The following is a 54,784-nucleotide window of genomic DNA, read 5'->3' as shown; positions in this document are numbered from 1 at the left end:
TCACCATGGCGATGGGCGTCGGACTCTTCGTCGCCAACCGGAGGTTCGGACTCGCCGGGATCGCGCTGGCGCTGCTCGAGGGGTTCTGCCGGGTCTTCATGGGCGTGCACTACCCGACGGACGTCATCGGCGGTTTCGCGCTCGGCACGGCCGTCGTCCTGCTGCTGTCGCCGCTCGCCATGGCCCTGCTGACCCCGGTCATGAAGGCCGTGGAGTCGGCGCCGCGCGTGGGCCGGCTGATCCGGGCGCGCGGCACCGCACCCGGCGGGCGGCAGAGCCTGATCCCGGGGGCGCGGGCCGAACACACGGAGGAACGGGACCTCGCGGCGTAGGCGCCGGGTCCGGCCGCACCGCCCGCGCGCGTGACCTCAAGTCGCCTTCACAGCGCCTGGGGGAACGAGAAGAAGCGGTTCGGGTCGTACTGGTGCTTCAGGGCCGCCAGCCGGGTGGCCGCGTCGCCGTAGTACGCCTTGCGCCAGTCGGTCAGCGTCGCGTCCGTGTAGTTCTGGTAGGCCGCGCCCGAGGCGTACCGGGTCATCGCGTTGTGGGCGCCCGTCAGCCAGGACTGGGCGGTGGTGCCGGAGGTGCCCGCCCGCCAGGAGACGATGTACTGGGCGAGCATCCGCGAGCGGCGGTGCACGAACGCCGTGGCCGTGGGCGAGACGCGGTTGACGGCGCCGCCGAGCGCGGTGAGCGCGATGCTGCCCGCGCCGCCGCGGACCGAAGAGATCTGGTTCAGGAGTGTCTGGACGCCGGCCGCCGAGATCGAGCGGTCGAAGAAGTCCGAGCGGGCCGCGTACGTCTCGCGGCCGAGGGCGCCCTGCGGGCTGCGGCCCGGCGTCGAGCCCGGCAGGTGGCACTGGGCGTCGGCGGAGAACGACGAGCAGCCCGCGTACACCTCCATCGACTCCTCGTACGAGCGCCGCTTGAGGGAGACGCTGCGCGCGGGGGAGCCGATCCGGTCCGCCAGCCGGTCCACCGCGTTCTGGAGCTCGCCGTAGGTGCCGAGGGAGAAGGCGGCTATGGAGACGGTGGGCGTGCCGCCGGCCGCGTTGGACAGGTGGCAGGACGACCAGATCTCGTCCGGCTGGCTCGGGCCCCACTCCTGCCACGCCTTAACCACGGCGGCGGCCTTGGCCCACGGCCAGGTCATGTACGCCGAGACACCCTGCGGTGCCGGGTGGGTCTTGAAGCGGAGCTCGGTGACGACGCCGAAGTTGCCGTTGCCGGCGCCCCGCAGGGCCCAGAACAGGTCCTTGTTCTCGGTCGCGTTCGCGGTGAGCTGCTTGCCGTCGGCGGTGATCAGTGTCGCCTGCGTGAGGCTGTCGCAGGTCAGTCCGTACGCTCGTGACACGACGCCGTGGCCGCCGCCCAGGGTGAGTCCGGAGACGCCCACGGTGGGGCAGGAGCCGGCGGGGATGGTGACGCCCTTCGCGGCGAGCGCGCGGTACACGTCGATCAGTTTGGAACCGGCGCCGACGACCGCCTCGTTCGCCGAGGCGCGGATCTTGTTCAGCTTGGAGACGTCGATGATCAGGCGGCCGTCGCCCGAGGACCAGCCGGCGTAGGAGTGGCCGCCGTTGCGGATCGACACCTTCACACCGTGGGCGCGGGCGTAGTCCATGGTCGTGCGGATGTCGTCGGCGTGGGCGACATAGGCGACGGCGGCGGGCTTCAGGTTGTCGAAGCGCGTGTTGTACAGCTGGTGGGCGGCGGGCCAGCTGTGGTCGCCGGGGCGGACCAGGGCGCCGTCCAGCTGGTGCGACAGCGCGATCCAGTTGGCGGCCGCGCTGTTGGCCGCGGTCGCCGTGCGTATGCCGGTGCTCTCGGCCGCGGTGCCCGTGGCGCTCGTGCTCGCGGCCTTGCCGTCGGCGTGGGTGCCGCCCTTGTCGCCGCTGTTGCAGGCGGACGTCGCCGCCGCCGCGATAACGGCGGTGGCTCCGCCGATGAACGAACGCCGTTGCATGTGCGCCTCCCGTGGGTTCCGTGGAACGAGACGTGTTCCCGGGTCCAGGGGTTCCGCGTACGTATGTCGCAGAACGGCTACAGCACTCTGGCCGTCGCGGCGCGGTGTCGGTCCGGTGTCGGTCCGGTGGGTGGGTCGGGGCCGCGCCGGTACATCCGCCCGCATCCGAACGGATCCCACCGGTGTTGCGAAGTGCGGGTGGGTGATGATCCGTCCGGCCTGCGGGCATTTGAAGTACCGGCCCGTCCCCTCCCGCCGGATCCCGGCTGCGGGTGGACCGTGGCTTGGGTGCGGCCCCTCGCGGGCGTGAATTTCAGCCCCTCCGGCGTTTGAGGAGCGGGCTGGGGCGGAGCCCCAGGGGTGGGGAGGGTAGGGGTGGAGGGGGCGAGAGACGGCTGAGCCCGTTGGCGCGGGGGCGGGCGCTCGGCCGGGTGGGACAGGCGGCTGGGCCGTCAGGCCGTCAGGCGGTCATGGCCAGGGCGTGGGTCGCTGCGTCCGTGCGGGCCTGGCTTCTGGCGCGGCGGGCCGGGCCCCGCCAGCCGCACGTGCAGCGGGCCAGGCAGAAGGGGCCTTGCTCCACCGTGGTCGTCCGGTGGCCGGGGAGAGGGTCCGTCTCGTCCAGGTGCTCCACACCCACAACGTTACCCAAGCCCGGTGAACGGACTCCTGCCGCGTGACGGGCGTCGCGACCTGTCGTTAAACGGAGCGACGAGAAGGCCCGGGACGGACCGGCTGGGGGTCGGTGGACGATGGTGGCGCAGCAGCAGGAACGGGCGGCGGTCCTGGTCGCGTTCGTCGCGGCGGGGCTCATGGTCTGTGGCACCGGGTGCTCGGGCGGCGGGGCGACCGTGAAGGACGTCCGCACCGGGCCCGGCACCGTCGAGACGCTGGGCCGGGCGGTGGCCGCGCTGGAGCGCGCCGGCAGCGCCAAGGCCAGTACGTCGATGGAGATGGCCACCGGCGGGACCCGGGTGACCATCCGCGGGCAGGGTGTGTACGACTTCAGGAAGCAGACTGGGCGCCTCAAGGTGCTGCTGCCCCAGGACCCCGCGGGGGCGGCCGAGCACCGTCCGATCACGGAACTCCTCGTCCCCGGGGCTCTGTTCATGAAGAACCGGGGAGCCGGAGTGCCCGCCGACAAGTGGGTGCGCGTGGCGACGGCCGGTCTCACGGACGGCAACCTGGTCACGGGCGGCGCGACCGATCCGTACGCCGCGGCCGAACTGCTGCGCGGCGCGCGGTCGGTGACCTATGTGGGGAGGACCGAGGTCGCCGGGATCCCCGTACGTCACTATCGCGGGGTTGCCGACCTCGGCGTCGCCGCGCGGGACGCCTCGACGGGGCAGCGGCCGGCGCTGAGGGCGGCGGCGAAGGGGTTCGCCACCAGCGAGGTGCCGTTCGACGCCTATCTCGACGACCAGGGGCGGCTGCGCAAGGTCCGGCATCGGTTCAGCTTCGTCAACGGACAGAGCAGGGGCACGGTCGCGGTCGCTTCGACGCTCCTGCTGTACGACTTCGGCAGCCCCGCCGTCGTACGGCTGCCGGACTCCTCGGACATCTACGCGGGGAAGATCGCGGAGTAGTGGGTTCCGTCGCGCCGGGCAAGAGCATCCGGAGCCGTAGCTTCAGTGGAGGGCTGGAAATGGCCCTTCCGTGCCATGCGCGGTGCGTAGGCCGCTCCCTACTCTAGGAAGTCGGTGACGGCAGGAAGAGGTGATGCGCGTGGCTCCGGTCGGCGGTACGGCAGTTCAGGACCACGTGGCCCTCGCCGAGATCGACCTGTGCGGCGAGCTGATCATCGCGGCCTCGGCGGCGCACGAGGACCGCCTCAGCCTGGAGAGCATCGACGCGGTGCTGAAAGTGGCCGAAGAGCGCGCTCCACGGCAGCGGCGCACGGAGGACTAGTCCTTTCCGGCCCTGTCCCGGTGTCCGAGGTGCGTGCGTCGCGGATGTCACATGCGTCGTATCTCTCACGTTTCGCGTACTTCCGGTGACGTCCGCGGCCGGCGGGCGGTTCGGGCGGCGGCTCAGGTGCGCAGCAGACGGCCGATCGCCTTCGTCGCCTCCTCGACCTTCGCGTCGATCTCGGCGCCGCCCTTGAGTGCGGCGTCCGCCACGCAGTGACGCAGATGCTCCTCCAGAAGCTGGAGGGCGAAGGACTGGAGTGCCTTGGTGGAGGCGGACACCTGGGTGAGTATGTCGATGCAGTAGACGTCCTCGTCCACCATCCGCTGGAGGCCACGGATCTGGCCCTCGATGCGGCGCAGCCGCTTCAGGTGCTCGTCCTTCTGCTGGTGGTAGCCGTGGATGCCGCGGTCGTGATCGGTCACGATCTCCTGCGGGTCGCCGGAGGACGCCGTCGCGCCGGCCTCGGTGGTCGTCATCGCGTCCTCCTGCTGGATCCGATCGGCGATCCTGTCTGAAACGCCACTTACATATACCCCTGGTGGGTATATCGTACCGAACTTTGCTGGGTATTGGAGTCCTTGCCCGGCGCCGGTGACGGACCCCGTGCCGATCACTGTGCCCGATGGGCGACACTGGGTGGCGGCCCATTAGCCGTGGCCGGATGATGCACCTAGCATCAGCCTGACCGAATCGAAGCACCCCGAGGACCCCAACGTGCGCTTTCGTCTGACCCCCAGGGAGACGAGCTTCTACGACATGTTCTCCGCGTCCGCGGACAACATCGTCACGGGCTCGAAGCTCCTGATGGAACTGCTCGGGGCGGACGCTTCCGCTCGGGCCGAGATCGCAGAGCGTATGAGGGCCGCCGAACACGCTGGTGACGACGCGACACACGCGATCTTCCACCAGCTGAACTCCTCCTTCATCACGCCCTTCGACCGCGAGGACATCTACAACCTCGCCTCCTCCCTCGACGACATCATGGACTTCATGGAGGAGGCCGTCGACCTGGTCGTTCTCTACAACGTCGAGGAACTCCCCAAGGGTGTCGAGCAGCAGATCGAGGTCCTGGCGCGGGCCGCCGAGCTGACCGCCGAGGCCATGCCCAACCTGCGGACCATGGACAACCTCACGGAGTACTGGATCGAGGTCAACCGTCTGGAGAACCAGGCCGACCAGATCCACCGCAAGCTGCTGGCACACCTCTTCAACGGCAAGTACGACGCCATCGAGGTGCTGAAGCTCAAGCAGATCGTGGATGCGCTGGAGGAAGCGGCCGACGCGTTCGAGCACGTGGCGAACACGGTGGAGACCATCGCCGTCAAGGAGTCCTGACCCGTTCATGGACACCTTTGCTTTGATCGTGACCATTGCGGTCGCGCTCGGTTTCACGTACACGAACGGCTTCCACGATTCGGCGAACGCCATCGCCACCTCCGTGTCCACGCGTGCCCTGACGCCGCGGGCCGCGCTCGCCATGGCCGCGGTGATGAACCTCGCCGGCGCGTTCCTCGGCAGCGGGGTCGCCAAGACCGTCAGTGAGGGACTGATCCAGACGCCGCAGGGCTCGAAGGGGATGGGCATCCTCTTCGCGGCACTCATCGGCGCGATCACCTGGAACCTGATCACCTGGTACTTCGGTCTGCCGTCCTCGTCCTCGCACGCCCTCTTCGGCGGCATGGTCGGCGCGGCGCTGGCCGGAGGCACGACGGTGTACTGGAGCGGCCTGCTCGACAAGGTCATCATCCCGATGTTCCTGTCGCCGGTCGTCGGTCTGCTCGTCGGCTATCTCGTGATGGCCACGATCATGTGGATGTTCCGGCGGTCCAACCCGCACAAGACCAAGCGCGGTTTCCGTATCGCGCAGACGGTGTCCGCGGCCGGCATGGCGCTCGGGCACGGTCTTCAGGACGCCCAGAAGACGATGGGCGTCGTGGTGATGGCCCTGGTCATCGCCGGCGAACAGGGCCCGAACGACCCGATCCCGGTGTGGGTGAAGATCGTCTGCGCGATGATGCTGTCGCTGGGCACGTACGCCGGTGGCTGGCGGATCATGCGGACGCTCGGGCGGAAGATCATCGAGCTCGATCCGCCGCAGGGGTTCGCCGCGGAGACGACCGGTGCGTCGATCATGTTCGCCACGGCTTACCTCTTCAAGGCGCCGATCTCCACGACCCATGTCATCACCTCGGCGATCATGGGTGTCGGGGCGACGAAGCGGGTGAACGCCGTGCGGTGGGGTGTCGCCAAGAACATCGTCCTCGGCTGGTTCATCACCATGCCGGCGGCCGCGATCGTCGCCGCGTGCAGCTTCTGGGTCGTGAACCTGGCGTTCCTGTAGGGCGTGATCGCTGCCGGGTGCCTGGCGGCGGCGCGCGGGCCGGTCCTTCGGGGCCGGCCTTTTGCGTTCCCGGGATCGGGGATCGAGGATCGGGGGCCGGGAGTCGGGGGTCGGGGATCGTGTGCGGTTGCCGGTGCCGGTGCCGGTGCCGGTGCTGGTGCTGGTGCGCTGTTGGCGGTGGCGGTGGCGGTGGCGGTGGCCAGGGGTGGGGGCCGGGGGTGGGGTTGGGGCCGGGCCCCTGGCCGCCTGGTCCTGGGATTTCGCCCCCTCCGCCCCTACCCTTCCCACCCCTGGGGCTCCGCCCCGGACCCCGCTCCTCGAACGCGGGAGAGGCTGGATCTTGCACCCGCCCCCGGCAGCCAGGGACGGAAGACGAACGGACCCGCCCCGGCAGCCAGCGGCGGAAACCGAACGGGCCCGCCCCCGGGAGCCAGGGGCGGGCCCTTTTCGTCCTCGCGGTGGCACCGCCATGCAGCACCGCGAGGGGTTTTGGGGAGGCGGTCCGGTCAGCCGAAGCGACCGGAGATGTAGTCCTCCGTGGCCTGGACGGACGGGTTGGAGAAGATGCGCTCCGTGTCGTCGATCTCGATGAGGCGGCCGGGCTGGCCGACCGCGGAGAGGTTGAAGAACGCGGTGCGGTCGGAGACGCGGGCGGCCTGCTGCATGTTGTGCGTCACGATGACGATCGTGAAGCGCTCCTTCAGCTCACCGATCAGGTCCTCGATGGCGAGGGTGGAGATCGGGTCCAGGGCCGAGCAGGGCTCGTCCATGAGGAGGACCTGCGGCTCGACCGCGATGGCCCGCGCGATGCACAGACGCTGCTGCTGACCGCCGGACAGTCCGGACCCGGGCTTGTTCAGCCGGTCCTTGACCTCGTTCCAGAGGTTCGCGCCCTTCAGGGACCGCTCGACGACGTCGCTGAGCTCGGACTTCTTGTAGGAGCCGTTCAGCTTCAGGCCCGCCGCCACGTTGTCGAAGATCGACATGGTGGGGAAGGGGTTGGGGCGCTGGAAGACCATGCCGATGGTGCGGCGCACGGCGACGGGGTCTATCCCGTTCCCGTACAGGTCCTCGTCGTCGAGGAGCACCTTGCCCTCCACGCGGCCACCGGGGGTGACCTCGTGCATGCGGTTCAGGGTGCGCAGGAAGGTCGACTTGCCGCAGCCGGAGGGGCCGATGAAGGCCGTCACGGAGCGGGGCTCGACCGTCATCGAGATGTCTTCGATCGCCTTGTGGGCGCTGTAGTAGGCGGTGAGACCGCTTACGTCGATTCGCTTGGCCATGTCAGTCACTGCTTCTTTCGGGAGGATCGGGTCGCTGATCGGCCGCGTCAGCGGCCCGTCTTGGGTGCCTTCCAGCGCGCGATGGCGCGGGCTCCCATGTTGAGGATCATGACGAACAGGATGAGGGCGAGTGCCGCTGCCCAGGCCCTGTCGGTGGACGCTTCGGTTCCCGCGGCGTACTGCCGGTAGATGTACAGCGGCAGCGAGGCCTGCGGGCCGTCGAACGGGTTGTTGTTGATGAAGTTCGTACCCCACACCAACAGCAGCACGGGAGCGGTCTCACCGGTGATGCGCGCGACCGCGAGCATCACACCCGTGGTGATACCGCCGATGGACGTCGGAAGGACCACCTTGAGGATGGTGCGCCACTTCGGGATGCCGAGCGCGAGGGACGCCTCGCGCAGCTCGTTCGGGACGAGCTTGAGCATCTCCTCGGTGGAGCGGACCACCACGGGCATCATCAGGATCGACAGGGCCATCGCGCCGGCGAAGCCGGAGTAGCCCATGTCCAGGATCAGGATCCAGAAGCTGAGGATGAACAGACCGGCGACGATCGACGGGACACCCGTCATGACGTCGACGAAGAAGGTGACCGCAGCGGCGAGCTTGCCGCGGCCGTACTCGACGAGGTAGATCGCGGTCAGCACGCCGATCGGCACGGCGATGAGCGAGGCGATGCCCACCTGCTCCAGGGTGCCGATGATCGCGTGGTAGATGCCTCCACCGGTCTCGGCGTCGGCGACCACACCCATGGAGTGGCTCAGGAAGAAGACGTCGAAGACCTTGATGCCGCGCTTGAGGGTCTCCCAGATCAGGGAGACCAGCGGCACCACGGCGACGATGAAGCAGACCCACACCAGGCTGGTGGCGATGCGGTCCTTGGCCTGGCGGCGGCCCTCGACGCGCGTCGCGAACACGTACGTACCGAGGAGGAAGACGATCGCGGCGATCAGGCCCCACTGGATCTTGCTGTCCAGGCCGGCGGCGAGGGAGACGACCGCCCCGACGGCGATGGATCCCGCCGCGATGGCCCAGGGGGCCCACTTGGGAAGGCTGCCGCCGCGCAGCGTGCTGGCGTGCTTTCGGGTGGCGGGTGCGTTGTTGCTCATGCGTTGGCCCCCGAGTACTCCTTGCGGCGGTTGATGATGTAGCGCGCCGCGCCGTTCACCAGCAGGGTGATCACGAAGAGGACGAGACCCGAGGCGATCAGGGCGTCCTGGCCGAACACGGTGGCCTCGTTGAACTTGGCCGCGATGTTCTGGGCGAAGGTGCCGCCGCCGGGATCCAGCAGGCTGGCCTGGATGTCGAAGGTCGGGGAGAGCACGGTGGCGACGGCCATCGTCTCCCCGAGCGCGCGGCCGAGGCCGAGCATCGAGGCGGAGATCACGCCGGAGCGGCCGAAGGGCAGCACCGACATGCGGATGACCTCCCAGCGCGTGGCGCCGAGGGCCAGTGCGGCTTCCTGGTGCATCTGCGGTGCCTGGCGGAAGACCTCACGGCTCACGTTCGTGATGATCGGAAGGATCATGATCGCGAGCAGGATGCCGACCGTGAGCATGGAGCGAGGCGCTCCGCCCTGCCAGGCGAAGATGCCGGTCCAGCCGAAGTAGGTGTCGAGCCAGCTGAACAGGCCGTTCATGTGGGGTACGAGGACGATGGCGCCCCAGAGGCCGTACACGATGGAGGGGACGGCGGCGAGCAGGTCGATCACGTACGCGATGGGTCCGCCGAGCTTGCGCGGCGCGTAGTGCGTGATGAACAGGGCGATGCCGACCGCGACCGGGACCGCGAGGGCCATGGCGATGATCGCGGAGACCACCGTGCCGAAGGCCAGCACCGCGATGCCGAAGACCGGTGGGGTGAGGCCGGTGTTCCACTCGAACGTGGTGAGGAAGTTGCCGTCGTTCTTGCTGAGCGCGAGCGTGGCGCGGTAGGTGAGGAAGACCGCGATGGCGGCCATGATCACCAGGAGGAGGATGCCTGAACCGCGGGAGAGCGCGAGGAAGACGCGGTCTCCGGGGCGGGTGGCACCGCGGGCGGCACGCTTGCGCGCGGCCGAGGGTCGTGGGGTGGGGGGAGGTGCTTCAGTTTGAGTCGATATGTCCATCGTGAGTCTCCGGTCTGCGGAGCCGGATCGAGTGGCGGCTCCAGGCGGCGGTGCACCGGACGGTGCGGCCCGCCTCGGCGAGGCGGGCCGCACACTCGGGTCAGCTCAGGTTCGAGATGGTGGAACGAACCTTGGTGATGATCTCGGCGGGGATCGGCGCGTACTGGGCGGCGGTCAGCTGCTTCTGGCCGTCCTCGCTCGCGGTGTAGGTGAGGAAGGCCTTCGCCGCGGCCAGGGTGTCGGCCTTGTTGCCCTTCTCGCAGAGGATCTCGTAGGTGACCAGCGTGAGCGGGTAGGCGCCCTCGGCGGTCGGCTTGTAGTTCAGCTGGAGCGCCAGGTCGTTGCCGGTGCCGACGACCTTGGCCGAGGAGATGGCCTTGGTGGCGTTCTCGACGGTGGCGGCGGCCGGGGCGCTGGCGTCCGTCTTGAGGGCGGCGGCCTTGATGCTGCCGGTGGCGTAGGAGAGCTCGAAGTACGAGATCGCGCCGGGGGTCTGGTTCACCTGCTGGGCGAGACCGGCGGAACCCTGCGCGGACTGGCCACCCTTCGCCTGCCAGGCCTTGCCGCCGGAGTAGTTCCAGTCGGACGGGGCGACGGCCTTCAGGTACTTGGTGAAGTTGTCCGTGGTGCCGGACTCGTCCGAGCGGTGGAACGCCTGGATCTTGGTGGAGGGCAGCTTCGCGGTGGGGTTCAGCTTCTTGATGGCCGCGTCGTCCCACTTCGTGATCTTGCCATCGAAGATCTTGGCGAGCGTGGAGGCGTCGAGGACGAGGTTGTCGACACCGTCGACGTTGTAGCCGATCGCGATGGGGCCGCCGACCATGGGCAGGTCGACCGCGGCGTTGCCGCCGCAGACCTTCTTCGCGGCCGTGGCCTCTTCGGGCTTGAGCGGCGAGTCAGAACCGGCGAACGCGGTCTGGCCCTGGGTGAACGCGGTGACGCCGGCGCCCGAACCGGTCGGGTTGTAGTTGATCTGGACGTCCTTGCAGGCGGCCGTGAAGGCCTTCGTCCAGGCGTCGATCGCGTTCTTCTGCGCGGAGGAGCCGGAGGCCTGCAGCTGACCCTTGGCGTTGTCGCACTTGATCGCGCTGTTGTTGCTGGCCGAGGCCGAGCTGCCGCTACCGGTGTTCTTGCCGGTGTCGTCAGAGCCGCACGCCGTGAGGGCCAGGGCGCCGGAGACGGCGAGAGCACCGAGGGTGAGGGCCCGCCGGTTCATGCGCTGAAGCTTCACTTCGGGAGTTCCTTCCAGGAGCCGCCGTCAGGTGGCGGCGTGCGATGTCTGTGTACTGCGGTCCGTAGCGATGTGAAGGGTTCGCCCTGAGGCGTCCTTCGCACCGCGTAAGGCCGAAATTAAGCAGATCAGGTGAAGGCACCGAAGGCCGAAGGTAAACGGAGGGTGAACCCCTGACGGCGGTGCGGTGAGGTCACGGAACGCTCACGTCGAGGACACGGGTATGTCCCGGCCGAGGGGTCCGGAAGGGAAACTCCAGGTAATCGAACGGGTGCGTATCCGATGGGCGGTGCCCACGTTCCCGTCATAGCTCATTCGCCCCGATTTCCTCATGAGCAACAGCGAAGGGTGCGCTCACTACGGTGAGTGTCCGTTCGCGGCCCCCCAGGGGTCCGTTTCCGCGCATGGCGAGGCGCCGCGCCGGATGCCGGGGGGCGGCGCCCTCCTATCCAGGGGAACACGTCAGGCCAGTCGCAGCGCGTCCAGCAGCGCGTCGACCAGATCGCGGTCGCGGGGCTGGGTGAGGCGGTGGCGCGCGGCGGTCGGGGAGAGCCAGAGCACGCGGTCGACCTCGTCGTTCGGGGCGAAGCGGCCGTCGGACGCCTGGGCGGCCCAGTAACGGACCTCCTTGGGGCGCCCGCCGACGGCGTAGTGGAGCGTGGGAAGGACGGCACCGGGGACGGCGTCGTAACCCGTCTCCTCCCCGACCTCGCGCAGCGCGCCGGACAGGAATCCCTCGCCGCGTTTCAGCTTGCCCTTGGGGTGCGACCAGTCGTCGTACTTGGGCCGGTGGACGAGGCAGATCTCCAGCGCGGAGTCGACCGGCGAGCGGCGCCACAGGACGCAGCCCGCCGCTTGGATGGTGTCGTCGGCCATGGGGCCTCCCTCAGAGGGTGCGTACGGCTTCCTTCTGCCAGGCCTGCTGGAAGGCGAACCTGGACGCCTCCACCTCGTGCCGCTGGTCGGCGTGCAGCACACCGAGCGCGTACGCCGTCGCCGGCGCGATGCGCGGGGTGCGTGCCGCCGACGCGGCGGCGGATGCGGCCTCCGCCGCGTCCCGGTGCCGGTTGAGCGCCTTGCCCGCGCCGAGCAGGCGTACGTCGACGGGGCACTCTCCCCGGTGCAGCACCTCATGGGCGTAGCGGTGCAGCCGCAGCAGCAGCCGGACCTGGTGCCAGGGCGCGTCCTGCGGCTGGGGAGCGGTGTCGGCGGACAGGCCGTGCACGAGGGCTTCCGCGTTGTAGGGGCGGCCCGCGATCACCAGCGGCAGGGCGGTGACGGCGTCGGCGAGCCGGTCCTGGGCCGCGGCGGCCAGTGGACGCAGATCGGTGGTGTCCGCGGCCGGGGCCAGCGGAACCTCGCTGGCGAGTACGGCGACGCTGTCGGCGACGGCGTGGAAACGGGAGGAGCCGAGCGCCTGGAGGGCCGCCGAGTGGGCGCGGGTGCGCGCGAGCGTCAGCTGGCGGTCGAGGAGCGCGCCCGCCTTCGCGGCGCCGACGGTCAGACCGCCCGCCTTGGGGGCGGTGGCCTGGGCCCGTCCGGCCTGGCTAGGCAGGGCGGCCGGGCCGGACAGCCGGTTCAGCGCGCCGATCAGCCGTTCCAGGCGCGCGGCGTAGGCGTGTTCGCGCGCCAGGGTGCCCGAGAGCCAGGCCAGTTCGGGGCGCATCCCCTCCGACCAGTCCGGGTCGAGGAGCGGCCGGAAGGTGTGCAGGCTGCCGCTGATACGGCGGGCGGAGTGGCGCAGGGAACGCGCCGCGTCGCCGGACTCCCCGCCTCCGTTCGCCACGCCGCCGGTCTCCCGGTGTTGGCGCAGCGAGCGGAGGAACTCCGTGGCCTGGGCCCGCAGATAGCCCGCGAGGGCGTCACCGATCGGGGTGTCTCCCTCGCCGAGGGAGGCCGTCGCGGCCATGGAGCCGGTGGGGGGATCAAGGTGCTGCTGTGCCACGCCGGCGCCTCCGGGCGTCTATGAGCATCTCCTGGACGTTCCGCAGGGGCTGTCCCTCCGCGTCGGTCGCGTGGCGGATCCACTCGCCGTCGGGACCGAGGTGCCAGGAGGCCGTGGTGTCGGACATGCCGGTCTCCAGCAGCCGGTTGAGGGCTGCGCGGTGAGCCGGGTCGGTGACCCTGACCAGGGCCTCGATCCGCCGGTCGAGGTTGCGGTGCATCATGTCGGCGCTGCCGATCCACACCTCGGGCTCGCCTCCGTTGCCGAAGGTGAAGACCCGGGAGTGCTCCAGGAAGCGGCCGAGGATGGAACGGACCCTTATGTTCTCGGACAGGTCCGTGACGCCGGGGCGGACGGCGCATATACCGCGCACCCATATGTCGACGGGCACGCCGGCCTGGGAAGCGCGGTACAGCGAGTCGATGAGTGCCTCGTCGACCATCGAGTTGACCTTGATGCGGACGAAGGCGGGACGCCCGGCCTTGTGGTGCTGCACTTCCTTGTTGATCCGCGCGATCAGGCCGTCGCGCAGCGACTTGGGCGCGACGAGCAGACGGCGGTAGGTCTCGCGGCGCGAGTAGCCCGAGAGCCGGTTGAAGAGGTCGGAGAGGTCCGCGCCGACCTGGGGGTCGGCGGTGAGCAGTCCGAGGTCCTCGTACAGCCGGGCGGTCTTCGGGTGGTAGTTGCCGGTGCCGACGTGGGAGTAGCGGCGCAGGGTCTCGCTCTCCTGCCGGACGACGAGCGACAGCTTGCAGTGGGTCTTCAGGCCGACGAGGCCGTACACGACGTGGCAGCCGGCCTCTTCGAGCTTGCGGGCCCACTTGATGTTCGCCTGCTCGTCGAAGCGGGCCTTGATCTCGACCAGGACGAGGACCTGCTTGCCGGACTCGGCCGCGTCTATCAGCGCGTCCACGATCGGCGAGTCGCCCGAGGTGCGGTAGAGCGTCTGCTTGATGGCGAGGACGTCCGGGTCGGCCGCGGCCTGCTCCAGGAAGGCCTGCACCGAGGTGGAGAACGAGTCGTACGGGTGGTGCAGCAGGACGTCACGCTCACGCAGGGCGGCGAAGATGTCCGGCGGGGACGCCGACTCGACCTCCGCGAGATCGCGGTGGGTGCCGGCGATGAACTTGGGGTACTTCAGCTCGGGCCGGTCCAGCGAGCCGATGCCGAAGAGGCCGGTGAGGTCCAGGGGACCCGGCAGCGGGTACACCTCGGCCTCGGAGATCTTCAGCTCGCGTACGAGGAGGTCGAGGACGTAGCGGTCGATGGACTCCTCGACCTCCAGGCGCACCGGCGGGCCGAAGCGGCGCCGCATGAGCTCCTTCTCCAGGGCCTGGAGAAGGTTCTCGGCGTCGTCCTCCTCGACCTCCAGGTCCTCGTTCCGGGTGAGCCGGAAGGTGTGGTGCTCCAACACCTCCATGCCGGGGAAGAGCTCCTCCAGGTGGGCCGCTATCACGTCCTCGATGGGGACGTAGCGGCTCGGGGAGGCCTCCAGGAAGCGGGAGAGCAGCGGCGGGACCTTGACGCGCGCGAAGTGGCGGTGGCCGCTGACCGGGTTGCGCACGATGACGGCCAGGTTCAGGGACAGGCCGGAGATGTACGGGAAGGGGTGCGCGGGGTCGACCGCCAGCGGGGTCAGGACCGGGAAGATCTGGTGCCGGAAGAGAGTGAACAGGCGGGCCTGCTCCTTCTCGGTCAGCTCGCTCCAGCGGACGAGGTGGACGCCCTCCTCCGCGAGTGCGGGGGCGACGTCCTCCTGGTAGCAGGCCGCGTGCCGGGCCATGAGCTCCCGGGAGCGGGCCCAGATCATCTCCAGGACCTCGCGGGGCTGGAGGCCGGAGGCGGACTTGGTGGCGACGCCGGTGGCGATGCGGCGCTTGAGGCCGGCCACCCGGACCATGAAGAACTCGTCCAGGTTGCTGGCGAAGATCGCCAGGAAGTTGGCGCGCTCGAGAAGGGGCGTGTTCGGGTCCTCCGCGAGCTCCAGAACGCGCTCGTTGAACGCCAGCCAGCTGCGCTCGCGGTCCAGGAACCGCCCCTGCGGCAGCATGATCCCGTCCTGCACCGTGTCCTCGTACTCGTCGAGGTCGGCGTCGAGGTCGGGCTCCAGGTCGGACACGTTCGCCGCGACCGTGTGCGGACGGTGGGCGGCGATGGAGCCGACGGAGGGCTGCGGGTGCTGCACGGGTGCCTGGGCGCTTCGCTGGTTCATGGACCCATTCTTCCGTGCCGGAGGCGAGACCGGCGCGTCGGAGAGTGCGGGCGCCAGAGCGCCGATACGGAGGATCCCGTTCCGTTTGGCTGGCGTACGCTGACTCCGCGGGGACGGTGCGGACTCGTTCTCCGGCGGGGGAGAAGGCTCGGGCACGGCGGGCTGCATTGCTCGAGCGTCGCAAGGTCACCTGAATCGATGGTTACGGCGACATGACGTGCGGGATATCTGGGGGAGGCTCCCGGACGTCTGCACGCCCGGGAACCGTGTAAACACCCACCCCGCGTCGCGAACGCGCCCGCCGGTGATACCGCGGGTTACGAATGGCGGCGGCGCAGCAGCGCGAAGGCCGCGACGACCGCGAGCCCCGCGACGGCGAGGAGCAGGCCGCTCTCCACGAGCTGGAGGGGCCAGAAGTGGGACTCCGGCTGATAGGTGGCCCAGAGACCGGACCGTCCGTCGGCGCTCGGCTCCGCCCCGCGTTCGAGCACCAGGGCGCCGTGCGGGAAATGCAGGGCAGCCTGCCCGGAGACGGTTTCCGTGGGCCACAGGCTCATCCGGATCCCGTCCAGCACGCTGTGCAGGACGTACACCGCGGCGAGGGCGGCCGTGGCCGCGGGCAGGGCCTTGCGCAGGACCAGGCCCGCGAGCGCGCCGAGGGCGAGACCGGCCAGGGCGTACGCGACGGCCACCGGGCCGGAGGAGACGTAGACGTTCGAGTTGAACCAGCCGCCGACCAGTTTCCCGGTCCCGGCGTCGCGCGCCCACTCGCTGAGCGGAACCGCCAGGGAGGTGCCCGCCGTGAGCAGGACCGCCGGGACCGCGAGCTTGACGGCCAGCCAGCGCGCCGGGGTGACGGACTGGGTCCACGCCAAATGCGCGGTGCCGCTCTCCAGCTCGCGGCCGATCAGCGCGGCACCCGCCCAGACGGCGACCGGGTACATCAGATACGTGAGGGCGATGGCGGCCTGGTCGAGACCGTAGGTGTAGATCTTGTCCGCCGTGGTCTCCCGGATGATTCCGCAGTCCCCCGCAAAGGAGTCCGAGGCGTCGCAGTCGCCGACGGCCGCGCGGGCGTCGGGGCCGATGACATGCATCCAGATCAGGGCCGCCACGGCGACGAGCAGGGCGGCACCCCAGGCGTACAGGGCCGTGCGGTGCAGGCGCAGCACGGCCCAGGTCAGGCCGGACGGGCGGTACGGAGCCGGGCCGGACGGGCGCCGCTGGGCCGGGCCGGACGGGCGGTGAGAGGTCAGGGTGCTCATGAGGTCGACGTCCTCCTCAGGACGCCGAAGGCGACGGCGACCAGGATCGCGGTGGCGGCCAGCAGCACGCCGGTCTCCAGGAGCTGGCGGGGCCAGTAGTCCGGGGAGGGGAGGTACTCCCGGGTGAAGCCGACGATGTCGTGCCGGGCGAGGCACGCCTTGTTCTCGTAGCAGCCGGGGTCGGGGATCTTCGCGCCCGTCGAAGTGATGGCACGGCTTCGGACGGACAGCTCGGGCTGCTGGTAACTGCCTTGGAAAGGCCAGGAGTTCGCGCGGAACGTGATGACCGCGTACTGAGCGAGACCGGCGACCGTGAGCGCGGGCAGGGCGCGGCGCAGCACGAGACCGGCGAGGGCGCCGACGGCCAGGCCGAGAAGCGGCGCGGCGACCGTCGCCGGGCCGATCGAGAAGTACACGGCGCGCGGTCCGATGCCAGCCAGCAGGAGGTTGCCGTGGGCCGACCACAGCATCCGGTACAGCACGGTCAGCAGGCCGGTGCCGACGGTGATGAACAGCGCGGGCACGGCCAGTTTGGCGGCGAGCCAGCGGGCCGGGGTGACGGACTGGGTCCAGGCGAGCCGCGCGGTGCCGTTCTCCAGTTCGCGGGCGGTCAGCGAGCCGCCCGCGAAGACGGCGACGGCGAAGGAGGCGACGCTCAGCAGGGCGGCCGGGTCGTAGAAGAGGTCGTTGTAGGTGCCCGAGAGCGGGGCGATCAGGGCCCCGGAGGACCAGGCGTCCCCCTGCACGCCCGCGTAGCCGAGGGTGTCCAGAAGGTGCTGGGTGTGCGTGGCACCGGGGCCGTACAGCCACAGCAGCAGTGCGGCGGTGAGGACGACGAAGCCGGTCCAGACCCACAGTGCGGTGCGGTGCAGCCTCAGGACCGTCCAGACCAGACCGCGGGGCGCGGGCAGGGCGCGGGAGGCGGGAGCCGTCGCGGCGGTGGCGCTCATCGGGTCACCGCCGCGGGGGCCGCGGTCGTGCCGGGGGTGAGCAGCGCGGGGGCTTTCGGGGACCGCAGATGGGCGAGGACCAGTTCCTCCACGGAGGGGCGTTCGGTCTCCCAGCGGTCGTCCACCGGTCCGTCGCTGCGTATCAGGGCGGTGAGACCGCGACCGGCGGCCCGGGACTCGACGACGAGGTGCGGGGCGAGGTCGGCGGGGGTGCCGCGGCCGGTCACCACGGTGTGCGCGAGCAGCAGGTCGTCCAGACCGCCGCCGAGCCGGATGCGTCCGCCGCCCAGGAGCAGCAGGTGATCGCAGGCGTCGGCGAGTTCGGTGACGATGTGCGAGGACATCAGCACCGTGGTCCCGCGTTCGGCGGCGTCCGCCATGAGGGTGCCCAGCAGTTCGTGGCGGGCCAGCGGGTCCAGATCGGCCATCGGTTCGTCCAGCAGCATCAGGTCGGGCCTCTTGCCCAGCGCGAGGGCGAGCGCCACGCGGGTCCGCTGGCCGCCTGACAGCCTCCTGACCTTGGTCCCGGGGTCGAGCGAGCCCTGCTCCACGATCGCGGCGGCATGCGCGGCGTCCCAGCGGGCCGGGTTGAGTTCGGCGCCCAGGCGCAGTGTCTCGGCGATCGTGAGCTGGGGGTGCAGGGGCTTGTCCTGGGCCAGGTAGGCGATGCTCTCGCGGGCTTCGGCCGGGCCGGCGCCGAGCACGGTCAGCGTGCCGGCCACGGGTCGCAGCAGCCCGGCCGCGGTCGCCAGCAGCGTCGACTTGCCCGCGCCGTTGGGGCCGACGAGGGCGCTGACCCGCCCGGCCGGGAGGCGGAAGGAGCAGTCGTCCAGGGCCGCGGCGGAGCGCCGGCCGCGGCGCACGGTGAGACCGCGCGCCTCTATGGCGACGGTGGATCGGGTGGTGCTGGTGGAACTCACTGGTCCCCCTTCGGGAAGTGTGTGTCCAGTACGGAGGCGAACAGCGCCGCCACGTCCTCGTGGTCGAGGCCCGCGGCGCGGGCGCTGCGGGCCCAGGCGTCGAGCTCTTCGCGCAGGGGCGAGTCCGCCGGGGCGGCGCCGAGGGTTCGGCGGACGAAGGTGCCGAGACCGCGCCTGGCCTCGACGAGTCCCTCGCGCTCGAGTTCGCGGTACGCCTTCAGGACGGTGTTCGGATTGATCGCGGTGGCCTCCACGACCTCGCGGGCCGTGGGGAGCTTGTCGCCCGGTTCGAGGAGACCGAGCCGGAGCGCCTGCTTCGTCTGCTGGACGATCTGCACGTAGGTGGCGACGCCACTGCGCCGGTCGATGCGGTACGCGACCACTCGGACAACCACCCTTTCACTAATTGAGTAGTGAAAGGGTGGTGCAAGATGGTGGCCGCGGTCAAGTCGCGGACGGACGGGAGGCGTTGCTCCGACGCCGGCCGGGAGCCGGTCCGGCGTCGCCGCGGTGGTCGGTCCGGCGTCGCCGGGGTGGCCCGTCCGGTGGTGAAACCACTGGTCAAGGCGATAGTGGACCCGCTGGTCGGTGCGGTCATGGACCGGGTGGCGGAGCAGGCGGTCCGGCGGGCGGGCGAGGCGTTCGGAAATTTCCGGCGGATGTGTGAACCGATCGGCGGGGCTCGTCCGATGAGGGGATGTGAGGGAAACGAGAAGCGACGGAGAGCTGCTGCGGGCCATCGCGGCGGACGGGGACCGTCGCGCCTTCGAAGAGCTGTACCGGCGGTACGCGCCATGGCTGACCGCGCGTCTGCGCGGCCGGTGCGCCGACGCCGGGATCGTCGACGACGTCGTCCAGGAGACCTTCCTCGCCGTCTGGCGCGGCACCGCCCGCTACCGCCAGGAGGGTGACCCGGCCGGCTGGCTGTGGCGCGTCGGCTCACGGCGCCTCGTCGACACGATGCGCGGCGACGGCGCGCGCGGCCGGCTCAGGAACGCGCTGGCCCGGCTCCGGCACCGCGACGAGGCCTCGGCGGAGGAGCGCGTGCTGGCAGGCGTCGAACACGGCGACCTGGCGGGCGCGCTGACCAGACTCTCGCCCGAACTCCGGGCGGTGCTCCAGGCCACGGTGATCGACGGACTCAGCACCAGGGAAGCGGCCGTCCTGCTGGGCATTCCACCGGGCACGGTCAAGACGCGGGCACTGCGTGCGCGCAGGCAGTTGCGGGAGGCGTTGGCATGAGCGACGACCGTCACGGAAGCGATGGCGACGAGATGAGCGGTGACAGCCGTACGACCTGGCATGTGCCGGAGGAGGATCTCCGTGCCTACACACAGGGCGAGTTGACGGCACCCCGGCTGTGGTCCGCCGACACCCACCTCGCCGCGTGCGCGCGGTGCCGGCGGACGCTGGCCGAGATCAGCGACCCGGTCGCCCTGGACGCCGGGTGGGAGCGGCTCGACGCCGAACTCGACGCCCCGCGGCCGGGCCCGGTGGAGTGGCTGCTCGTCCGGTTCGGCGTCGCCGACCACACGGCACGGCTGCTGGCCGCCTCCCCGGCCCTGCGCCGCTCCTGGCTGGGTGCGATCGGCGCCCTCCTGGCCATGACCGTGATCGCCGCCGACGCGGTGCGTGTCGGGGCCACGCCCACCCTCTTTCTCGCCCTCGCGCCGCTGCTCCCGCTCGCCGGGGTCGCGGTGTCCTACGGCCCCGGGATCGACCCGACCTACGAGATGGCGGTGGTCTCCCCCCTGCACGGCTTCCGGCTCCTGCTGATCCGCACGGTCGCGGTACTGACCGTGTGCCTGGGGTTCAGCGGCCTCGCCACCCTCGCCATGCCCTCCTACGGGCTGTACGCCCTGGCCTGGCTGCTGCCCGCCCTCGCCCTGACCGCGACCGGACTCGCGCTCACCTCCCGGCTCGGTCCCGTCCTCGCCCCCTCGCTGGTCGGCGGCGGCTGGGTCGCCGTGCTGGCCGTGGCCCGGGCGACCACGGAGCCCGACGCCACGCTCGCCCCGTTCACCGCGGCCGGACAAGGCGTCTCCGGCGCCGTCGCGGTACTGGCCGCCGTACTTCTGTATCTCGCGCGGGACCGGTTCGACGCGTCGCGCCTTCCGTTCACCGACTTCGACAGGAACACAGCATGATTCCCACCGTCTCCGCCTCCGGCCTGACGCTCCGCTTCGGCGGGACGCTCGCGCTCGACGACGTCCGCCTGCGGCTCGAAGAAGGGGTCACCGGACTCCTCGGGCCCAACGGCGCCGGAAAGACCACCCTGTTGCGGGTGCTCGCCACCGCCGTGCCCGCCGACCGGGGCTCCTTCACGGTCCTCGGTCACGACCCGGGCACCACCGCCGGACGTCTGGGGGCGCGGCGCGCCCTCGGCTACCTCCCGCAGACGCCCGGATTCCACCAGGACTTCTCGGCCTTCGAGTTCGTCGACTACGTGGCGATCCTCAAGGAGCTGACCGACCGCACCGCCCGGCACCGCGAGGTCCGCCGGGTGCTGGAAGCCGTAGGCCTGTCCGATGTGCGGGGCAAGCGCATCAAGCGGCTGTCCGGCGGCATGCGCCAGCGGGTCGCGCTGGCCGCCGCTCTCGTCGGCGACCCCGGCTTCCTCGTCCTGGACGAGCCGACCGTCGGCCTCGACCCCGAACAGCGCATGCGCTTCCGTGAACTGATCGCCCAGGCGGGAGAAGGACGCACGGTCCTGCTCTCCACCCACCAGACCGAGGACGTGGCGATGCTCTGCCACCGGGTGATCGTCATGGACGCCGGCCGCATCCGCTTCGAGGGCACCCCCGCGGAGCTGACCGAGCGCGCGGCCGGCCGGGTGTGGAGCAGCACGGAACGCGATCCGTCCGCCCGGGCCGGATGGCGTACGGGCTCGGGCGCCTTCCGCAATGTCGGCGATCCGCCCGAGGGCGCCGACCTTCTCGAACCGACTCTGGAGGACGGCTACTTGCTCACGCTCGACACCCAGGCCGCGGAGGTGGCGGCATGAGCGCCACCATCGGCACGATCACGCAGGCGGCTCCCACGGGGGTGGAGCCGCTTGAGCCGGACCGGGGTTCCCGGTCGGCCGCGATCCTGGCCCTCGCCCGGTTCGAAGCACGCGAACTGCTGCTTCAGATCCCGGTCCTGGTCTTCCTCGCCCTGTACGCGGGCTACGTCGGCTGGAGGCTGTTCGCCGGGGGTGACGGCATGGACGAGTTCCCGGTCCTCCAGGACGTCGACCGGTCCACCCAGTCGACACCGATGCTGCTGGCCATCGCCGTGTTCGTCTGCGTCAACCGCGCCGTGCTCCGTTCCCGCCGGCAGTCCACCGACCGGCACTTCGACATCCTGCCCATGGAGCACTGGCGGCGCACGGTGGCGCACGCGCTGTCCGTCCTGCCCTTCGTCGCGATCACCGCGGTCGTCGTCGGCTTCCAGTACCTCTGGGCGGTGCTGAAGCCGGGCGCCGTCGGCCACGGCTCACCCGCCGAACTGGCCGTGGGCCCGCTGGTGGTCCTGCTCGCCGGGGTCCTGGGTGTCCTGCTCGCCCGGGTGATACCGGTCGGATTCGTCGCACCGCCCTTCGTGATCGGCGTGTTCGTCCTCACCACCCTGGTCTCCTCGCTCACCCAGGGGAAGCACTGGGTGAGCTGGCTCGGACCGGTCGTCCAGGACGAGGGTGCCGACCCGTTCCCCTCCGAACTGCTGGGCCGCCCGGCCGCCTGGCACGCGCTCTATCTGGCGGGCCTCGTAGCGCTGCTGCTCTGCGCCGCCGTACTGGTGAGCGGCGGCCGGACGAGGCTGGTCAAGGCGGGGACCGTTGTCGCGCTCGCCGCCACGGCCGTCGGCGTGGCCGGACAGTCCCCCGGCGAGCCGGCCTCGCTGATCACGGCCCGCACCAAGGCGTCCGTGAGCCCGCAGAAGGAACAGACCTGCGTACGGCACGGACGGTCCATGTACTGCGCCTTCCCTGAGTGGACCGGCCGTACCGCCGACTGGGCCGAGGCCGTCGACCGCATCCAGTCCCGCTCGGGCGGATCCGCCGGGGGCGAGCGGCTGACCGTGCGCCAGTGGATCGACGCCCGCTACGGCCTTCAGAGCGATGCCGCGATCGCCCCCTCGACCACACCGGGAACGGTGACCGTGGGCACGCGCTGGGGCGGCAACCGCCTTCCCGAGTTCGCGGTCGGCGTCGCCTCGGTCCTGGTCGCGGGCAACGAGAAGGCGGCAGGCGAGATGTGCGACGCCCGCGTGGTGACCACCATGTGGCTCGCGCTGAGCACGCAGCCGGACCCGGTCAAGTCCCTTCGCGACGTCCGGCTCGACGACAGCACCGAGGGCTCCGCCATCGCCCTGGCCCCCACGAGCCCCGTCTCCATGTCCGCCCAGCAGACCACCGTGGTGCGCGAGCTGCTCCGGAAGCCGCACTACAGCGTCGCCGCGAAGGTGAAGGCGCACTGGACGGAGCTGACGTCCCCCAGGACATCCACGGCCCGGGTGGCCGAGCTGCTCGGCGTTCCGGCCGGCGGCAAGGGGACCGCGGCCGACTCGGGGAGTGGCTCGTGCGCGGAGTGACGAAGACGGCGGAAAGGACTTCCGCGGGCCACTCCGCCGAAGCCGCCGGACAGCCCCCTCCCGTGCACGTCGTGGCCCGCGCCCTGCTCCGCCCCGTCTGTCGCAGTCTGCCGCGATGGGCCCTGATCACGGGCGCCGTCCTCGGGCTGCTTCCGGCCGCCGCCTCCCGGATGGTCAGCGGTCCACCGGACCCGTGGCTGTGCCTGAACCTGCTGCGGTCCTCCGCCCTCGCCCTCGCACTGGGGCTGGCGTTCCTCCTCGACGATCCGGCCCGGCACACCACGGCCGCGGTGCCGGTGAGGCGCCCGGTGCGGACCGGGCTGCGGCTGGGGCTCGTCGTGCCGTTCACGGCGGTGTGCTGGACGGCCGCGTTGTTCCTCGTACCCGCCAAGGGCCGGCCCCCGGTGGGCGCGATCACCCTGGAGGCAGCCGCCGTCGTGGTCCTCGCGCTGGCCTCCGCACTCGTCGCCGTGCGGTACTCGGAGGCCGGCGAACCGGGGATCGCGATATCCGCCGGACTCGTGGGCGCGTTCTTCGCCGCCGCCCTGCTGCTCCCCGAACGCTGGGAGCTCTTCGTCGGACCGTCCGACCCGCACTGGGACGACGCGCACCGGCGCTGGGCCGGCGTCCTGGCCGTGGCGGCGCTGGCGGGAGCCTGCTCCCTGGCCGAACCCCTGCGGCGCCGCCGGACAACCGTCCTTACCCACCGCTGACTTCGGCCTTCGGGGCGGTTCTCGCGCAGTGAGGGCTCAGGACTCCGTCCGGTACATCAGGTCGGTCTCGTGGGTGACGAAGCCGAGACGCTCGTAGACGGTGACCGCCGCCTTGTTGTCGGCGTCGACGTAGAGCATCGCGGTGGGCAGGGTCTGCGCGGCGAGGTGGCGCAGGCCGATCGTGGTCAGTGCCTTGCCGAGTCCGCCGCCCTGGGCGCCGGGACGCACGCCGAGGACGTACACCTCGCCCAGCCCCTCCTCGGCGTGGACCTTGGTCCAGTGGAAGCCGACGAGCTCCTCGCCGCGGAAGGCGAGGAAGAAGCCGGCCGGGTCGAACCACGGCTCGCCGGTCCGGTCGTCGAGGTCGCGCTGGGTGAGGGAGCCCTGCTCGGGGTGGTGGGCGAAGGCGGCGGCGTTCACGGCGAGCCAGGCGGCGTCGTCCTGGCCCGGTACGAAGGTCCGGACGCTCACGCCCTCCGGCAGCTTCGGTTCGGCCAGGTCGAGGTTCTCCAACGGGCGCCGCATCTGGCGCAGTTCACGGAAGAGGGTGAGGCCGAGGACCTGTGCGAGATGCCGGGCGGCGGAGTGACCGCCGTGCGCCCACACCCGCAGCCGCTTCCCGGACTCGTTGAGCATGGCCGAGCCGAGCGCCCGTCCGTGCCCGTGCCCCCGGTGCGCCGGATGGATGACCAGTTCGGCGGCCGGGGCCTCGACCGGGTCGGTGTCCTCCAGCTGTGCGTAGCCGACCAGTTCGTCGCCGATGGTCAGCAGCAGGTGCCGGACGCCCTCACGGCTCCCGCCCTTCAGCTGAAGCCGCCCCTGCTCGGACACGGCCTGCTGTCCGTCCGCCCGAGCGGCTTCCGCGAGCAGCAGGAGCACGTCCTCGGCCTGGTCCGGGGAGAGCACGGAGTAGGCCCCGATGGAGCGGGAGAGGGCGAAGGGTGCCGCGTCGTCGCTGGTCATGCATACGAGGGTACGGCTCGGCGATGGGGGGACAAGGAGTTGGGCGGTACGGACACGGGTCGTGGCGGGGAGGGGCGGGCCGGGGAGGCCGGGGTGTGTCTCGGCGCGGGAGGCCGGAGCGCGCCCGCGGCGGACCGGGGCGGACCGGGGCGGGGGCCCGGCGGGGTCAGGACAGAAGCCGGGCGGGGTCAGGACAGGGGTCGGGCGGGGGTTCGACGGTGTGCTCGACGGGCCGCGGTGACGTGTCGTCGGTTCCCGGTGCGGTGATGGCAATGAGTCCGTAACCGCGAAACCCCTTTCGTGCTACGCGCGTTGATTCTAAAGTGCGTGCAAAGCCGCGGCCGTTCATCGGCTCGCTCACGGTTCGCGCGGCGCCCATGGCGCGCACCACCCGCTCGGCTTACGCACGGCACACGCACGGCACACCGTTTCGGCCTCTCACCGTTCTCCAGGGGGAACCATGCCGCCCACGATCCGGTCCAGACGCACTCATCGCCTCCTCGCGGCCGCCGCCGGTCTCGCCACCGTCGGGGCGCTGGCCGCCGCGATCCCGGCGAGCGCGCACCAGGGCAAGGGGACGCCGTCGCACCACCACGGCAGCGGCCGTTACCAGGACGTCCAGTTGCTGTCCTTCAACGACCTGCACGGCAATCTGGAGCCGCCGACCGGTTCCTCCGGCCGGGTCACGGAGCTTCAGGCTGACGGCACGACGAAGACCGTCGACGCGGGTGGTGTCGAGTACCTGGCCACGCATCTGCGCGACGCCCGCAAGGGCAACAAGTACTCGATCACGGCGGCGGCCGGTGACATGGTCGGCGCCTCTCCGCTGATCTCGGGCCTCTTCCACGACGAGCCGACGATCGAGGCGCTCAACGGCCTCGATCTCGACGTCACTTCGGTCGGCAACCACGAGTTCGACGAGGGTGCCAAGGAACTGGCCCGGCTCCAGAAGGGCGGCTGCCACCCGACGGACGGCTGTTACGGCGGCAAGAAGTTCACCGGCGCCGACTTCCCCTACCTCGCGGCGAACGTGACCGACGAGAAGACCGGGAAGCCGATCCTCAAGCCCTACTGGGTGTGGAAGAAGAACGGCGTCAAGATCGGCTTCATCGGCGTCACGCTGGAGGGCACGCCGAACATCGTGTCCGCCGAGGGCGTCAAGGGCCTGAAGTTCGGCGACGAGGTCGAGACGATCAACAAGTACGCCAAGGAGCTCCAGCACCAGGGCGTGAAGTCGATCGTCGCGCTGATCCACGAGGGCGGCGCCCCCGCGTCGACGGCGTACAACTACGACTGCGACAGCCCCGGCGCCGGTGACGGCATCTCCGGGCCGATCGTCGACATCGCGAAGAACGTCACCCCGGCCGTGGACGCGCTGATCACCGGGCACACCCACCAGGCGTACGCGTGCACCATCCCCGACCCGGCGGGCCGGCCGCGCATGGTCACCTCGGCCTCCTCCTTCGGCCGCCTCTACACGGACACGACGCTGACGTACGACCGCCGTACCGGCGACATCGCCCGTACAGCGGTGAAGTCCGCGAACCACGTGGTCACACGGGATGTCGCGAAGGCCGCCGACATGACGACGCTGATCACCAAATGGAAGGCGCTCTCCGCCCCGGTCGCCTCACGTCCCCTCGGCTACATCGCGGGCGACATCAACAACACCGGCACCGAGTCCCCGGCCGGTGACCTGATCGCCGACGCGCAGCTCGCCTACGCCAGGTCCGTCGACCCGGAGGCCGACCTCGCGGTCATGAACCCGGGCGGTATCCGCGCCGGACTCACCTACACGGCGAGCGGCGGTGAGGGCGACGGTGTCGTGACCTACGGGGAGGCGTACACGGTCCAGCCGTTCGCCAACACCGTCAACCTGGTCGACCTCACCGGCGCCCAGGTGATCACCGCGCTCCAGCAGCAGGTCAGCGGCGCCAACGAGGCCTCCCCGAAGATCCTCCAGATCTCCAGGGGCCTCACCTACACCCTCGACCTGACCAAGACCGGCGCGGCGCGTGTCGTCGCCGATTCGGTCAGGCTCAACGGCACCGCGATCGACCCGGCCGCGACCTACCGCGTCGCGATGAACTCCTTCCTCGCGGGCGGCGGCGACGGCTTCGCGGAGCTCGGCAAGGGCGCCAACGTCCGTGTCGGCGGTGACGACCTGGCGGCGCTGGGTGCCTATCTGACGGCCAACTCCTCGGCCACGACGCCGTACCCGGTCCCGGCGGCGGACCGGATCACGGTCGTCCAGTAGCTGCCCGGACCTTCGACCGGTCCCCCGGCCCCGTGGCCGATCGGTCCGTGGTTCGTCCGCCGGACCTACCCGGACCTACCCGGACCTACCGGGCCGCAGGCCGAGGACGAGCGAGCCCCCACCCGTGGCCGGGTGGGAGCTCGCTCGCGAAGGAGAGCCGGTCAGGGTGTGTCGGGCGGGGCGGTCGGAGCACCCGGAAGCCGCACGGCCGCGATCGTGCCGCCGCCCTCCGCGGGGTGCAGCGCCACCTCGCCGCCGCACTGCTGGACCGTTCGGGCCACGATGGACAGACCGAGGCCCGAGCCGGGCAGGGCCCGCGCGTCCGGGGAGCGCCAGAAGCGGTCGAAGACGTGCGGGAGTTCGTCGCCCGGGATGCCGGGGCCGTGGTCGCGCACGGTCAGCTCCCCGTTCTTCAGCAGGACGTCGATCGTGCCGCCCGCGGGGCTGAACTTCACCGCGTTGTCGAGGATGTTCACGATCGCCCGCTCCAGGGCGGAGGGCTCCGCCCGGACGAACCAGGGCTCCAGATCGGCCGTGATCGTCAGCTCCGGTCCGCGCAGCCGGACCCTGCGCAGGGCCGCTTCCACGGCGTCCTGGAGTGCCACGACCTCCACCCGGTCGGCCGGGTGTCCGGCGTCCGAACGCGACAGCGTCTGGAGGTCGCCGATCAGCGCGGCGAGCTCGGTCATCTGCGCCGTCACCGAGGCGAGCAGCGCCTTGCGGTCCGCCGGGGGGATCGGACGGCCGATCTCCTCGCTCCGGGTGAGGAGTTCGATGTTCGTGCGCAGGGAGGTGAGCGGTGTCCGCAGCTCGTGTCCGGCGTCGGCGATGAGCTGCTGCTGCACCTCGCGCGAGCTCGCGAGGGAGGCGGTCATCGAGTTGAAGGAACGGGAGAGCCGGGCGATCTCGTCGTCGCTCTCCTCGTCCACGGGGATGCGGATGGTCAGGTCCTCGGTGCGGGCGACGTGCTCCACGGCGTCCGTGAGCTTGTCGACCGGCCGAAGCCCGGCCCGCGCGACCCAGAGTCCGGCGGCCCCGGCGCCGACGACTCCGATGCCGCCGACGAGCAGGAGCACGAGGGCGAGGTCGTTGAGGGTCTTCTGGGTGTCCCGAAGCGATATGCCGATGGTCAGCGCCACGTCCGGATAGAGCTGGGCGCCGGGGCCGAATCCTCCTACCAGCAGGGGCGTGGTCCGGACCCGTACGTCGTTGCCGTCCGCGTCCGTGGTGTTGTGGAACGACTGCGTGCCCCGACCGGGGTTCGCGGCGATGTTCTTGTCCTGTGCCGTGGTCTTCACGACACCCGCGGAGCTGTCGAACACACAGGCGGTGCCGTTCGGTTTGACCAGCTGTACGTAGTAGTCCCTGGGGCGCATGATGTCGGTCGTGTCGTCCACGTGCTTCGGGCAGGTCGCCAGCAGCGCCGTGACCTCGGGCCCGTTCAGCCTGAAGGCCGCACCGCCGAGCTGAGTGTCGACCTGGTGGTACAGCTTGCCCTGGACGATGAACCAGCACGTCACCGAAACCGCCGCCACCGCGAACGCCACCGCCGCCGCCACCAGCAGGGCCAGCCGTGAACGCAGGGGCAGCGATCTGAATCTGCGCATCACTCCGCGCCGCCCGACCGCAGCACATACCCCACGCCCCGCACCGTGTGGACCAGGCGCGGTTCGCCGCCCGCCTCCGTCTTGCGGCGCAGGTACATGACGTAGACGTCGAGGGAGTTCGACGACGGCTCGAAGTCGAAGCCCCAGACGGCCTTCAGGATCTGTTCGCGGGTGAGGACCTGGCGCGGGTGGGCCAGGAACATCTCCAGCAGGGTGAACTCCGTGCGGGTGAGCTCCACCGGGCGCCCCGCACGGGTGACCTCGCGCGTCGACAGGTCCATGCGCAGGTCGCCGAAGGTCAGCGCGTCGTCCTCGACGACGGCTCCCGCCGAGGCCGCGTACGAGGTGCGGCGCAGCAACGCGCGGATGCGGGCGAAGAGTTCGTCGAGCTCGAAGGGCTTGACGAGGTAGTCGTCCGCCCCGGCGTCCAGCCCCGTGACCCGGTCGCCCACCGTGTCACGGGCCGTCAGCATCAGGATCGGCGTGGTGGTGCCCGCGCCGCGCATCCGGCGGGCCGCGGTGAGGCCGTCCATGCGGGGCATCTGGATGTCGAGGACGACCAGGTCGGGCTGGTAGGCCGTCGCCTTCTCCAGGGCGTCCGCGCCGTCGACCGCGACCTCCGTGTCGTACCCCTCGAAGGCGAGGCTGCGCTTGAGTGCGTCGCGCACGGCCGGCTCGTCGTCGACGATCAGGATGCGCTGGGTGTCACGGTCGCCTTCGGCGGAGCTCATGGGTGTCGGGTTCCTCGGGTGGGATGGGGCGTGATCGGGTGCTTTCAGCCTCGCACGTTCCTGGCTGTCCCGGAATGGATCAGCTTCGTACGGTAAGGCGGCGGCCGGAGGCGCGGTTCTGCTTGGGCCGGGAGACGGCGGGGGCCAGTTCCGGGGCCCGCCGCACGGGCGGGTGCAGCTCGCGGGCGACCTTCAGGGCGAGGCCGAGTCCGGCCGGGCCGCCGGCGCCTGCGGCGTGCGGGACGCGCTTGATCATCATGGCGACCTCCGTGGTCAGCTGTCGGAACCGCCGGCCCGCAGCGTGGCGAGGTCGGACTTGACGGTGTTGATCGGGATGGCGAAGCCGAGGCCGACGCTGCCCGCGCTCGACGAGGAGGACGAGGAGTCCGAAGCGGCGGAGTACATCGCGGAGTTGATGCCGACGATGTTGCCGTTCATGTCGATGAGCGCGCCGCCGGAGTTGCCCGGGTTGAGCGAGGCGTCGGTCTGGAGGGCCTTGTACGTCGTGGTGGAGGAGCCGGTGTCTCCGTTGAACTGCCGGCCGCCGAACTCGAACGGCCACTGGCCGCTGCCGCCGCCCTGCTGTTGCTGCTGGCCCTGGCTCTCGTCGGTGGAGACGGTCACGTCACGGTCGAGGGCCGAGACGATGCCGCTGGTGACGGTGCCGGTCAGGCCTTCGGGGGAGCCGATGGCGACGACCTGGTCACCGACCTGGATGCCGTCGGAGTCGCCGAGCGTGGCCGGCTTCAGACCGGACGGCGCGTTCTCCAGCTTGATCAGCGCGAGGTCCTTCTTGCTGTCGGTGCCGACGACCTTCGCGGTGTACGACTTGCCGTTGTTCAGCTGGACCTTGATCGCGGAGGCGCCCGAGACGACGTGGTTGTTGGTGACGATCTCGCCGCCGGTCGTGATGATCACGCCCGAGCCGGTGGACGAGCCCGCGCTCGAGGTCGCGCCGATCTCGACGATGCTCGGGCTGACCGCCTTGGCGACGCCGGAGACCGTGCCGCGCCGGCTGGTGGGCACCACGTTCGTGCTGGTGCTGCTGCTGGAGGCGGCGGTGTCGCTGCCGGTCAGCTCCTGGAAGGCGTAGGCGGTGCCCCCGCCGATCGCCGCGGCGACGATCGCCACGGCGGCGAGCAGCGCGAACGGACCCTTGGCTCGCCGCCTGGCGGTGGGGGCGCCCGTGCCGGGGGCCGGGGGTTCCGGATGGCCGGGGGCCACCGTGGCGAACGCCGCGGTGGAACCGGCGGGGTCGGGTTCGGGGTAGCCGGCGTACGGGCCGGGGCCGTGGCCGCCGTCCCCGCCGTTGCCTTGATGACCGGAGCCCGGCCACACGGTGGTGCCCGGCTCGACGTGCACCGGCCCGGCCGGGTCGTACGCCGGCGGCGGGGGCCACTCGGGGTTCACGGGGGAGGAGGGATGCGACTGCTGCTCGGGGTACGCGGACCCGTGGTGGTCGCCCTGGGGGTACTCGCCGCTGCGGCGGAAGCTCTCGGTCATGAAAAAAGACTGTCCCTCGATCATGAGAGCTCCCTGAGTGGCCCCTGAGAAGCCCGACAGAACCTCGTATGCCCGATATAAAGACGCTTCCTGCGAGTCGGCTGAGGACGCCCTGCGGGCAGCCTGCGAACCGCCTGTGCGTCCCCGCCGCCGTTCCGCCGGGCGGTCAGGCCGCGCTGTCGAAGCGCATCCGCATGCTCAGAAGGGCGGTCCGGCGTCCCCGCCGCCGCTCCGCCGGGCGGTCAGGCCGTGCTCCCGCAGCGCATCCGCATGCGCACCGGGTGTGCTCACGTCCGGCTACGGGAAACGGCGGGTTGCGCCCGGGTGATGTCCCGGAACGCCGGGGACGAACACTCTTCCGACCGCTGTGGAGGCAGTGTTCCGGGGGATCGGTGGGGCCTACGATTCCCGGGCCGGAGGGGGGCTCCGCGGTTACGCCCGATGTCGATGCAAGCGATTGCCGTCGACGGTCGGGCCGGTGCGTCGTACGCCCTTCTCGGCCTCTGACGAGAACACGGCATACGCACCCACACCAGGAGTCCTGAGTGATACCTGTCCTGCGCGACCGCTGGAGACGCCCCGCCACGGCGTTGCCGACGGCCGCTCTCGCGCTGGCGCTGACCTGCGCCGGCGCCTTCGCGGCACAGCCCGCCACCGCGGCCGGTGACCCGGCCGGACTGCCCGACGCGTCCGTCGCCCAGTCCGCGGCGGCCCCCGCGCCGACCGTCTCCGACAAGGTTCTGCGCCACCGCGTCGTCGAGGCCGCCAAGACCCAGGCGACCCCCGACACCGCGCCCAAGAAGACGCCGTTCATCATCGGCGGCAGCGAGACGACGATCTCCTCCGCGCCGTGGATGGTCCAGCTCTCCTACTACGACAGCACGGCGCAGACGGGCTACTTCTGCGGCGGCACCCTCGTCGCGCCGAACAAGGTCCTGACGGCGGCCCACTGCGTCGCGGGTCTGGACTGGGCGGACAACGGCGCGGTCGTCGCCGGTGCCACCGGTCTGCTGGACACCACCAACGGCACCGTCGCGGGCGTCTACCGCCAGTGGAACCACCCGCACTTCGACGGCTCGACCCTCCAGAACGACGTAGCGGTCCTCACCCTGGACCGCCCGCTGGAGCAGCAGTGGGCCAAGCTGGTCTCCGCGGGCGACAGCGCCTCGTACAAGGCCGGCAACTCCGCCACCGTCTACGGCTGGGGCCTGACCTCGGGCGCCGCGGACGCCGACCTGTCGGCGAACCTGCGCAAGGTCACCCTGCCGCTGGTCTCCGACTCGACGTGCAACAGCGCGATGAACACCGTCCTCGGCGAGGACGACTTCGTCGAGGGCTCGATGTTCTGCGCGGGCACCCCGGCGACCGGTGTCGACGAGGGCACCAAGAGCCCGTGCAACGGTGACTCCGGCGGTCCGGTGATGGTCGGCGGCAAGATCGTCGGCATCGTCTCGTGGGGTGTCTCCGGCTGCACCGCCAAGGGCGCCTACCCGGTGTTCACCAAGGTGTCCTCGTACACCTGGGCGGCCCAGCCCCGTATCGACGACGCGGACCTGACCTTCGACGGCCGTGCCGACCTGCTGGAGCGCACGCCCTCGGGCGGTCTGTTCGAGCAGGACAGCAAGGGCACCTCGCTCGCGGCCCGCGCCTACCAGGGCAACGGCTGGCAGAACGCGAGCTGGGTCCTCCAGGCCGATCTGGACCGGGACTTCTACCAGGACCTGATCATGCGGGACAAGGGCGACGGCAAGCTCTACCGCAGCTACATGAACCACAGCTCGGGCGAGTTCGAGTGGATGCAGATCAGCTCGGTGTGGGGCGGCTACAAGTCGTACGCCATCCCCGGCGACCTGACCGGTGACGCCCGCCCCGACCTGGTCGCGGTGGACTCCGACGGTTCGGTCTACCTCTACCCGGGCAAGGGCACCGGCCAGTTCTACGGCCGCGTCAAGATCGTCGACAAGGCGTGGAAGAACGTCAAGATCTTCGGTCATGGCGACCTGTCCGGCGACGGCCGCGCCGACCTGCTGGCCCGCAACAGCTCCGGCGTCCTGTACCTGTACCGGGGCACGCAGGTCGAGAAGACCCCGTTCTCCGCTCGCGTCCAGGCTCGCACGGGCTGGAACTTCACCTCGAACGTGGCCAACGGCGACGTGACCGGTGACGGTATCGCCGACGTCGTCGCCCGCGACTCGGGCGGCACGCTCTGGCTCTACCCCGGCACCGGCAAGGCGTCCAGCAGCCTCTTCGGCACCCGCAAGAGCCTCGGCACCGGCTTCAACCAGTACAACCTGCTGTTCTAGGTCCCGCCGGACCCGGATCGGCACACGAAGATCCCCGCGTCCCCCTCAGGGGCGCGGGGATCTCCGCTGTCGTCTTCGGGAACAGGGGGAGGGGCGGCGGGCCGGCCCGGAAGGGCCTGCTCGCGCCCGCGGGACCGCTGGTCCCGAGGACCGCGGGTCCGGAGGACCGCGGGTCCGGAGGTCCTACTCGCAGCCGCAGGACTGGCGTAGCACCAGGCGGGAGGGGAACAGCTTCAGCCGCTCACGGCGGGAGCCGGGCACCCGCAGTCCGTCGTCCAGGACGAGGTCCACGGCCGCGCGGGCCATCGCCGAGCGGTCCGATGCGATCGTTGTCAGAGGAGGGTCGGTCAGGGCCGCTTCCTTGACGTCGTCGAACCCCGCGACCGCCAGCTGCCCGGGTACGTCGATGCGCAGCTCGCGCGCGGCGCGCAGGACACCGATCGCCTGGTCGTCGGTGGAGCAGAAGATCGCTGGCGGCCGGTGTGGTCCGGCGAGCAGTTCGAGGCCGACCTTGTAGGCGTCGTACCGGTTGTACGGGGCCTCGAAGAGGCGTCCCTCGGTCGGCTTGCCGGCCTCCTGCATGGCGCGCCGCCAGCCCTCGACGTGGTCGGAGACGGGGTCGCCGACGGCGGGCGTCTCGGCCGTACCGCCGAGACAGGCCACGTACTCGTACCCGTGCTCCAGAAGGTGCCGGGTGGCGAGCTGGGCGCCCCCTATGTCGTCCGTGACGACCGCCACGTCGTCGATCGCCTCGGGGCGCTCGTGCAGCAGCACCACACGGGCGTCCCAGGCGTCGATCTCGGCGGCCGCGTGGTCGTTCAGCGCGTGGCTGACCAGGATCAGTCCCGAGACCCGCATGCCGAGGAAGGCGCGCAGGTAGTGCACCTCGCGCTCGGCGATGTAGTCGGAGTTGCCGACCAGAACCATTTTCCCGCGCTCGGCGGCGGCCTGTTCGACCGCGTGCGCCATCTCCCCGAAGAAGGGCTGGCGCGCGTCCGGCACGATCAGACCTATGAGCTCGGTCTTCCGCGAGGCCATGGCCTGGGCGACCCGGTCGGGCCGGTACCCCAGCTCCTTGATCGCGGCGAGAACGCGCTCGCGCGTGGCCGGGGCGACCGGCCGGGGTCCGTTGTTGATGACATAACTGACGACGGCGGTGGAAGTACCCGCCAGTCGCGCCACATCATCCCTAGTCACCTTGGCCACGCGCGGAGTCTACGCGGATGGACCTACCTCTGGGCAGGGCGTACGGCGGCTTCTTGGGGCTGCGCGGAGGCCTGCGTGGGAGCGGTCCCGTCCAGGTGCGCCGTCTCGTCCGCATCATCCGGCTTTGGCTGGGCCGCCTTGGCCTTCGCGGTGTCCGCGGCGCGATCCACCTTCTCCGGCGTAACGAATCGATAACCGACGTTCCGGACCGTCCCGATCAGCGACTCGTGCTCGGGCCCGAGCTTCGCGCGCAGACGCCGTACGTGGACGTCGACCGTGCGCGTACCGCCGAAGTAGTCATAGCCCCAGACCTCCTGGAGCAGCTGGGCGCGCGTGAAGACGCGGCCCGGGTGCTGCGCGAGGTACTTCAGGAGCTCGAACTCCTTGAAGGTGAGGTCGAGCACCCGGCCCTTGAGCTTGGCGCTGTACGTCGCCTCGTCGACGGAGAGGTCGCCGTTGCGGATCTCCATCGGGGAGTCGTCGTTGACGATCTGCTGGCGGCCCATCGCGAGCCGCAGACGTGCCTCGACCTCGGCCGGACCGGCGGTGTCGAGGAGGACGTCGTCGATGCCCCAGTCGGCCGTGACGGCCGCGAGGCCGCCCTCGGTCACCACGAGGACCAGCGGACAGCCGGGTCCCGTGGAGCGCAGCAGCTGGCACAGGCTGCGGACCTGCGGGAGGTCACGTCGCCCGTCGATCAGGATGACGTCGGCACCCGGGGTGTCGACGAGGGCCGGGCCCTCCGCCGGAGCCACGCGCACGTTGTGCAGCAGCAGGCCGAGAGCGGGAAGCACCTCCGTCGACGGCTGAAGGGCGTTGGTCAGGAGCAGGAGAGAGCTCATCGAGCCTCACCCGCCTGGGTCGTCCTGCGGTCGTGCACGGTTCGCTCGCCCATAACGTCTGGTTCCTCCTCGGTCCCTGCGAGGACGTTTACGGCACTGCCCTGTACCTGCGGTTCCCAAGCGCCGGGGATCCGCTGTGCCTTTGAAGGCCGTACACCTGCGGTTTCCCGCTTCGTATACAACGCTTTTGAAAGCACAAAAGGACCCGGGGGCTACTCTGCCCGAGTCCTCATGCCCAGCAGAATAGCCCACATGAGCCCAGGTCCGGCAGGTCACGTGACGCGATCCTTCGAAAGTCCACGCCTTGAGACGGCGATGCGCACCCCCCTGCGGAGGTTTCTGCGTACGGCCGACGGGGTGGAGATCGACGCGGCCCACGACTTCGGAACGGAGTCGTCCGGTGACCTTGCGTTCATCGTCGCACACGGATTCACGGGTGATCTGGACCGTCCGCACGTCCGCCGGGCGGCCGGTGTCCTCGCCCGCCGCGGGGCGGTGGTCACCTTCTCCTTCCGTGGTCACGGCGCATCGGGCGGCCGGTCCACGGTCGGCGACCGCGAGGTCCTCGACCTGGCGGCGGCGGTCGCCTGGGCGCGTGAACTCGGGCACACCCGGATCGTGACCGTCGGCTTCTCGATGGGCGGCTCGGTGGTGCTGCGGCACGCCGCGCTCTATGGGGAGAAGGGCCCGGGACCCGCGAGTGGTGAGCCGGAGCACATGGGGCGCACGGAGGCGCGTACGGACGCGGTGGTTTCGGTGAGCGCGCCGGCCCGTTGGTACTACCGGGGTACGGCCCCCATGCGGCGGGTGCACTGGCTCGTGACCCGTCCGGGAGGCCGGATCGTGGGCCGGGTCGGTCTGCGGACCCGTATCCACCACCGTGACTGGGATCCGGTGCCGGCGTCCCCGGTCGAGTGCGTCCCGTACATCGCGCCGACCCCGCTCCTCGTTGTCCACGGCGACCGGGACGGCTATTTCCCGGTCGACCACCCGCGCATGCTGGCCGAGGCCTCGGGCGGCCACGCCGAGCTGTGGCTGGAGCACGGCATGGGGCACGCCGAGAACGCCGCCGCCGACGACCTGCTCACCCGTATCGGGGACTGGGGCGCCGCGCACGCGGGCTAGCCTGGCGGGGTTCACGCAAACAGGTGCGCGGACACCACACACCAGATCGCTGATTGAGGAACGAGATGGCAAAGGGCACGGTGCGTTACTGGGCCGCCGCCAAGGCCGCGGCAGGCGTCGGCGACGAGCCGTACGACGCCGGCACGCTCGCCGAGGCACTGGACGCGGCCCGTGGACGACACCCCGGCGAATTCGTCCGCGTCCTGCGGCGATGCTCGTTCCTGATCGACGGTGATCCCGTGGGGACCCGCGGGCATGAGACGGTACGGCTGGCCGAGGGCGGCACGGTCGAGGTGCTCCCGCCGTTCGCAGGAGGGTGAGCGAGACGATGAGCAACCAGCCGTACGAGGGTCGCCGCGAGGGATACGACCCGTATCAACAGCCCAAGCAGCACCAGGAGCCCCAGCAGGGGGCGGACTGGCCGCAGCACACCCAGCAGTGGGAGGGGCGCACCTGGGAGACCCAGGCGCAGACGCCGGTCCAGGAGGCCGACCCCTCGTACCTGCCGCCGCAGGGCTACCAGACCTACGACGAGCCCCGGCAGGGGTACGGCGCCGCCGCGGGCACGGCCCTGCCGCCAAAGGCCCCGGCGCAGCCCTGGAACCCGCAGCACGCTCCCGCCGCCGACGGTCCGGCGCGTGACGGCGGGACCCTGCCCGAGAACGCGGACGGGACCGACGTCGCCTACGGGCCCGCGACGGTCACCGGCCAGAGCCGGATGACCGACGCGCAGCTCGCCCGCGCCGAGGGCCGCTCGCCGGTCATCGAGCCCGGGATCCAGCCCGCGGCGCTGACGGCGGGCTTGGCGCTGCTGCTCTCCGGGACGGCGGCGATCGGCCAGTACGCGCTCGTCGTCCCGCTCGTCCTGCTCCAGGCCGTCACCGCGGCGGGCTGGTTCCGGCTCAACGGGATGTGGCCCGCCCGGCAGGGCATCGCCCTGGCGTTCCTGGGCGCGGTGACCGCCGACGTGGCGCTGCTCGCGGCCGGCCGGGAGAACGCGCCCGCCGCGATCCTCGGCACTCTCGGCGTGTGGGTCCTGCTGACCCTCGTGCTCCAGCTGCGCAGCCACGCGGACCCGGACACCCGGATGTACGGCCTGATGGCGACCGTCGTCTCCGCGGCACTGGCGATCATCGCGGCCGGGCATCTGGCGGCCGAACCGGACGCCGTCACGGTGGGCGCGGCCGCGGTCGCCGCGGCGATCCTGGCCCGCGCGCTGCCGCTGCCCACGGCGGCCTCCGTGGCCGTCGCGCTGCTGGCCGCCGCCGGTGCCGGCATCGCGGTCGGCAAGATGACGGACCTGGGTACCCAGGGCGCCTTCCTCGGCCTCGGCGCGGGTGTGTGCGCCCTGATCGGGCACCGGGTGGCGAGCTACGACTACCCGTCCCGCTTCGTGCACTTCACCGCGGGCGTGGCGCTGCCGCTGGCCGCCGCCGCTCCGGCGGTCTACCTGCTGGGCCGCGCGCTGGGCTGACCGGCCCGCGGGCGGAGGAGTCCGGCCGTCCGGCCGCGCCGAATCGTCACAGGTGATCGACAACCACTTCGAAGGGCCCCCGATCCGGGGGCCCTTCGGGGTTAGGCTCGCGTTCGGTGGCCGCTCGGCCGTCCGGACGGCCGTCCCAGGTGGGGGAACAACGAGCATGCGCGCACTGCGAATATCCCTGATTCTGTTAGTCGTTCTGGGCGGACTGTTCGTGCTCGCCGACCGGGTGGCGGTCGGGTTCGCGGAGGACGAGGCGGCAGGCCGGATCAAGAGCACCGAGGGCCTCGCGTCCACCCCCGACGTGTCCATCGGGGGCTTTCCGTTCCTCACTCAGGTCGTCTCCGGCGAACTCGACGACGTGAAGGTCGGCATCAAGAACTACGAGGCGTCGACGGGCGGCACGGGTTCCTCCGCGGGCACCATCCGCATCGACGACCTCAACGCCGAGATGCACGGCGTCGCCTTCAGCGGTGACTACAGCTCCGCCACCGCGGGCAGTGCCACCGGCACCGCGTCGATCTCGTACGCCGAGCTGCTGAAGGCCGCCAAGCCCGAGCCCCTGGATGTCGGGTTCGGCATCAAGACCCAGGTCACGGGCCTCTCCGACGGCGGCAACGGCAAGGTCAAGGTCGCCGTCGCGGTGACCCTCCCCGGCTCCAAGGCGTCCAAGTCGCTCTCGGTGCTCAGCTCCGTGACCGTCTCCGGCGACACCGTGAAGGTCCACGCGGATTCCCTGCCCAAGCTGGGCGTCCAGCTCGCCGAGGGCCGGATCCGCTCGATCACCGACTTCCAGCAGAAGATCGAACAGCTGCCCGGCGGCATCAAGCTCGACAAGGTCGAGGCGGCCCCGGACGGTGTCGAGATCTCGGTGAAGGGTTCGGACGTCCGGCTGGTCGGGTAGAAGGCCCGACCGGACCGCGGGGGCCGATGCGTGCCGGTGGTCAGGGCCGGGTGGGTGTGAGCGTGCCTGCGCGGGAGCGGCGGAGAGCGGCCCCGGAGGGGTGACTGTCCGAAGGGCGAGACGGCCTCGTCCGTACCGCAGATGCACTGCCGGGCCGGCGACCGGACCGGCCCTCGGAATCCGTGCGGGGTGGGCCCCGGCGGTGCTTCCGTTTCACTATGCGGACGATCGCGTCTCAGCATCCGACACGCCGGTGACATGCCCGCCTGTCCGTCCCTACGATCGGACCCATGAAGCGACAGGCGGACCTCACGAAGCGGCGGGCAGTAGACCTGTGCCGCGTCGCCGCCATGCTCTGTCGCACCTTCTGAGCGGAAGCGTTCCCGTCTTCCGCGAGCCGGGCCCCTGGACCTCTCTCGTCCGGGCCACCATTGCGCCGCGCATCCCTCACCGGCATGCAGCACCGCGCAGCCTCTCCAACGCACCACCCCGCCGCAACTGCCCCGGAGGAGAACGAGCATGAGCCGCAGCGACGTCCTGGTAGACGCCGATTGGGTCCAGGATCACCTGGACGACCCGAACGTGGCAGTCGTCGAGGTCGACGAGGACACGTCGGCGTACGAGAAGAACCACATCAAGAACGCCATCCGGATCGACTGGACCAAGGACCTCCAGGACCCGGTCCGCCGTGACTTCATCGACCAGGAGGGCTTCGAGAAGCTCCTCTCGTCGAAGGGCATCGGCAACGACACGCTGGTCGTCCTCTACGGCGGTAACAACAACTGGTTCGCGTCCTACGCCTACTGGTACTTCAAGCTCTACGGCCACGAGAACGTGAAGCTGCTCGACGGCGGCCGCAAGAAGTGGGAGCTCGACTCCCGCGACCTGGTCGACGGCTCGCAGATCCCCGAGCGCGCCGCCACCGCGTACAAGGCCAAGGCCCAGGACGCCTCCATCCGCGCCTTCCGTGACGACGTCGTCGCCGCGATCGGCTCGCAGAACCTGGTCGACGTCCGGTCGCCCGACGAGTTCAGCGGCAAGCTGCTCGCCCCGGCGCACCTGCCGCAGGAGCAGTCGCAGCGTCCGGGCCACGTCCCGAGCGCCCGCAACATCCCGTGGTCGAAGAACGCCAACGACGATGGCACCTTCAAGTCGGACGACGAGCTCAAGGAGCTCTACGCCGCCGAGCAGGTCGACCTCGCCAAGGACACGATCGCCTACTGCCGCATCGGTGAGCGTTCCGCGCTCACCTGGTTCGTGCTGCACGAGCTCCTCGGCGTGCAGAACGTCAAGAACTACGACGGCTCCTGGACCGAGTACGGCTCCCTGGTCGGCGTGCCGATCGAGCTCGGCGCCAACAAGTAACCCCCAAGGCCTGAAGGACGGAATCGAAATATGTGTGGAGCGAAGGCCGGCGGCCCCGACGCCTCGACGATCAAGCCCGGTGAGACCACGATCCAGGGTCAGGTGACCCGCGACGGCGAGCCGGTGACGGGCTACGTCCGTCTGCTGGACTCGACCGGCGAGTTCACGGCGGAGGTGCCCACCTCCGCGACGGGCCAGTTCCGCTTCTACGCGGCCGAGGGCACCTGGACCGTCCGCGCGCTGGTCCCCGGTGGCACCGCCGACCGCACGGTCGTCGCCCAGACCGGCGGCCTCGCCGAGGTCGCGATCGCCGTCTGAACGGCGGACCGCCGTCGATGACGGCGGTCGAACGAACGGCCGAAGGGCCGCACCCCCGGGGGTTGGACGCTTACCGGATCGGGGTGCGGCCCTTCGGCTTGCCCGCGCGGCCCTTCGGTTCGGCCGCGCGACCACGCCTCGCTCGTGCGACGCGCGCTCTGCCCGCCGGGCCCTTCCCGCCCCGTGCCCCGGCGCCGTCCGGACCCCGTCGGCACTGCGCCGTACGGGTTGTCCGGGCCTACGCTGGTGGTATGTACGCGCGCAGGCGTCATCTGTATTTCGCCATGATGGGGACGTGCATCGTGCTGTTCGTCCTCGCCTGGGCAGTCGTACGGCTGTGGTCGGTTCCCGCGGCCGTCGCCATGTGCGTGGTGGCCATGCTGATTCCGCCGGTGGCCGCGATGGTGGCCAACCGGCGGGGGCCCGAGGACCGATGGTGGGACGACCCGTCCGGTGACCCGAAGTCCGACGAGTGGTGGGACGAGCTGGACGGCAAGAAGCGGCGGCAGCAGTAGAAGCGGAAAGGCGTCATGTCGCGAACGAGGTTGTCCACCGTGGTGCTCGACGCGCCCGACGCCCATGAACTCGCCGACTTCTACCGGAGGCTGCTCGGGTACGAGGTGAGGGCCGAGGAACCCGACTGGGTGCTCATCGGCCCGCCGTTCGGAGGGACCGCGCTCGCCTTCGAGACCGAGCCGCTCTACGTCCCGCCGGTGTGGCCCGCGGGCCCCGGCGACCAGCGGATGATGCTCCACCTCGACATCGAGGTCGACGACCTGGACGAGGAGACCGCCCACGCCGTGGAGCAGGGCGCCCGGCTCGCCGCGCATCAGCCCCAGGAGGACGTACGGGTGCTGTTCGACCCGGCGGGCCACCCGTTCTGCCTCTGGGTGGACACGCGCAAGGGACGCCGCCGGAGTCAGTAGCGGCACGGAGGCCGTCGGCGGAAGGCTTCGGCCTTGCCGGGCGGCGGTCGATGCGGCGGATGCGGCGGATGCGGCGGCGGTCAGTAGACCAGCGCCTGCGTCCCGTCCGTCATCGCCTCCTGCACGAACACCTGCGCACCCGCGATCCGTACGCCCTCGAGGACGTCCTTCTCCGTGATGTCTCGCCGGGCCGCGCACTGGGTGCACAAGGTGATGCGCCCGGCCGCCAGGACCGAGTCGATCAGATCGGGCAGCGGCGCCGCGTGCGGCAGCTCGAACTCGGCGGCGCGGCCCGGCAGCGCGAACCATGATGACTCCCCGGTGAGCCAGAGGGAGACCTCCACACCACTGGCCACGGCCACCGCGGCGACGGTGAACGCCTGTGAGCAGCGCTCCGGGGCGTCGGCCCCCGCCGTCACCTTGATCACGAGCTTGTTCGCCATGGCCGCCATGGTAATCCGAATCGTGATCAACGTCCGTGCAACCCCGTGTGCGGACCATGAGTCTCCTGTGCGCGGATACGGAATCCGTGCTTCACCTTCTGTGGGGGGACGTCTTGGTAGTACCCGAAGGATCCGAAAAACCGGAAAGACCGAGCGTGTCCGTGGACGTGCCGATTGTCGATCCCGGTACGACGCCGGACGCGCCGTCAGAACCCCGGCCCCGTCGGCGCGGTCGTACGACACTGCTCATCGCCACGGCCGCCGTGCTCGGTCTTGTCGCCGGTACCTGCACCGGATTTCTGATCCAGGCCCACCGAGAGCCCACTCGGCTGCCCTCGCTGTCGCAGCCGGTGCTGACCCAGGCCAAGGGCCCCGGTCCCGAACCGCTGTCCGCCGCCCAGGACCACCGGGTGAAGACGGACGGCGACCTGCGCAAGCTCCTGATCGCCCGGCCGAAGGGCACCAAGGCGCCCGACTGGGCGCCGGAGACCGACGGTTGGCTGGACATGGCCGGCTACGCGGACGATCTGAAGAACGCGGACCGGGAGTACAAGGAACTCGCCGGGCAGCAGTTCCGGCGGGCCGTCGGTGTCACCTGGAGCGAGACCTCCACCCGCAACGTCATGGTCCGGCTGGTGCAGTACCGCCAGGAGGAGGACCTCACCGCCCACGGCCGGGCCCACGCGTGGGACGTGCGGAACACCCGCAGCTGGCCGGTCTTCAGCGGGAGCGACGGGATGGCCTATCTCTTCAAGCCCGAGTACAAGGCCGGCTACCTGCCGCTGTACAGGGCGGGGGCGACGGCCGCGCGCGGTGACATCGCCATGGAGATCTGGATCTACGACTCCAAGCCGATCCCGAAGTCGAAGATCATGGACCTGGCCAAGCGGCAGTTGGAGCGGCTGTGAACGAGCAATCTGCGAACCCGCAGGACACAGTGCCGGTGAAGCCCGTCGAGCCCGCTCCGGAGCCGGCCGCGTCCGAGCCGACGTCTCCCGAGCAGACCTCTCCCGAGCCGGTTGTGTCTGAGCCGGTTGTGTCTGAGCCGGTTGTGTCTGAGCCGGTTGTGTCTGAGCCGGTTGTGTCTGAGCCGACTGTGTCCGAGCCGGTTGTGTCTGAGCCGGTTGTGTCCGAGCCTGCCGTGTCCGAGCCTGCCGTGTCCGAGCCCGCCGCGTCCGACGTGGTCGCGTCGGAACCGGCTGCGCCGGAGGCCGTGTCCGTCGTGGCGGAAACGGTGGCCGAGGAGCCCGTACCGGTACCCGCGCCGGGCAGGAAGCGTGTCCGCCGTGGCCGTATCGCCGCCGTCGCCGGTGCCGTCCTGCTCACCGGTGCCGTCATCGCGGGCGGCGCCTTCACGGTGGTGACCGTGCGGGACGCCGACCGTGACGCGGGCGCGCCTTCCTGGAAGTTCCCGAAGGCCAAGAGCGGCGCGGTCCGGGCGGCCAAGCCCGCGACGTCGCTGGCCGCCATGCTCGTGCCGTACGACGCCGATCTGAACCGTGGTCCGGACATCGCCGAGTTCGGCTCCGAGGCCGCGCTCAACGGGGGCAAGGCCGAGGCCCTGCGCAAGGAGGCCGTCCGTGACCTGCCCAGTTCCCGGCGGCGCGAGATCGAGAAGCGGATCGACGAGCAGCACACCAAGGGCATGGCGATGCGCAGCTACCTCTACATCGGCTCCGCGCTGAAGGGCGACGGCGCCTACGACGTCGACATCGAGCTGGCCCAGATCGCGGACAAGCGGGCCGTCCGGAACATGTCGACGTTCCAGAACCAGTTCTTCGACGCCCTCCAGATCTTCCGTGCCGGACCGAAGATCGAGGGCCACAAGAACGCCAAGTGCTTCCTGTCGCCCAAGAACAAGAAGGAGAAGCTCGACACGATGATCTGCTCCGCCTACAAGGGCGACGTGCTGGTCAGCGTGACCGCGTCCGCGGCCGCTCCGATGAACACCAAGGGGGTCGCGCAGCTGATCCGCAAGCAGCTCGACCGTATCCAGGAGCCGGGGGAAGCGGTATGACCGAGCAGACGACCCAGATATCGGCCGAGGCGACCGAGCCGGAATCCGATCCGCGCACGGTCGCGTCGCAGCCCGTCGAGCCCACGGTCGCGTCGCAGCCTGTCGAGCCGGAGTCCGAGCCGAAGGCCGCCGAAGCGTCGGCCGAGCCCGCATCCGAACCGCAGTCCGCCGAGCCCGAGCCCGAGCCAGTTTCCGAGCCGCAGGTCCGGCCGGAGGTCGTGGTGCCTCCGCTGCCCGAGGCTCCGCCGGCCGCCGCCCCTGTGGCGGGCCAGGCCGACGCCGTCGAGGGCCAGGTGCCCCCGGCCAAGGTCAAGAAGAACGGCCGGGTACTGCGTGCCGTTCTGCGCTGGACGGCCGCCACCGTGGTCTTCGCGGCGGTCGGCTCGGCGGCCGCGTACGGCATCACCGGCATGGAGCGCACCGACGTACCCGGTCTGGCGACGCAGACCGACGGGCGCTGGGACTATCCGTCGATCGTCAAGCCCCCGCTGCCGTCCGGCAGCCCGGGACCGTTCGCCGACTCGAACAAGGCCGGTGCGCACTACGCCGACCTGCGCGAGCTGCTGCTCCCGGCCCCGAAGGGCGCGAAGGCCGAAGCGGCGCTGCGCGGCGAGGACGGCTGGCTGGCGCGGAAGGACTTCCTCGCGCAGTACGCGGCGAAGGGGGACCGGGAGTCGGTCGGCAGACTGCTGACCGACGACGCCGTGCGGCACATCGCCGCCCGCGGCTGGACCACGGCGGACGGCACGCGCACGCGGATCTTCCTGCTCCAGTTCGACACCGACACCGTCGCCGAGGACCTGATCGTCCGGGATCTGGCGAACTACGACTCCGCGGCGTTCGCGCTGCGCGGTGCCGCCCTGACGGAGCGGGACGAGGCGTTCCCCGAGCGGGCCGCGGTCGAACAGATCAACCGGTACGCGTACACGGAGAGCAAGCCGTACGGCGCCGAGCACGTCCGTGAGGCCTATCTGGCGGCCGGTGACGTCGTCGCCCTCGTCGTGCAGTCCCGCAAGGGCACCGCGCCGGAGATCCCCTTCCAGCAGACGGTGGTTCTGGAGAGCCAGCTGCTCGGCTGAGGTGAAGGGCCCGACAAGGCCCACCTGAAAGAGAGGGCCGGGCCCCAGCCGCGTAAGCTGGGGCCCGGCTTTTGTGTACCTCCCCGCCCGGCCGCGCCCGGGCGGGGACCCGTTCCGCTCACCGAGGAGCACCCCGTGGAGATCTTCTTCGAAACCCTGCTGGCCCTGGTCTGCGTCGGCGTGCTCGCCTTCGCCGGGCTGACCGTGAAGAAGCTGTACCAGGGCCAGCGCTGACCCCCATCAAGGAACTGTTCAGCTCATGATCGAGATCCCGTCGGACCTCCACAAGGACCTGGTCCCCCTTGTCTTCCTGCTCGGCGACTGGGCCGGAGTCGGTGTCCACGACTTCCCCGGCTCCGAGAAGTGCAACTTCGGGCAGGAGGTCAGCTTCACGCACGACGGGCGGGACTTCCTGGAGTACCGCTCGCACAGCTGGGTGCTCGACGACAACGGCGAGAAGGTCCGGCCGCTCGAGTCGGAGGCCGGTTTCTGGCGCGTCGACGCCGACCGCAAGGTCGAGGTCGTGATGACCCGCGACGACGGCGTCGTCGAGATCTGGTACGGCGAGCTGGCTGACAAGAAGCCGCAGATCGACCTGGTCACCGACGCCGTGGCCCGTACGGCCGCCTCCGGTCCCTACAGCGGCGGCAAGCGCCTGTACGGCTATGTGAACAGCGACCTCATGTGGGTCGGCGAGAAGCAGACCCCCGAGGTCGAGCTGCGCCCCTACATGTCCGGGCACCTGAAGAAGGTCGTCACCCCGGAGGACGTCGAGCGCTGGGCCAAGGACCTGCCCGACGACATGCCGGACGACGGGATCGCCTTCTTCAAGTAGAAGGCCGCCACTCCTGAATCAGGAGGCTGCCGCGCGGTCCCCGGGCTCCCGTACCGTTCCCCAGGGCGGTGCCCACGGGAATGGTCCTAGACTTCCAGTGTGGTGAGCACCGACTGGAAGAGCGACCTCAGGCAGCGCGGCTACCGGCTGACGCCTCAGCGCCAGCTTGTCCTCGAAGCAGTGGACACCCTGGAGCACGCGACCCCCGACGACATCCTCGGCGAAGTGAGGAAGACGGCGTCGGGGGTCAACATTTCCACGGTCTACCGGACCCTGGAGCTCCTGGAGGAGCTCGGGCTGGTCAGCCATGCCCACCTGGGCCACGGCGCGCCGACCTACCACCTGGCCGACCGGCACCATCACATCCACCTCGTCTGCCGCGACTGCGCGAACGTCATAGAGGCCGATGTCTCCGTCGCCGCCGAGTTCACCGCGAAGCTCCAGGAATCCTTCGGCTTCGAGACGGAGATGAAGCATTTCGCCATCTTCGGCCGCTGCAAGGACTGCCAGGCCCGGCAGGAACCACCGAAATAAAATCGGCGACCGCGCGGTCGTAGTGTGTATGTCCATGAAGAGTCCCCTCCTGTCCCTGCCCGGCGCCGTTCCCGCCGAGGGCGTGGACGAAGGCGTAGCCGCCCACTACGGCGACCTGTTCCGTGAGCAGCGCTCCCTCGCCGAAGGCGCCGGCTTCGTGGACCTGTCGCACCGCGGTGTCGTCACCGTCACCGGCGACGACCGGCTGGCCTGGCTGCACCTGCTGCTCACCCAGCACGTCACCGACCTCCCGGCCGGGCAGGCCACCGAGGCGCTGATCCTCTCCGCGAACGGGCACATCGAACACGCGCTGTACCTCGTCGACGACGGCACGACGGTGTGGATGCACACGGAACCCGACACCCAGGACGCGCTGGTCGCCTACCTGGAGTCGATGGTGTTCTTCTACCGGGTCGAAGTCGCCGACCGCACCGCTGACTTCGCGGTCGTCGAGCTCCCGGCCGGTTCGATCGCCGAGGTCCCCGAGGGGGTCGTCGTCCGCGAGACCCCGTACGGCCGTGATCTCTTCCTGCCGCGGGCGGACCTGGAGTCCTTCGCGGAGAAGGCCGGACCGCCCGCCGGACTCCTCGCCCACGAGGCCCTGCGCGTCGAGCAGCACCGGCCTCGCGTCGGCTTCGAGACGGACCACCGCACCATCCCGCACGAGCTCGGCTGGATCGGCACCGCGGTGCACCTCCAGAAGGGCTGCTACCGAGGCCAGGAGACCGTCGCCCGCGTCCAGAACCTGGGCAAGCCCCCGCGCCGCCTGGTCTTCCTCCACCTCGACGGCAGCGAGGTCGTCCTGCCCCCGCACGGCACCGAGCTGCGTGTGGCGGGCGAGGACCCCGACGGCCGCAAGATCGGCTTCATCACCACCTCCGTACGCCACCACGAACTCGGCCCGATCGCCCTGGCCCTCGTGAAGCGCAACGTGCCGGTGGACGCCCCGCTGATGGCGGACTCGACGGCGGCGGCACAGGAGGTCGTGGTCGAGCCGTAGGGCTCATACCTCCGGGCCGTAGGGCTCACATCTCCAGAAGGACGGTGAACGGGCCGTCGTTCGTCAGGGAGACGCGCATCTGGGCGCCGAACCGGCCCGTGGCCACCGTGGCTCCCAGAGCGCGGAGTCGGGCGACGACCTCGTCGACGAGGGGCTCGGCCACATCGCCGGGAGCGGCCGCGTTCCAGGTGGGGCGGCGGCCCTTGCGGGCGTCGCCGTACAGCGTGAACTGGCTGATGACGAGCAGCGGCGCGTCGATGTCGGAGCAGGACCGCTCGTCGGCCAGCATCCGGACGGACCAGAGTTTGCGGGCGAGTTGCGCCGCCTTCTCCTTGGTGTCCTCGTGGGTGACCCCGACGAGGACACACAGGCCCTCGCCGCTGATCTCGCCGACCGTCTCGCCGTCCACGACGACGCTCGCGCCGTCCACTCTCTGCACCACCGCACGCATGCGGACCATGATGCCGTGTCATGGCTCAGTCGCGCGTTGCGGGCCCTTCGCGTGATTTTCCGGGGTAACCAACCCGCCATCCGGGGCTGATCGGGTCACTCGGTCACATAGCGGCCATCTGGGGTGGCACCATGCGGGGTGTTGCGGTCCGGCCGTTGGGCGGACCGCGCCGGTCGAGGGGACGGTAGAGGTACATGAGCACATCGAGGACCGGGCAGCAGACCGCGGCCGTGTCATTGACCCGTACGAACGCACGGTCGGAAGCGATCACAGCCCGGCCGCCGTTGCAGCGCACCGACAGCGGCCCGCTGGCTGCCGATCCGGCCCCGACCGGCGTCGTCGTGCTCCGGCTGCCCGAACTGCGGACGCTGCGCCGGGACGCCCAGCGGGACGAGGCCGACCTCAGCTATGTCCGGCGGCTGCTCCAGGGACGCATCGACATCCTGCGCGCGGAGCTCGCGCGCCGTGGGGAGCGCCGGCTGCCCGGCTCGGCCTCCGGACACCTCTCGCCCGTGGAGCAGGGGAAGCCCTCCGTCGTCGAGCGGCTCTCGGAGATCCTGACGGACGCGCCGGCCCGGTACCGCTCCTCGGCCCGCCATGTGACCGTGGGCACGCCCCACGGCGAGGAGTACCGGGAACTGGCCGCCGAGATGCTCGGCGAGGTGGAGCTGTCGGATCTGGACGCCCGTACGGACGACGAGCTGGGCGCGGGGCTCGGCCGCCTCGTCCGCTATGAGCGGCAGGTCTCCCGGCGGCGCCAGCAGCTCCAGCGCACGGCCGACGATTGCAGCGCCGAGATCGCCCGCAGGTACCGTGAAGGGGAAGCACAAGTAGACGACCTGCTCATGTGACGTGGCGGCGCCGGCGATCCCGGGGCCGAGGAGGCGCGCTTCCGCTCCGCGCAGGGGGTGCGTCCGGGACACGGTCCGGCCGCCGCCTCCGAGCGGGTCCCCGTCCCGGAAGGCCACCGCCGATGTCCGCAGCTCCCCGCACGCCCGAAGGCTCGTCCCTGTCCGCCGGCATACCGGGTGCAGCACCGGATGCACCGGACGCACCCGCTGAGACCGGTATACCGGGAGCCTCCGGCACTCCCGGTACATCTCGCACGCCCGGCACGCCCGGTACGACTCCCGGATCCGAGAGGACTCACGAGACCTACGGGACTCACGGGTCCGGCGGGCTCCCGGTGCTCGCCGAAGTCGTGCGTTCCGGCTTCGTGGAGGGCCACCACCGCGGCAGCCTGGTGGTGCTGGCCGCGGACGGCACGGTCGAGCTGGCGCTCGGCGAGGTGACGGCACCGGTCTTCCCCCGCTCGTCGAACAAGCCCATGCAGGCGGCGGGCATCCTGCGCGCGGGCCTGGACCTGGCCGGGGAACGCCTCGCCCTCGCCGCCGCGAGCCACTCCGGCGAGATCTTCCACCGTGATCTGGTCCAGAAGATGCTCGTCGAGCACGGGCTGGACGCGGGGCAGCTCCAGTGCCCGCCCGACCTGCCGCTCGACCCCGTCGAGGCCGAGACCTACCTCGCCTCCGGTGCGGTCCGCGACCGGGTCACCATGAACTGCTCCGGCAAGCACACGGCGATGCTCGCGGTGTGCTTGCAGCGCGGCTGGCCCACCGAGTCGTACCTCGACCCCGGGCACCCGCTCCAGCAGCTGATCCACTCCGTGGTCGAGGAGGCCGCCGGGGAGCCCGTCGCGGCGGTCGGGACGGACGGCTGCGGGGCGCCCCTGATGGCCATCACCCTCACGGGTCTGGCCCGTGCCTTCCGCTCCTTCGTCCTCGCTGCCCCCGGCTCCGCCGAACGCCGGGTGGCCGACGCCATGCGGGCCCACCCCGAGTACGTCGCCGGCACCCGGCGCCCCGACACCTGGCTGATGCGCGAGGTCCCCGGCACCCTGTCCAAGATGGGCGCCGAGGCCGTCCAGGCGGTCGCGCTGCCCGACGGCCGCGCCCTCGCGTTCAAGATCGACGACGGCGGGGGCCGGGCACTGGGCCCCGTCCTGGCCCGCGGCCTGTCCCTGCTGGGCGTGGAGTCCCCGGTGGTGACGCGGATCGGCAGCGCGCCCCTGCTGGGAGGCGCCCGCGAGGTGGGCGAGATCCGAGCGACTTTCTGAGCCGGTTCGGTACGGGGCGCCGGGGCCGGTCGTTCACTGGGCCTGGGCCGGTCCGCTAGGGAGCCAGGATCGGCCCCGCACCGAGTTTCCGGCCGGGTTGGCCAGGTGTTCGGGGTCCGGGTGCGGACAGGGCGGGCCGAGGCGGGGGAGCGGGGCGGAAAATCCGCGCGACACCCCGGCCGGGGCCCGCCTAGCTTGGCTTCATGACCCCGCACGATGCCAGCGACGCCATCCACGCCATCGACCCCGACGCCGGTGCCACGGCCGCGGCCGCCGACACGATCGACATCCGCCCGATCACCGCCCCCGACCTGCCCGACTGGCTGCGCGCCGTGAAGACGGGGTTCCTGCAACCGCCGGTCGTCTCGGACGAGGACGCCGAGAAGCGGGCGCCGGGGACCATCCTGTCGAGGACCCTGGGGGCGTTCGACGGCTCCCGCTGTGTGGCGACGTTCAGGTCGTTCCCGCAGGAGCTCACCGCGGTCGGCGGGGCGGCCGTCCCCGCGGACGCGATCTCCAACGTGACCGTCTCGCCCACGCACCGCCGCCGGGGCCTGCTCACCCGCATGATGAAGACCGACCTGGCGGCGGCGAGGGAGCGCGGCGATGTCGTGGCGACGCTCATCGCCGCCGAGTACCCGATCTACGGCCGCTACGGCTTCGGCCCCGCCACCACCACCGCCGAGTGGACCGTCGACGTACCGCGCACCGGTCTCGACCCCCGCTGGGCGGGTCCGGCCGACGGCGGCCGGATCGACCTCCTGGACGCCGAGGACGTCCGCAAGGCGGGCCCCGAACTGCACGAGCGGTTCCGGCGCGGCCGGCCCGGCGCGGTCGATCGCGACGCCCGGTGGTGGCAGGTCGACACCGGCCTGCTGAGGTTCGGCGGCGGCCCCTGGAAGGAACCGTTCTACGCCGCGTACCGCTCGGCGTCGGGCGAGATCGAGGGCCTCGTCTCCTACACGGCGGACGACGACTGGGGAGACTCCAACCAGCCGCACAACACGGCGGAGGTGAAATGGCTGCTCGCGGTGACGCCGGCGGCCGAGCGCGCCCTGTGGAGCTACCTCTGCTCGATCGACTGGATCACCGGGGTCAAGACCGGCCGACGCGCTCCCGACGATCTGCTGCCACAGTTCCTGCCGGACCCGCGTGCCGCCCGTACGACCAGCCACTCGGACTGGCTCTGGGTGCGGATCCTGGATGTCGTACGGGCTCTGGAGGCGCGGACGTACGGGGCCGCCGGGACGCTCGTACTGGACGTGACGGACGAGAGCGGACCCGACGGCGGCCGCTACCTGCTCCGGGCCGCGCCCGACGGTTCGGCGACCTGCGCGCCGACCACCGAGGAGGCGGACCTGGCGCTCTCCATCGCCGATCTGGCGACGCTGTGGCTCGGGGACGAGTCCGCGGTGCGGCTGGCGGCGCTCGGCAGGGTCCGGGAACGGCAGGAGGGCGCCGCCGCTGTGGCCGACGCCCTGCTGCGGACGTCCAGGCGACCGTGGTGCCCGGACATCTTCTGAACTGCGGCTGCCTGCGGGTGTGTTCTCCTTCCGTGCGGGTGCGGACGGCGACTGCTGCGACTACTGATCCGTAGCGATTCAGTTGTGGTGGTGCGGTTCGACACGGTGGTGCTGACTGACCGGGCTCCCGGCTCCCCTCCGGAGGGGAGCGCGGTCAGCCGGACTGACGACGGACGGTGGCGTCCGCTCAGCCGGACTGGGCGAGCAGCATCACGAGGATCACGGCCCCGATGCCGCTGACGGTGGTGTTCCGGGCCTTGAGCCCGACGGACAGCGCGACGAACGCGATGATGCCCATCGGCCCGTACTCCCACTGGATGAGTTGCTCGAATCCGATGGCCAGGGCGGCGACGGCGAGGGCGACGAGTGGCATGACGGTCCCTCCTTGGGGACGGGGAGGCGGACCCCCGCTGAGGACCGTCCGCCCCGACCGCCCGGCATCCAGGCGGTACTTCGGCGGCCAACCCTCCGGAAGTTTGACCATGTTGTGCAAGTTGGCGACCAACTCACTCTTACTTATCTCCGTGTTGGGACGACTCATAACCACCTGTCAGGCAACTGCCCAAAGATGGCGGGAAGTTGTAGGGTTCTGGTTGTGGAGCCGGAGCATGCCGTCGTCAACGGACGGAACAGGTCACCACGGCCGCCGAGGTCACACCGACAGGTGGCCGACGAGCTGCGCAGCCGGATCAGGTCCGGTCAGCTGCGGGCCGGCCAGCGCATGCCGACCCAGGCCAAACTGGCCGACGAGTTCGGCGTCGAACGCGGAGCGGTGCGCCAGGCGCTGCGCATCCTTCAGTCGGAGCAACTGCTCGTCAACGTGTCCAAGGGGAGCCCGGCGACGGTCGCGGACCATCCCGAGAGGGCGCTGACCGGCCCACAGGCCCAGCCGCAGTCCACCATGGTGGCGCTCGCCCCGCGGATCACGGCGGCCTTCGAGGTCCCGCACGTGGCGATCGACGCCCTGTGTCTGACCGCGGTGTCCCTCACCCTCGCCATGGGCGAGCCGTTGCGCGAGATCCACGCGGGACGTATGAAACCGGCCAAGGTCGACGTCCGGGTGATGCTTCCCAGCCGGGACATCGACCTCGCGTTCCCCGCGCCGGTCGACGACCTGGCGGACGACCGTCCGCGGCGTCGCTGGCTGGCCCAGCGCAACGCCCAGGTGCAGGTGCTGCGGCACAATCTGCTGGCGCTGCGGGCCACGCACGGCATCGACGTACGGGTCTCGTTCCGCGCGCTGCCCTTCACCCCGCCCGTGAAGCTGTACCTGCTCAACGAGTCGGAGGCGCTCTTCGCGTACTACACGCTCGCGCGGCGGGGCGAGGAGATCGACCACGAGTACCTGGAGATGTACGACGCCGAGGGAACGCAGTCGATGCTGTTCCCCTTCGGCCAGGGGGTGGGACCGAGGGACACCACGTTCGTGGAACAGTCCCACCTCTGGTTCGACGCGCTGTGGAAGACGATCAGTTCGGAACCGCTGATCACGAACTGAGGGCCGGCCCGGCGACCAGCACGGCCAGGACCACAGCCCCGATGGAGCTGCATGTCGGGTTCTTCGCCTTGATCCCGATGGTGAGCAGCAGCAGGCCGACGATGCCCGTCGGTCCGTACTGCCATTGGACGAGTTGCTCGAAGCCGACGACGAAGACGGCCGAGAGGAGGGCGATGGCGGGCATGGTGGTTCCTCCTGCTTCTCTTCGGTGACGTTCCCTGGGTGATCGATGCCGTGGATGGGCGAAGGGAGGCAAAACTTCCGCCATCTTGGCCAAGTTGGCAACCAACTCTGATTATGTTGTCCCCACTTGGTAAGTATCCATAAACAACTTTCGAGTAACTCCCCGAAGATGGGGCAGAGTTGTAGCGTCTGGTCGTGACTCAGGAGAACGTTGTGGCGAGTGACAGCAACAGAAGGCTTTCGCCCCAGGAGATCGCCGACGTCCTGCGGGAGCGGATCCGCACCGGCGAGCTGAAGGCCGGCGACCGTCTGCCCACCCAGGCGGAACTGGCCGACGAGTTCGGCGTCGAGCGCGGCACGGTCCGCCTCGCCCTGCGCGAGCTCCAGGAGGGCGGCCTGCTCAGCAACGTCAGCAAGGGCAGTCCGCCACGGATCGCGGAAGTCACTCCCACCCGGAACGGACCGCAGCCGACCATGGTGGGCCTCGCCCCCCGTCTCGCCGAGGCGTTCTCCGTTCCCCAGGTGCGGATCGACGCGGTGTGCCTCACGGCGGAGACGCTGACGTTGGGACTCGGCGAGCCGCTCCGCCAGATCCACGACGGCAGGATCCGCCCGGAGCGTGTCGACGTCCGGATCCTGCTGCCCAGCAGGAAGATCAACCTGGCGTTCCCCGTCTCCGTCGACGGTCACGGTGACGACGACCCGGTCCACAAGCGCTGGCTGGAGCAGCGCAACGCCCAGGGCCAGGTCCTGCGCCACAACCTCCACTCCCTGCGCTCCTCGCACGGCATCGACGTCCATGTGACCTTCCGGGCCCTGCCCTTCACCCCGCCGGTGAAGCTGTACCTGCTCAACGGGTCGGAGGCGCTGATGGCGTACTACACGATCATGAGGCGGGAGGAGGCGACCCTGGACGACGGAGTGCTGGACATGTACGACGCCCTCGGCTCCGCGTCCCTGCTCTTCTCCTTCGAGAAGCGGGCGGGCGGCCGGGACACCGCGTTCGTGGACGAGTCCCAGAAGTGGTTCGACGCCCTCTGGGAAACCATCACCTCGGACCTGAAACTCTCCTAGTGACTTCTGATACGACGCAGACTGATGCGGTGGCGACACAGACGGAGAACCTGCGGGACACGATCACCCAAGCGCGCTTCGTGCTCTTCGACTTCGACGGGCCGGTGTGCCGGCTCTACGCGGGGCACGCCGCCGAGAGGGTGGCCAGGAATCTGGTCGAGTGGCTCGAACAGCAGGGAATGCACGGCCTGTTGACCCCGGAGGAGCGTGAACACCCGGATCCCCTGGTGGTTCTGCACGCGGTCGACCGGCGGCGTCCGCGCAGTGACCTGGTGGCCGAACTGGAGGCACGGTTCACCCAGCAGGAGCTCAAGGCCGTGGACAAGGCCTGGCCCACCGAGTACGCCGACGCGGTGATACGGACCTGGAAGGCCGTCGGCGCCCGGCTGGCGATCACCACCAACAACTCGCCCCGTACGGCCGCCCGTTACCTGGAAGGCCGCGACCTGGCCGCATGCTTCGCGCCCCACATATACGGCCGCACCCAGAACCTGCACCACCTGAAGCCGGACCCGAACTGCCTGAACCGGGCCCTGAACGCACTCGGCGCGCATCCGTCGAAAGCGCTGATGATCGGCGACACCCCCTCGGATCTGCACGCGGCCGAGCGGGCCGGGGTTCCGTTCCTCGGCTACGCGCGTGACGAGGACAAGGAGAAGCTGCTCCGGGACGCCGGGGCCGAGCATGTGGTGGCGTCGCTGGAAATCGTGTTGCAGGTGCTGCGGGGTCAGTTCCGAAGAACGTGGGCTGCCCCGACGGGGTGAACCGCGACCGGGCCCACGCGGCGGCCGGTGCGAGTCGTAGCCGCTGCTCAGTGCCGCATCGGGGCGGCGGGGAGGTGGGCATTCGTCCAGCGCACGCGGGCGCTGACGAGCGGTTCTTCTGAAACCATGCCCATCCACGAGTGGCGACGGAGTACCGTTCTCCCCTCTTTTCTCAATTGGTCGCGGTTCTTTGAGAGAACGGTCAATGTCACCCGAATCGGCTTCCCCGGCTCTGGATCGAGCTGTTGAGGTGAGTGGCGACGCGAGCATGGTCGAAGGACCGCTCCAGGGCTACCACCACGAGACGTATGTCTTTCCCCTGCC

The 54,784-nt window shown here is 70.7% G+C and carries 59 protein-coding genes (2 of these 59 cut by a window edge); 34 read left to right on the top strand and 25 right to left on the bottom strand.

Translation table 11 applies throughout. The features are described from left to right. On the top strand, positions 1–332 hold the 3' end of the coding sequence (locus tag ABZV42_RS02655) for a phosphatase PAP2 family protein (RefSeq protein WP_356050689.1). 370 nt of this gene lie to the left of the window's left edge; only the last 332 of its 702 coding nucleotides appear in the window; the start codon falls outside the window, past its left edge; the stop codon is at positions 330–332. 47 nt (positions 333–379) lie between these two features. On the opposite strand, the gene ABZV42_RS02650 is transcribed toward ABZV42_RS02655, so the two are convergent. Then, positions 380–1,966 (bottom strand): FAD-binding oxidoreductase, encoded by a 1,587-nt coding sequence (locus ABZV42_RS02650; RefSeq protein WP_356050688.1) that lies wholly within the window; start codon positions 1,964–1,966, stop codon positions 380–382. Between the two features lie 460 nt (positions 1,967–2,426). Beyond that, positions 2,427–2,597, bottom strand: a complete 171-nt coding sequence (locus tag ABZV42_RS02645) for a hypothetical protein (protein ID WP_355983945.1) — start codon at positions 2,595–2,597, stop codon at positions 2,427–2,429. 118 nt (positions 2,598–2,715) lie between these two features. On the opposite strand from ABZV42_RS02645, the gene ABZV42_RS02640 reads away from it, so the two are divergent. Beyond that, positions 2,716–3,549: a hypothetical protein gene (locus ABZV42_RS02640; RefSeq protein WP_355983923.1), complete on the top strand. Its 834-nt coding sequence runs from the start codon at positions 2,716–2,718 to the stop codon at positions 3,547–3,549. Between the two features lie 133 nt (positions 3,550–3,682). Beyond that, entirely contained in the window at positions 3,683–3,871 is a 189-nt protein-coding gene (locus ABZV42_RS02635) for a hypothetical protein (protein ID WP_355983922.1), read from the top strand. A 122-nt stretch (positions 3,872–3,993) separates the two neighbouring features. On the opposite strand, the gene ABZV42_RS02630 is transcribed toward ABZV42_RS02635, so the two are convergent. Next, positions 3,994–4,350: a metal-sensitive transcriptional regulator gene (locus ABZV42_RS02630; protein WP_355983921.1), complete on the bottom strand. Its 357-nt coding sequence runs from the start codon at positions 4,348–4,350 to the stop codon at positions 3,994–3,996. Positions 4,351–4,588: 238 nt separating this feature from the next. Here ABZV42_RS02630 and ABZV42_RS02625 point away from each other — a divergent pair, with 238 nt between their 5' ends. Together ABZV42_RS02625 and ABZV42_RS02620 are read left to right on the top strand one after the other, a co-directional pair. Further along, positions 4,589–5,209, top strand: a complete 621-nt coding sequence (locus tag ABZV42_RS02625; RefSeq protein ID WP_355983920.1) for a DUF47 family protein — start codon at positions 4,589–4,591, stop codon at positions 5,207–5,209. 7 nt (positions 5,210–5,216) lie between these two features. Beyond that, on the top strand, positions 5,217–6,215 hold the full coding sequence (locus tag ABZV42_RS02620; protein WP_355983919.1) for an inorganic phosphate transporter: 999 nt from the start codon (positions 5,217–5,219) through the stop codon (positions 6,213–6,215). Positions 6,216–6,721: 506 nt separating this feature from the next. Here the strand turns inward: ABZV42_RS02620 and pstB are convergent. From pstB to ABZV42_RS02565, 11 genes are all read right to left on the bottom strand, one after another. Beyond that, a complete protein-coding gene (pstB, locus tag ABZV42_RS02615) occupies positions 6,722–7,498 on the bottom strand; it encodes a phosphate ABC transporter ATP-binding protein PstB (RefSeq protein ID WP_261702108.1) in 777 nt (258 codons plus the stop codon). A gap of 47 nt (positions 7,499–7,545) precedes the next feature. Beyond that, complete coding sequence (gene pstA, locus ABZV42_RS02610) at positions 7,546–8,607, bottom strand: phosphate ABC transporter permease PstA (RefSeq protein WP_356050687.1); 1,062 nt, start codon at positions 8,605–8,607, stop codon at positions 7,546–7,548. Further along, positions 8,604–9,605, bottom strand: a complete 1,002-nt coding sequence (gene pstC, locus ABZV42_RS02605; protein ID WP_355983917.1) for a phosphate ABC transporter permease subunit PstC — start codon at positions 9,603–9,605, stop codon at positions 8,604–8,606. Before pstC ends, pstA begins: the two co-directional genes overlap by 4 nt. A 100-nt stretch (positions 9,606–9,705) precedes the next feature. After that, a complete protein-coding gene (gene pstS / locus ABZV42_RS02600; RefSeq protein WP_355983916.1) occupies positions 9,706–10,836 on the bottom strand; it encodes a phosphate ABC transporter substrate-binding protein PstS in 1,131 nt (376 codons plus the stop codon). 462 nt (positions 10,837–11,298) lie between these two features. Further along, entirely contained in the window at positions 11,299–11,712 is a 414-nt protein-coding gene (locus ABZV42_RS02595; protein WP_355983915.1) for an NUDIX hydrolase, read from the bottom strand. A gap of 10 nt (positions 11,713–11,722) precedes the next feature. Beyond that, positions 11,723–12,745, bottom strand: coding sequence for a CHAD domain-containing protein (locus tag ABZV42_RS02590; protein WP_356050710.1), 1,023 nt, complete (start codon positions 12,743–12,745; stop codon positions 11,723–11,725). A 16-nt stretch (positions 12,746–12,761) separates the two neighbouring features. Next, positions 12,762–14,993, bottom strand: coding sequence for an RNA degradosome polyphosphate kinase (locus ABZV42_RS02585; RefSeq protein ID WP_355983914.1), 2,232 nt, complete (start codon positions 14,991–14,993; stop codon positions 12,762–12,764). A gap of 317 nt (positions 14,994–15,310) precedes the next feature. Next, positions 15,311–16,258: a hypothetical protein gene (locus ABZV42_RS02580; RefSeq protein ID WP_356050686.1), complete on the bottom strand. Its 948-nt coding sequence runs from the start codon at positions 16,256–16,258 to the stop codon at positions 15,311–15,313. Continuing rightward, the gene (locus tag ABZV42_RS02575) at positions 16,255–17,208 is read right to left on the bottom strand and encodes a hypothetical protein (RefSeq protein ID WP_356050685.1); all 954 of its coding nucleotides are present in this window, start codon (positions 17,206–17,208) and stop codon (positions 16,255–16,257) included. Before ABZV42_RS02575 ends, ABZV42_RS02580 begins: the two co-directional genes overlap by 4 nt. After that, complete coding sequence (locus tag ABZV42_RS02570; protein WP_356050684.1) at positions 17,205–18,128, bottom strand: ABC transporter ATP-binding protein; 924 nt, start codon at positions 18,126–18,128, stop codon at positions 17,205–17,207. Before ABZV42_RS02570 ends, ABZV42_RS02575 begins: the two co-directional genes overlap by 4 nt. Continuing rightward, entirely contained in the window at positions 18,125–18,523 is a 399-nt protein-coding gene (locus tag ABZV42_RS02565) for a GntR family transcriptional regulator (protein ID WP_355983910.1), read from the bottom strand. Before ABZV42_RS02565 ends, ABZV42_RS02570 begins: the two co-directional genes overlap by 4 nt. A gap of 304 nt (positions 18,524–18,827) precedes the next feature. On the opposite strand from ABZV42_RS02565, the gene ABZV42_RS02560 reads away from it, so the two are divergent. From ABZV42_RS02560 to ABZV42_RS02540, 5 genes are read left to right on the top strand one after another with little or no spacing between them, the layout of a single operon-like run. Next, positions 18,828–19,370 (top strand): RNA polymerase sigma factor, encoded by a 543-nt coding sequence (locus ABZV42_RS02560; protein WP_355983909.1) that lies wholly within the window; start codon positions 18,828–18,830, stop codon positions 19,368–19,370. Positions 19,371–19,402: 32 nt separating this feature from the next. Next, positions 19,403–20,275, top strand: coding sequence for a zf-HC2 domain-containing protein (locus tag ABZV42_RS02555; RefSeq protein WP_355983942.1), 873 nt, complete (start codon positions 19,403–19,405; stop codon positions 20,273–20,275). After that, a complete protein-coding gene (locus ABZV42_RS02550; RefSeq protein WP_355983908.1) occupies positions 20,272–21,132 on the top strand; it encodes an ABC transporter ATP-binding protein in 861 nt (286 codons plus the stop codon). Before ABZV42_RS02555 ends, ABZV42_RS02550 begins: the two co-directional genes overlap by 4 nt. Continuing rightward, positions 21,129–22,700, top strand: a complete 1,572-nt coding sequence (locus ABZV42_RS02545) for an ABC transporter permease (protein ID WP_356050683.1) — start codon at positions 21,129–21,131, stop codon at positions 22,698–22,700. Before ABZV42_RS02550 ends, ABZV42_RS02545 begins: the two co-directional genes overlap by 4 nt. Further along, complete coding sequence (locus ABZV42_RS02540) at positions 22,688–23,413, top strand: ABC transporter (RefSeq protein ID WP_356050682.1); 726 nt, start codon at positions 22,688–22,690, stop codon at positions 23,411–23,413. Before ABZV42_RS02545 ends, ABZV42_RS02540 begins: the two co-directional genes overlap by 13 nt. A gap of 36 nt (positions 23,414–23,449) precedes the next feature. On the opposite strand, the gene mshD is transcribed toward ABZV42_RS02540, so the two are convergent. Next, positions 23,450–24,376, bottom strand: coding sequence for a mycothiol synthase (gene mshD, locus ABZV42_RS02535; protein WP_355983905.1), 927 nt, complete (start codon positions 24,374–24,376; stop codon positions 23,450–23,452). Positions 24,377–24,836: 460 nt separating this feature from the next. Here mshD and ABZV42_RS02530 point away from each other — a divergent pair, with 460 nt between their 5' ends. Next, complete coding sequence (locus ABZV42_RS02530; protein ID WP_355983904.1) at positions 24,837–26,633, top strand: bifunctional metallophosphatase/5'-nucleotidase; 1,797 nt, start codon at positions 24,837–24,839, stop codon at positions 26,631–26,633. A 161-nt stretch (positions 26,634–26,794) separates the two neighbouring features. On the opposite strand, the gene ABZV42_RS02525 is transcribed toward ABZV42_RS02530, so the two are convergent. From ABZV42_RS02525 to ABZV42_RS02510, 4 genes are all read right to left on the bottom strand, one after another. Further along, positions 26,795–28,240 (bottom strand): HAMP domain-containing sensor histidine kinase, encoded by a 1,446-nt coding sequence (locus tag ABZV42_RS02525; RefSeq protein WP_356050681.1) that lies wholly within the window; start codon positions 28,238–28,240, stop codon positions 26,795–26,797. Further along, a complete protein-coding gene (locus ABZV42_RS02520) occupies positions 28,240–28,971 on the bottom strand; it encodes a response regulator transcription factor (RefSeq protein ID WP_355983902.1) in 732 nt (243 codons plus the stop codon). The genes ABZV42_RS02525 and ABZV42_RS02520 overlap by 1 nt, the downstream gene beginning before the upstream one ends. 79 nt (positions 28,972–29,050) lie before the next feature. Further along, positions 29,051–29,230 carry a hypothetical protein gene (locus ABZV42_RS02515; protein ID WP_355983944.1) on the bottom strand — a complete coding sequence of 60 codons (180 nt, stop codon included), beginning with the start codon at positions 29,228–29,230 and terminating at the stop codon, positions 29,051–29,053. Between the two features lie 14 nt (positions 29,231–29,244). Then, complete coding sequence (locus tag ABZV42_RS02510) at positions 29,245–30,474, bottom strand: trypsin-like peptidase domain-containing protein (RefSeq protein WP_356050680.1); 1,230 nt, start codon at positions 30,472–30,474, stop codon at positions 29,245–29,247. 545 nt (positions 30,475–31,019) lie between these two features. On the opposite strand from ABZV42_RS02510, the gene ABZV42_RS02505 reads away from it, so the two are divergent. Further along, a complete protein-coding gene (locus tag ABZV42_RS02505) occupies positions 31,020–32,777 on the top strand; it encodes a trypsin-like serine protease (protein ID WP_355983900.1) in 1,758 nt (585 codons plus the stop codon). 183 nt (positions 32,778–32,960) lie between these two features. Here ABZV42_RS02505 and ABZV42_RS02500 read toward each other — a convergent pair whose 3' ends face one another. Together ABZV42_RS02500 and ABZV42_RS02495 are read right to left on the bottom strand one after the other, a co-directional pair. Further along, positions 32,961–33,983, bottom strand: coding sequence for a LacI family DNA-binding transcriptional regulator (locus ABZV42_RS02500; RefSeq protein WP_355983899.1), 1,023 nt, complete (start codon positions 33,981–33,983; stop codon positions 32,961–32,963). Between the two features lie 23 nt (positions 33,984–34,006). Next, positions 34,007–34,825: a response regulator transcription factor gene (locus ABZV42_RS02495; protein ID WP_356050679.1), complete on the bottom strand. Its 819-nt coding sequence runs from the start codon at positions 34,823–34,825 to the stop codon at positions 34,007–34,009. A gap of 252 nt (positions 34,826–35,077) precedes the next feature. Here ABZV42_RS02495 and ABZV42_RS02490 point away from each other — a divergent pair, with 252 nt between their 5' ends. The 9 genes from ABZV42_RS02490 (at position 35,078) to ABZV42_RS02450 (ending at position 40,943) form a co-directional block, all read left to right on the top strand. After that, positions 35,078–35,950: an alpha/beta fold hydrolase gene (locus ABZV42_RS02490; RefSeq protein WP_355983897.1), complete on the top strand. Its 873-nt coding sequence runs from the start codon at positions 35,078–35,080 to the stop codon at positions 35,948–35,950. A gap of 65 nt (positions 35,951–36,015) precedes the next feature. Continuing rightward, positions 36,016–36,270, top strand: a complete 255-nt coding sequence (locus tag ABZV42_RS02485; protein WP_355983896.1) for a MoaD/ThiS family protein — start codon at positions 36,016–36,018, stop codon at positions 36,268–36,270. Positions 36,271–36,278: 8 nt separating this feature from the next. Further along, the gene (locus tag ABZV42_RS02480) at positions 36,279–37,424 is read left to right on the top strand and encodes a hypothetical protein (RefSeq protein WP_356050678.1); all 1,146 of its coding nucleotides are present in this window, start codon (positions 36,279–36,281) and stop codon (positions 37,422–37,424) included. Positions 37,425–37,590: 166 nt separating this feature from the next. Beyond that, positions 37,591–38,334 (top strand): DUF2993 domain-containing protein, encoded by a 744-nt coding sequence (locus tag ABZV42_RS02475; protein ID WP_356050677.1) that lies wholly within the window; start codon positions 37,591–37,593, stop codon positions 38,332–38,334. A gap of 290 nt (positions 38,335–38,624) precedes the next feature. After that, positions 38,625–38,705: a putative leader peptide gene (locus ABZV42_RS02470; RefSeq protein ID WP_350310325.1), complete on the top strand. Its 81-nt coding sequence runs from the start codon at positions 38,625–38,627 to the stop codon at positions 38,703–38,705. Positions 38,706–38,853: 148 nt separating this feature from the next. Continuing rightward, positions 38,854–39,699: a sulfurtransferase gene (locus tag ABZV42_RS02465; RefSeq protein ID WP_355983893.1), complete on the top strand. Its 846-nt coding sequence runs from the start codon at positions 38,854–38,856 to the stop codon at positions 39,697–39,699. Positions 39,700–39,729: 30 nt separating this feature from the next. Continuing rightward, a complete protein-coding gene (locus ABZV42_RS02460; protein WP_054232391.1) occupies positions 39,730–40,017 on the top strand; it encodes a DUF1416 domain-containing protein in 288 nt (95 codons plus the stop codon). A 251-nt stretch (positions 40,018–40,268) separates the two neighbouring features. Continuing rightward, positions 40,269–40,532 (top strand): DUF3099 domain-containing protein, encoded by a 264-nt coding sequence (locus tag ABZV42_RS02455; RefSeq protein ID WP_355983892.1) that lies wholly within the window; start codon positions 40,269–40,271, stop codon positions 40,530–40,532. Positions 40,533–40,547: 15 nt separating this feature from the next. Then, a complete protein-coding gene (locus ABZV42_RS02450) occupies positions 40,548–40,943 on the top strand; it encodes a VOC family protein (protein WP_355983891.1) in 396 nt (131 codons plus the stop codon). Between the two features lie 80 nt (positions 40,944–41,023). Here the strand turns inward: ABZV42_RS02450 and ABZV42_RS02445 are convergent, their stop codons facing one another. Further along, on the bottom strand, positions 41,024–41,386 hold the full coding sequence (locus ABZV42_RS02445) for a DsrE family protein (protein WP_355983890.1): 363 nt from the start codon (positions 41,384–41,386) through the stop codon (positions 41,024–41,026). Positions 41,387–41,547: 161 nt separating this feature from the next. Here ABZV42_RS02445 and ABZV42_RS02440 point away from each other — a divergent pair, with 161 nt between their 5' ends. The 6 genes from ABZV42_RS02440 (at position 41,548) to ABZV42_RS02415 (ending at position 46,851) form a co-directional block, all read left to right on the top strand. Further along, positions 41,548–42,294 (top strand): hypothetical protein, encoded by a 747-nt coding sequence (locus tag ABZV42_RS02440; RefSeq protein ID WP_355983889.1) that lies wholly within the window; start codon positions 41,548–41,550, stop codon positions 42,292–42,294. A 233-nt stretch (positions 42,295–42,527) separates the two neighbouring features. After that, entirely contained in the window at positions 42,528–43,403 is an 876-nt protein-coding gene (locus tag ABZV42_RS02435; protein WP_356050676.1) for a hypothetical protein, read from the top strand. Further along, a complete protein-coding gene (locus ABZV42_RS02430) occupies positions 43,400–44,482 on the top strand; it encodes a hypothetical protein (RefSeq protein WP_356050675.1) in 1,083 nt (360 codons plus the stop codon). The genes ABZV42_RS02435 and ABZV42_RS02430 overlap by 4 nt, the downstream gene beginning before the upstream one ends. Positions 44,483–44,741: 259 nt before the next feature. Further along, positions 44,742–45,317: an FABP family protein gene (locus ABZV42_RS02425; protein WP_355983886.1), complete on the top strand. Its 576-nt coding sequence runs from the start codon at positions 44,742–44,744 to the stop codon at positions 45,315–45,317. A gap of 99 nt (positions 45,318–45,416) precedes the next feature. After that, on the top strand, positions 45,417–45,851 hold the full coding sequence (locus ABZV42_RS02420) for a Fur family transcriptional regulator (RefSeq protein ID WP_355983885.1): 435 nt from the start codon (positions 45,417–45,419) through the stop codon (positions 45,849–45,851). Between the two features lie 34 nt (positions 45,852–45,885). Beyond that, on the top strand, positions 45,886–46,851 hold the full coding sequence (locus tag ABZV42_RS02415) for a folate-binding protein (protein WP_355983884.1): 966 nt from the start codon (positions 45,886–45,888) through the stop codon (positions 46,849–46,851). A gap of 25 nt (positions 46,852–46,876) precedes the next feature. Here ABZV42_RS02415 and dtd read toward each other — a convergent pair whose 3' ends face one another. After that, positions 46,877–47,302, bottom strand: a complete 426-nt coding sequence (gene dtd, locus ABZV42_RS02410; RefSeq protein WP_355983883.1) for a D-aminoacyl-tRNA deacylase — start codon at positions 47,300–47,302, stop codon at positions 46,877–46,879. A 194-nt stretch (positions 47,303–47,496) separates the two neighbouring features. Here dtd and ABZV42_RS02405 point away from each other — a divergent pair, with 194 nt between their 5' ends. The 3 genes from ABZV42_RS02405 to ABZV42_RS02395 all read left to right on the top strand — a co-directional run bounded on the left by ABZV42_RS02405 (position 47,497) and on the right by ABZV42_RS02395 (position 50,941). After that, entirely contained in the window at positions 47,497–48,153 is a 657-nt protein-coding gene (locus ABZV42_RS02405; RefSeq protein ID WP_355983882.1) for an AmfC protein, read from the top strand. A gap of 335 nt (positions 48,154–48,488) precedes the next feature. Further along, positions 48,489–49,418 (top strand): asparaginase, encoded by a 930-nt coding sequence (locus ABZV42_RS02400; RefSeq protein WP_355983881.1) that lies wholly within the window; start codon positions 48,489–48,491, stop codon positions 49,416–49,418. A gap of 203 nt (positions 49,419–49,621) precedes the next feature. Further along, a complete protein-coding gene (locus ABZV42_RS02395; RefSeq protein WP_356050674.1) occupies positions 49,622–50,941 on the top strand; it encodes a GNAT family N-acetyltransferase in 1,320 nt (439 codons plus the stop codon). Between the two features lie 187 nt (positions 50,942–51,128). Here ABZV42_RS02395 and ABZV42_RS02390 read toward each other — a convergent pair whose 3' ends face one another. Continuing rightward, entirely contained in the window at positions 51,129–51,314 is a 186-nt protein-coding gene (locus ABZV42_RS02390) for a hypothetical protein (RefSeq protein ID WP_037622368.1), read from the bottom strand. Between the two features lie 195 nt (positions 51,315–51,509). Between ABZV42_RS02390 and ABZV42_RS02385 the strand changes: the two genes are divergently transcribed. Beyond that, positions 51,510–52,439 carry a winged helix-turn-helix domain-containing protein gene (locus tag ABZV42_RS02385; protein ID WP_355983879.1) on the top strand — a complete coding sequence of 310 codons (930 nt, stop codon included), beginning with the start codon at positions 51,510–51,512 and terminating at the stop codon, positions 52,437–52,439. Here the strand turns inward: ABZV42_RS02385 and ABZV42_RS02380 are convergent. Next, positions 52,429–52,623 (bottom strand): hypothetical protein, encoded by a 195-nt coding sequence (locus ABZV42_RS02380; protein WP_355983878.1) that lies wholly within the window; start codon positions 52,621–52,623, stop codon positions 52,429–52,431. The two genes, ABZV42_RS02385 and ABZV42_RS02380, sit on opposite strands and share 11 nt — an antisense overlap. A 188-nt stretch (positions 52,624–52,811) precedes the next feature. Here ABZV42_RS02380 and ABZV42_RS02375 point away from each other — a divergent pair, with 188 nt between their 5' ends. From ABZV42_RS02375 to ABZV42_RS02365, 3 genes are all read left to right on the top strand, one after another. Continuing rightward, positions 52,812–53,696 (top strand): winged helix-turn-helix domain-containing protein, encoded by an 885-nt coding sequence (locus tag ABZV42_RS02375; protein WP_355983877.1) that lies wholly within the window; start codon positions 52,812–52,814, stop codon positions 53,694–53,696. Continuing rightward, positions 53,645–54,460, top strand: coding sequence for an HAD-IA family hydrolase (locus tag ABZV42_RS02370; protein WP_355983876.1), 816 nt, complete (start codon positions 53,645–53,647; stop codon positions 54,458–54,460). Before ABZV42_RS02375 ends, ABZV42_RS02370 begins: the two co-directional genes overlap by 52 nt. 250 nt (positions 54,461–54,710) lie before the next feature. Next, positions 54,711–54,784, top strand: the 5' portion of a protein-coding gene (locus ABZV42_RS02365) for a phosphotransferase (protein WP_355983875.1). The gene runs 994 nt beyond the window's last position; the window shows 74 of its 1,068 coding nt (coding positions 1–74); its start codon is at positions 54,711–54,713; its stop codon lies beyond the right edge, outside the window.

The organism is Streptomyces sp. NPDC005281 (assembly GCF_040607495.1).
GTDB lineage: Bacteria > Actinomycetota > Actinomycetes > Streptomycetales > Streptomycetaceae > Streptomyces.
The sequence above is the reverse complement of the archived record's forward strand: the minus strand, read 5'-3'. Positions and strand labels throughout refer to the sequence as shown.

Excerpts from the sequence above, each read along its gene's own strand:
- ABZV42_RS02650 (WP_356050688.1), bottom strand. The coding sequence starts at position 1,966 with ATGCAACGGCGTTCGTTCATCGGCGGAGCCACCGCCGTTATCGCGGCG.
- ABZV42_RS02640 (WP_355983923.1), top strand. The coding sequence starts at position 2,716 with ATGGTGGCGCAGCAGCAGGAACGGGCGGCGGTCCTGGTCGCGTTCGTC.
- ABZV42_RS02635 (WP_355983922.1), top strand. The coding sequence starts at position 3,683 with ATGCGCGTGGCTCCGGTCGGCGGTACGGCAGTTCAGGACCACGTGGCC.
- ABZV42_RS02630 (WP_355983921.1), bottom strand. The coding sequence starts at position 4,350 with ATGACGACCACCGAGGCCGGCGCGACGGCGTCCTCCGGCGACCCGCAG.
- ABZV42_RS02620 (WP_355983919.1), top strand. The coding sequence starts at position 5,217 with ATGGACACCTTTGCTTTGATCGTGACCATTGCGGTCGCGCTCGGTTTC.
- pstB (WP_261702108.1), bottom strand. The coding sequence starts at position 7,498 with ATGGCCAAGCGAATCGACGTAAGCGGTCTCACCGCCTACTACAGCGCC.
- pstA (WP_356050687.1), bottom strand. The coding sequence starts at position 8,607 with ATGAGCAACAACGCACCCGCCACCCGAAAGCACGCCAGCACGCTGCGC.
- pstC (WP_355983917.1), bottom strand. The coding sequence starts at position 9,605 with ATGGACATATCGACTCAAACTGAAGCACCTCCCCCCACCCCACGACCC.
- ABZV42_RS02595 (WP_355983915.1), bottom strand. The coding sequence starts at position 11,712 with ATGGCCGACGACACCATCCAAGCGGCGGGCTGCGTCCTGTGGCGCCGC.
- ABZV42_RS02590 (WP_356050710.1), bottom strand. The coding sequence starts at position 12,745 with ATGGCCGCGACGGCCTCCCTCGGCGAGGGAGACACCCCGATCGGTGAC.
- ABZV42_RS02585 (WP_355983914.1), bottom strand. The coding sequence starts at position 14,993 with ATGAACCAGCGAAGCGCCCAGGCACCCGTGCAGCACCCGCAGCCCTCC.
- ABZV42_RS02580 (WP_356050686.1), bottom strand. The coding sequence starts at position 16,258 with ATGAGCACCCTGACCTCTCACCGCCCGTCCGGCCCGGCCCAGCGGCGC.
- ABZV42_RS02575 (WP_356050685.1), bottom strand. The coding sequence starts at position 17,208 with ATGAGCGCCACCGCCGCGACGGCTCCCGCCTCCCGCGCCCTGCCCGCG.
- ABZV42_RS02555 (WP_355983942.1), top strand. The coding sequence starts at position 19,403 with ATGAGCGGTGACAGCCGTACGACCTGGCATGTGCCGGAGGAGGATCTC.
- ABZV42_RS02550 (WP_355983908.1), top strand. The coding sequence starts at position 20,272 with ATGATTCCCACCGTCTCCGCCTCCGGCCTGACGCTCCGCTTCGGCGGG.
- ABZV42_RS02545 (WP_356050683.1), top strand. The coding sequence starts at position 21,129 with ATGAGCGCCACCATCGGCACGATCACGCAGGCGGCTCCCACGGGGGTG.
- mshD (WP_355983905.1), bottom strand. The coding sequence starts at position 24,376 with ATGACCAGCGACGACGCGGCACCCTTCGCCCTCTCCCGCTCCATCGGG.
- ABZV42_RS02530 (WP_355983904.1), top strand. The coding sequence starts at position 24,837 with ATGCCGCCCACGATCCGGTCCAGACGCACTCATCGCCTCCTCGCGGCC.
- ABZV42_RS02525 (WP_356050681.1), bottom strand. The coding sequence starts at position 28,240 with ATGCGCAGATTCAGATCGCTGCCCCTGCGTTCACGGCTGGCCCTGCTG.
- ABZV42_RS02520 (WP_355983902.1), bottom strand. The coding sequence starts at position 28,971 with ATGAGCTCCGCCGAAGGCGACCGTGACACCCAGCGCATCCTGATCGTC.
- ABZV42_RS02515 (WP_355983944.1), bottom strand. The coding sequence starts at position 29,230 with ATGATGATCAAGCGCGTCCCGCACGCCGCAGGCGCCGGCGGCCCGGCC.
- ABZV42_RS02510 (WP_356050680.1), bottom strand. The coding sequence starts at position 30,474 with ATGACCGAGAGCTTCCGCCGCAGCGGCGAGTACCCCCAGGGCGACCAC.
- ABZV42_RS02495 (WP_356050679.1), bottom strand. The coding sequence starts at position 34,825 with ATGAGCTCTCTCCTGCTCCTGACCAACGCCCTTCAGCCGTCGACGGAG.
- ABZV42_RS02490 (WP_355983897.1), top strand. The coding sequence starts at position 35,078 with ATGAGCCCAGGTCCGGCAGGTCACGTGACGCGATCCTTCGAAAGTCCA.
- ABZV42_RS02485 (WP_355983896.1), top strand. The coding sequence starts at position 36,016 with ATGGCAAAGGGCACGGTGCGTTACTGGGCCGCCGCCAAGGCCGCGGCA.
- ABZV42_RS02480 (WP_356050678.1), top strand. The coding sequence starts at position 36,279 with ATGAGCAACCAGCCGTACGAGGGTCGCCGCGAGGGATACGACCCGTAT.
- ABZV42_RS02475 (WP_356050677.1), top strand. The coding sequence starts at position 37,591 with ATGCGCGCACTGCGAATATCCCTGATTCTGTTAGTCGTTCTGGGCGGA.
- ABZV42_RS02470 (WP_350310325.1), top strand. The coding sequence starts at position 38,625 with ATGAAGCGACAGGCGGACCTCACGAAGCGGCGGGCAGTAGACCTGTGC.
- ABZV42_RS02465 (WP_355983893.1), top strand. The coding sequence starts at position 38,854 with ATGAGCCGCAGCGACGTCCTGGTAGACGCCGATTGGGTCCAGGATCAC.
- ABZV42_RS02460 (WP_054232391.1), top strand. The coding sequence starts at position 39,730 with ATGTGTGGAGCGAAGGCCGGCGGCCCCGACGCCTCGACGATCAAGCCC.
- ABZV42_RS02455 (WP_355983892.1), top strand. The coding sequence starts at position 40,269 with ATGTACGCGCGCAGGCGTCATCTGTATTTCGCCATGATGGGGACGTGC.
- ABZV42_RS02450 (WP_355983891.1), top strand. The coding sequence starts at position 40,548 with ATGTCGCGAACGAGGTTGTCCACCGTGGTGCTCGACGCGCCCGACGCC.
- ABZV42_RS02445 (WP_355983890.1), bottom strand. The coding sequence starts at position 41,386 with ATGGCGAACAAGCTCGTGATCAAGGTGACGGCGGGGGCCGACGCCCCG.
- ABZV42_RS02430 (WP_356050675.1), top strand. The coding sequence starts at position 43,400 with ATGACCGAGCAGACGACCCAGATATCGGCCGAGGCGACCGAGCCGGAA.
- ABZV42_RS02425 (WP_355983886.1), top strand. The coding sequence starts at position 44,742 with ATGATCGAGATCCCGTCGGACCTCCACAAGGACCTGGTCCCCCTTGTC.
- ABZV42_RS02415 (WP_355983884.1), top strand. The coding sequence starts at position 45,886 with ATGAAGAGTCCCCTCCTGTCCCTGCCCGGCGCCGTTCCCGCCGAGGGC.
- dtd (WP_355983883.1), bottom strand. The coding sequence starts at position 47,302 with ATGCGTGCGGTGGTGCAGAGAGTGGACGGCGCGAGCGTCGTCGTGGAC.
- ABZV42_RS02405 (WP_355983882.1), top strand. The coding sequence starts at position 47,497 with ATGAGCACATCGAGGACCGGGCAGCAGACCGCGGCCGTGTCATTGACC.
- ABZV42_RS02395 (WP_356050674.1), top strand. The coding sequence starts at position 49,622 with ATGACCCCGCACGATGCCAGCGACGCCATCCACGCCATCGACCCCGAC.
- ABZV42_RS02390 (WP_037622368.1), bottom strand. The coding sequence starts at position 51,314 with ATGCCACTCGTCGCCCTCGCCGTCGCCGCCCTGGCCATCGGATTCGAG.
- ABZV42_RS02385 (WP_355983879.1), top strand. The coding sequence starts at position 51,510 with ATGGCGGGAAGTTGTAGGGTTCTGGTTGTGGAGCCGGAGCATGCCGTC.
- ABZV42_RS02380 (WP_355983878.1), bottom strand. The coding sequence starts at position 52,623 with ATGCCCGCCATCGCCCTCCTCTCGGCCGTCTTCGTCGTCGGCTTCGAG.